The organism is Brevibacterium sp. CBA3109 (genome assembly GCF_040256645.1).
Lineage (GTDB): Bacteria > Actinomycetota > Actinomycetes > Actinomycetales > Brevibacteriaceae > Brevibacterium > Brevibacterium koreense.
The window spans coordinates 57,672-113,031 of sequence record NZ_CP158281.1 but is presented as its reverse complement, the minus strand read 5'-3'; the positions used below and the strand labels follow the sequence as shown (position 1 = coordinate 113,031).

Here is a 55,360-nt window from a genome sequence, read left to right as displayed (position 1 = left end):
CCCCGCCCGGGACCCAGGTGCGCGGCCAGAAGGACCCGGCCAGGGCCGTGGTGTGCAGGGCCGGTGCGTCGATGGCCTGCTGTGGTTCGTACCCGCCGACGAGCATGCGCAGGATCAACAGCAGCTGCCACTGCTCCTGCTGGTCACCGCCGGGAGAGCCGAGGGCGATGACCGGTTGGTCGTCCTTCGAGATCAGGGTCGGAGTCAGTGTGGTGCGTGGGCGTTTTCCGGGAGTCAGGGCCGAGGGCGCGGTTTCGTCGAGCCACATCATCTGCAGGCGGGTGCCCAGGCAGAATCCGAGCTCCGGGATGATGGGCGAGGACTGCAGCCAACCGCCTGAGGGTGTGGCGGAGATGATATTGCCCCAGCGGTCGACGACGTCGATGTGGCAGGTGTCGCCGTTGTTGACGCCGTTCTTCGCCACGGTGGGCTCGCCGACGCCCGCCTTCGCCATGGCCTCCTCGTCCGCGCCTTCGAGCACGAGTGGTGGGGTGAAGGTCGAGACTGTTCCTGCACGGTTCGCGCCGGGACGAACTTCGAGTGAGGCATCATCGGTGATGAGGTCTCGCCTGCTGGCTGCGTAGTCCTCGCTGAGCAGCCAGTCGAGGTCGACATCACCGTCCCCGTAATAGGTGTCGCGGTCGGCCATCGCGAGTTTGAGTGCTTCGAGAATCGTGTGCGCACCGATCTCGGTCGAGGGATCGAGCCGGTCGTCGTCGAAGCCGTCGAGGATCTTCAGTGTCTGCAGCAGGACCGGGCCCTGCCCCCAGGCTCCGATCTTCGCAATCGAGTAGCCGCGGAAGTCGATCGTCACCGGTGTCTCGAAGTGGGCGTCGAATCCGGCGAAGTCGGCGGCTGTCATCACTCCGGCGTGGTCACCTCCGGTCGAGTGCCGGTGCGGGGTGGAGATGAACTTCGCTACCGCCTCGGCGACGAAGCCGGTCTTCCATGCCTGACGTGCCGCGGCGACTCTGGCAGTGCGCCCGTCGATACCTTCGCCGGCAGCGATGAGCTTCTTCAGCACCTCGGCGTACGGACGGTTGTACACCAGGTCACCTGATTTCGGGGTCTGGCCGTCGGGGATCCACTGCGCAGCGGAGGTGGGCCAGTGTTCGGTGAAGAGTTCCTGGACACGTTCGATGGTGCCCACGACTCGGGCGAGGACCGGGTGCCCGTTCTCGGCGTAGTCGATGGCGAAGTCGAGAACATCGGCAAGTTCCCACGTGCCGTGGTGCTCGAGCAGGTTGAGCCAGGAGTCGACGGCTCCGGGCACCGCGGAGGCGAGCGCTCCGGCACCGGGGACCATGTCGAGACCTTCACTGCGGTAGTGCTCAATGGTTGCAGCTGCCGGTGCCGGGCCCTGTCCCATCATGATCTGCGGGTTCGCTGGGTCCTCTGCGGTGGCGAAGACTCCTGTCATGTCACCGCCGGGACCGTTGAGGTGGGGTTCGACAACGTGGAGGAGGAAGGCTCCGGCCACGGCCGCATCAAAGGCGTTGCCGCCGCGTTCGAGCACGGCCTGCGAAGCTGCGGTGGCCAACCAGTGGGTGGAAGCAGCCATCCCGAAATGCCCCTCCAAAGTTGGCCGAGTAGTGAAGGCAGCGGGTGGGGTGAACGGCATATCGGTATTCCTTCGTCGAACTGAGGTCGAGTGTGCGGATCAGATGGAGCGATTCTTCTCTGCCAAACAAAGTCGTTTGCATACAATCTAATCTCTCTTTATCATTTTGTATACGAACGATCCTCATTTTGTGAAATTCGGGATCCCCCGAGCTCAGTGGAGAGCCCCAGGAAAGGACGCGATGACACGTCGACTCGATCTGGCCATGCTGCTCGTGCTGACATTCTCGACCGGAATGGTCGATGCCATCGGCTACCTGGGCTTCGACAAGGTCTTCACCGGAAACATGACGGGCAACGTCGTCATCCTCGGCATGGGCCTGGCCGGGGCCGAGGACACCCCGGTACTTCGCCCGGCCCTGGCGCTCGTGTTCTTCATGCTGGGCGCGGCCCTGGGCGGGCGTATCTTGGGGCGGATCGGCGAGGACTGGCACCAGCGCACCACGGCGATCTTCGCCGGCGTGGCCCTCGGGTGTGCCGGCCTGGCCGTCTATGTCGCACTCGTGCCCGACCCCGAGGTGGGACTGGCCGGCACGATCTTCACCTCGGCGCTGTCGGCCCTCATGGGAGCGCAGGCGGCTGCGGCCCGGCGGATGAAGATCGCCGATGTCACCACAGTGGTCGTGACCTCGACGATCGTCGGTCTCGCCTCCGACTCACGGCTGGCCGGGGGCGACAGCGCCCGCTGGGTCCGGCGTGCGCTGGCCGTCCTTCTCATCCTGATCGGTGCCATCGCCGGTGCCGCGACGCTGATGATCAATCAGTGGATCGGCATCGCCGTCGTCGCCGTGGCCATTGCCGTCGTGGCCATCATCGGCCACCGAGGCGCCCGGAAGCGGTCCCTCGCCGAGGCGGAGGTCTCCCCCGCGCGCACCTGAGTTCCCGATTCGCCCACGGAAATGCCCCTGCAAGCGCAGCCCACACCCACCTCGGCGAGTGAAAACACCGGACAGCTACGCCGCCCACCGCCGGCGCACGGCCCGCGCGCCGAGATACGGCTGTGCCCCGCCGAAGTTCGACGGGGCACCCGGTTTTTCGATGGGGAGGGCTGGCCACAGCCTCAGCTCGCTGGCCCGAACGACACCGTTCGAACGGTCCGTGACCGGAGCCATCGTGCGCGTCTGCCGAGAGGCCGGGTTCGACTCCGCCGAGGTGTCCGCCAGTCTTGGCAGCACCACCGGAGCCGTGTTCACCCGGGGGACCGCGCCTTGGCCTGCCGTTGAGTTCACCCATCTGAGAGGGTACGTGTCGTCAGCATCGGGCGAGAACCCCCGCGTGCACCTCGAGGGCGAGGTCGTCGACGTCGCTGGTGATGTTCACTCCGGTGTACTGGCCGCGGGTGCGAACCTCGTGGCCGTGACCTTCGAGCTCTTCATCCGCCGTAGCTGATTTGCTCCGGCCACTGCCCGGTTGTGCTCCATCGCCGCTGTGACCCACGAAGTCAGGCGCTCGTCGTTCCTGATGGCTTCTGCAGACACTTCGATCCAGCCTGGTCCCATGTCACGTCCGGGCCCCATTTCTGCCTGAGATGCGCCGGGCAGGTCCAGCAGCTCCTCGTGCCTGTCGGCTTCGACCCGCACCAGGAGGCCACCGTCTTTCTGCGCGCTGACCAGCATCTTCTCGTTGACCATCAGGGAGCGTCCACCGAACATCGACACCTCCCGCACGACTGGCTCTTCTGCCACCAGTGCTCGTAGACGTTCGACGAGAGAGCTCTGCTCTGGCGTCATCGGCATTGTCCTTACCCTTCGTCGGGCGGGCCGTACGAGAGACGGTCGAAGATCAGCACGCTTTGGCTGATCTTGTCGTCATCGACCGTGAAGAACTCGGCCGCAGGTGCTGTCGAGGTTGTGGAGGTCTGCGGATAGTAGAACAGGGCGACGCGATCGCCATCAGCGAATTCGGCAATGTCGCCGATTCCGGTGAGCATCGGGGCAAACCCACCGATGAAGTCCCGGTAGGCGTCTTTACCGTCGAGGTCCACGCCAGGGGCGCGGCAGATCACATCATCGGCGACGTATTGCATTGCGGTCTCGATATCGCCACTGGTCCAGGCGTGGTGGTACTTCTTGACGAGGTCGTAGGCGAAGTTGCGGGTCATGGGGCTTTCCTCTTCCTTCTTACGATGATGACGCAGGGGCTTTCAGTCAGGCAACGGGAACCAATGGTCAGTACCGGGGTTCTCGCCCGCGCCCGCAGTGGACAGACGCGGCAGGAAGTTCGACCACCCGTGGGCGTGGCCACGGACTTCTGTCTCGGGCAAGTCAGAATGACGGAGTTCGAGATGAGTGCCGGCAGCGACCGGCGTCAGTCGGAATTCGACCGTCGACGCACCGGAGGGGAGGTCATCGCTGCCGAAGAATCCCCATGAGACCACGACGCGGCTCGGGTACTCGACGCACAGGTATTCGCCGCGCACCGGGTGCCCGGCGATATCAACGGCGAACCGACCTCCGGTTTTCGGCTCCAGGTCGGCGTACTGCCCCATCCACGCCACCATTCCGGCATTCGTCGTCAGGTAGTCGAACACCACTTCGGGAGGTGCGGCGATGTCGATGGAGTCCCGGAACTCAGCCATGTGCTTTACGCTCCGAGGCTTCAATGACGGATTTCAGTGCCGACAGCTTGATCGGCCAGAAGTCATCCAGGTACGAACGCACCGCCGCGATTCCGTCGGTGTCCACGGTGAACAGGTGTCGCGTGCCGTCCCGAGTGCCGATTGCGAGTCCTGCCTTCTGCAGCACACCAAGATGGTGGGAAGTCGTCTGTTGTGACAGGCCGGTCGTCTCTGCGATGGAACCCACGGGTTGCGGTGCCGACCGGATCGAGGACAGGATCGCCCTTCGGTTTTCATCTGCAAGCGCACGCAGCGCCAGATCAAGACTGACTGCGGCCTCATTGCTCATCGTCTTGCCCCTCTGCTCGAACACACACAATCTAGCACAAATGAGTATTTGTACATATGGGTGGACGTATAAACTCATCATCGATTCTGAGGATCACTTGTCGCGAAATATCGTTCGCTGACCTACCGGTTCACTACGACTCGCCCACGACCTGGGCGTAGGTCCCGAAGAACGGCTCGCCGTTGGCGTTGCCACCACGGTACGCGGCAAGGGACTTCAACAGGCGTGGCCCGCGCGCACCGGTCACCGGCTCCAGATCCATGACCGCACATCGAGGAATCGTCTCCCCGATCCGGACACGGACACCACCCAACGACACCTCGCGCCCGGCCCAGGTCTCCTCGACGAACGGTTCCTCAGTGTCGATAAGGAAGGTCGCCCGGAACCGTGCCGCCTCGGCGAGCAGGTCGGGGTGGTCGACCTTGCGGCCCAGATCGCGGATGGAGGCTGTGGCGACGATGGACACCGGATCACCGTAGACGACGTCTCCTCGCGGGACTCTCGCCAGGCGCACGGATTTGCCGAGCCAGGCTGACAGCAGCCCGTCGTGTGGCCCGTCTGTGAGCTCGGCTTCGACAGGTCGACCCCAGTAGTCGCAGGTCAGCGTCTCGCCGGAGACCTCCGGCACTGCACTGACCGACCGGCCATCTGGCAGCCTCGTCTCCAAATGGTCATCGTGGAGCCGGGCGACGACTGCGACAAGTGAGGGATTCTGCACGGTTCGCAGCACCTGTCGCTTCTCCACGTCGACGAGGCAGTACCAGCGGTCCCCCACTGGTCCGCGCTCGTCGAAGTCGGCATCCGACTGCGACAGATGCCGTGCCCCCTTGATAGGTGTGAAGCCGACGGAGCGAACGTCGAGTGCTTCGGTCAGCGACGATGAATGCTTGGCGGCGCGCGCAGAATCTCGATCCTCCATGCGCCCAGACTACCCATTCTCCTGTGGCCTTCCGGTTCCGAGTCGGCGCCTCACGACATCACGGCTCCACCGTCGATGCGCAGGATCTGGCCCATTGTGGAGGCAGCACCATCGCTGGCGAGGCAGGCGACGGCCTCGGCGATCTCAGCCGGAACACCCAAACGATCGATGGCCTGGTTCGAGGTGTCGTAGTCCTGACCTGCGGTCAACGCGGATTCCACGGGACCCGGGGAAACTGAACGACAGCGGATCGCGCTTCGACAAAGGCACAAAGTCGTTGGCGTTGCCGATGCCGCGCCAGGTCACTGCCTGGGGAGCCGATGCGGCGACATCTTCGGCGGCCATGACAAGAGCGACGGCTCCGTCGGAGACCATCGAGCAGTCGGTGCGGCGCAGCGGTTCGGCGACATAGGGGTTCCTTTCCGAGACCGTGTTGCAGAACTCGAAACCGAGGTCCTTCTGCATGTGGGCCAGCGGGTTGTGGGAGCCGTTCGAGTGGTTCTTCGCGGCCAGCTTCGCGAGGGTCTGTGAGTGGTCGCCGTAGCGGTCGAAGTACTGACGGGCGATCTCGCCGAAGACACCGGCGATGGAATCGTGGGCGGCAAAAACCGCGGTAGAGCCTGTGGCACAGGCGTTCTCATGCCGATGCGCCGGGGTGAGAGCCAGCTCGGGGAACACAACGCCGGGCAGTGCTGCCTCGAATCCCTGCCTGGACAGGCCGTTGTTGTAGACGCCGACATGGATGACGTCGATGTCGGCAGGTTCGAGACCTGCATCGGCGATGGCGGCCCTGGCAACGTCGGCCATCATCTCAGGAAGCGGCGACTCGGAGCGCCCGAACTTTCCATGGGACCAACCGATGATCGCGGGCTTGGGCATGGACACTCCTTCGGGTCCGCCACCGAGGTGGGGAAGTCGACAGTAACTCTTGCTGTCATACTGTCGTCAGTCCCAGTAACTGGTCAACACGAATCCACCATATGGAACGAGGAGTGGACGATACCCTCAGCCGTCAGCCGTCAGCGTCGGGGTACACGTATTCGCGGAATCGACCAGGTACATGGGCCTTCTGCCATTCGAGTTCGCGTGCCAGTTCGCTACCTGCGAGCGCCTTCTTCGTATAGCGCACCAACTCCCGGCTATGACCTGCCATATGTGCCACCGCCACCGCCTGACCGCAGGCACGCGCAACTGCTGTACTCGCATATTCCGAGGCCTCTCGTGCGGCCGCATGGCAGCCGAAGGCGAGCTTTCGAATTTGCCCCACAGTCATTTGTCCCTCCGCGAACTGCAGTGCTCCGTCGAGAGCCTCCCTCGGTCGCCAATCGTCCGGACGATCAGCAGAGAACACAGGCAGCAGCCGCTCAGCACATGCCACCGACCATGTGATCAATTCCTGTCGGTCACGCTCTGGCAGTGTCAGGTCGGTGGGATCCGGCTTCATGTCTTGATTGTCTCAACAGCGGGTCACGGTGCACGCACCCAATCCAGAAACTGGCGCTGGGCCTGGTGCCTTGTCGCTGCGTCCCTCACCCTTTCAGCCGCGTCATCTCCGGGTCGAAGATCGGTTCGGCGGTGACCGTCGCCGGGAGTCTGCGCCCTAGGTATTCGATCTCGACGCCGTCACCGACAGACAGTGAGTTCGGCAACCAGGCGTAGGCGATGGTCTGCCCGATCGAGTAGCCATAGGCCGCCGAGGTGACATAGCCGTCGGCCTTCCCGGACCCGTTCGCAGCAGCCACAACCCCGGTCACATACACCGGCTCACTGCCCAACACCACGTCTTCCCGACAGTCGAGCGTCAGACACGTCAGCTTCGTTGTCGCCGCCGCGGCCCGCGCCTCAAGCGCAGCCTTCCCGCGGAAGTCATCGGTCTTCGAAGCCTTGACCGCGAAGCCGAGCCCTGCCTGCACGGGTTCGTGCTCGCTGGTCATATCGGAACCGAAGGAACGGAATCCCTTCTCCAGACGCAGTGAGTTGAAGGCCTCCCGTCCGGCTGCGATGAGCCCGAATTCCTGTCCGGCCTCCCACAGCACGTCCCAGAGCCGGTGTCCCAGGTCCGCCGAGGTGTAGAGCTCCCAGCCGAGCTCGCCGACGTAGGACAGGCGCATCGCTGTGACGGGGATGCCGCCGATGGTGATCGGCTTCGTCCGGAAGTACTTGAGCCCGTCATTGCTGAGGTCATCGTCGCTGACCTGCGACATCACCTCACGGGCGAGCGGCCCCCAGAGTCCGATGCAGCAGGTCCCCGAAGTCGTCTCCCGCACTGTGGCCCACTTGCTCGGATCCGCCGCAGACTGGTGTTTGGCCGCTCGGGTGATGGTGGCGAAGTCGATGTTGGAGTTCGCCCCCACCTGGTAGGTCTCCTCGTCGAGGATTGCGACGGTGATGTCACTGGTGATGCCGCCCTCCTCATCGAGCAGCAGTGTGTAGCTGACCGCACCCGGCTTGCGCAGCATCGACGAGGTGGTCAGCCCGTGCAGCAGTTCGCCAGCGCCTGGGCCCTTGACCTCGAAGCGTTTGAGCGCGGTCATGTCGTACATGGCCACGTTCGTCCGGGTCTTCCAGGCTTCGACCGCCGCGATGGGCGAATGGAACATGTCAGCCCACCCTTCACGTGCAGGCGCCTTCCACTCTTCGGGCACCTCACCCAATAGAGCAGCATTGGCTTCGTACCAGTGCGGGCGCTCCCACCCGTTCGTCTCGAGGAAGAATGCGCCGAGGGTCTTCTGCCGGTCGTTGAATGGACTCAGCCTCAGATCCCGAGGTGACACGCGTGGTTGCAGCGGGTGGATGACATCGTAGATCTCGACAAAATTCTGCTGCGAGGTCTCACTGACGTATTCGGGGGTCGTGAGTGCGTCCTCGAAGCGGTTGAGGTCGATGCCGGACAGGTCGGTGTTCGAGCGGCCGAGACAGAGGAGTTCGGCCACGGCCTTCGCGATGCCGGCACCGTGGGTGACCCAGACCGCCTCGGCGACGAAGAACCCGTCGACCTCTCGAGACTGGCCCACGAGTGACCCGCCGTCCGGGGTGAAGGAGAAGATGCCGTTGAAGCCGCGCTGAACCTGCGTCTGGCGCAGCTCGGGCAGCAGTTCCTGGGTGGCCTCCCACTCGCGAGCGAAGTCTTCGGGGGTGAATTCCAGGCTCGAAGGCATGACCTCCTCGGTGATCTCATCGGGCGAGTAGCTGCGCAGAGTATCGAGGTCGACGGGCATCGGCCGGTGGGCGTAGGAGCCGATGCCGATTCGATCGCCCCATTCGCGGTAGTAGAGGTCCTTGTCCTGGTAGCGCAGGATGGGCGCCGAGGCACCTGCGGGCTGCTCGTTCTTGCCAGCGAGGCTCGGCACCTCGGTGGTCCAGGCGAACTGGTGGCCCAGCGGCAGCAGCGGGATCCTCGTGCCGACCATCTCACCGATGTTCGGCCCCCAGAAGCCGGCACAGGAGACCACGAAGTCTGCCGGGAACCGGTCGTCTCCGGCAAGCACCGCGGTGACCTTGCCACCGGACTGTTCGATGCCGGTGACGGTGGTGCGGTCGCGGAATTCGACCCCGGCGGCCCGGGCCCGGTCCATGACCAGCTGGGTGCCACGGGCGGCGAGCGCCAACCCGTCGCCGGGGGTGAGCAGACCGCCGAGGACCTTGTCGGGATTCAGCATCGGGAACAGCCGCAGGCACTCCTGCGCGTCGACCATCTCGGCATCGACACCCCAGGAACGGTTCCATCCGGCACGACGGTGCAGGTCCTGGAGCCGATCAGGCTGGGTGGCGATCTCCAGGCCACCGACGGGCAGGAACGACCCGCGACCGTCAGGTCCGGTCAACGAGGTCAGCTTCTCGATCGTGTACTGGGCGAACTCGGTCATCGACTTCGACCCGTTCGAGGAGAAGACGAGACCGGGTGCGTGCGAGGTCGACCCACCGGGAATGGTCAGCGGACCCTGTTCGAGCACAAGCGTGTTGGTCCAGCCCAGCTGGGCGAGTTCGTCTGCGAGGTTGGCTCCGACGATGCCGGCTCCGATGATGACGACTCGGGGTGAGGAATTCGGCACTGTGTACTCCTTTGTGTTGCAGCTGAAATCTGGGGTGCGTGCGAAAGTGACGCTGGTGGCGATGGTGCAATCGGAGTGGGCAGTCCGCCCGGCCCGTCGTCTCAGGCGTCGATGACCAGGTCGCTCAACGCGGTCGAACAGCAGGGCAGGAACTTCCCGGCGTCGATCTCACGTGCGCGGATGCCGCCCTGGTGGTTCATATCAACCTCCCCGTCGAGCTTGACGACCTTGCAGGAGCCACACATGCCCTCCTGGCAGTTCGCCCCGATCTTCACTCCCGCTCGCCGGGCCGCATCGAGGACGAATTTGTCCGAAGCGACTCGGACGTTGATCCCGCTGCGCACGAAAGCCATCGTCAGCTCTCCTTCGCCCACCGTAGCGAAGGTCGTCGGGTCAATGACCGTGGCTTCGTCACTTGGGGCGACATCCGCCTCCGTGACCTCCCCCGCCGAGGCGGTTGTCGGCTCGGTTTCGGTGCCCGCACCAGTCGACACAACACCTTCGGCGTCGGGCACGATCAGGTCGATCTCCGGTTCGACGGGAACCTCTGCCAGGGCGTCGACGGCCTCCACCGGAGCGCCGGTGACTTCGACAGGTCCGTCGGCGGTGTACTCCGGTTCGTACATCTCCAGGGCCGCCGGCTGCTGTTCGTAGTATTCCTCGGTCGAGGACGCGATCTCCTCGGCGATCTCCCCTGCCAGGGCGACCTCCTCGGCGTATTCGAGTCTGGTCGCACGGTCACCGGAGAAGAACTCCATGAACACCGAGGTGTCATCCACGCCGACCTCGCGCAGACAGTCCGTGGCGGTGTTGAGGTAGCCCTCGGGGCCACATGCGAACACCTGCCGCCCGTTGGCATCGGGCACGACCTCCTCGAGAAGAGCGGTCGAGAGGCGACCGGTCTTTCCCGCCCAAGTGCTGGCAGCGCCTGCCGACTCGTCCTTCTGCTTCCGATCCCCCTGCGAACGGTCTCCCTGTGCCCGGTCACCCAGGGCGTAGATGACCTCGATGCGGAAGTCGGCGCGGGCCAGGAAGTCGAGCTCTTCGGAGAAGGCGAAGCGATCCGGTGCGGAGCCGTGATAGAGGAGAACGACATCGGCCTGACCGGGTAGGGAATGGATCGTGCGCACCATCGACATGAGCGGGGTGATGCCCGCCCCCGCGCCGAGCAGAAGATAACGGGCTCGCCGGTCGTAGTCGGCGAGGTGGAACGCTCCCACCGGACCGAGCATCTCGAGCACCGTGCCAGGCCTGATGGATTCGTGTGCCCAGGGTGAGACGAGCCCCTTCGGGTCGCGTTTGATCGTGATGGAGAACGTCCACGGTTCTGTCGGCGCGCTCGAGATCGAGTAGCTCCTCGACACGGGTTCGGCACCCTCCCCGCGCACGGGGAAGTCGATGTTGATGTACTGACCGGACCGGAATGCCAGCGGGGCGCCATCCATCCGGCGGAACACGAAGACCATCATGTCGCCCGCCTCGGGGATGGTCTCCACGCATTCCGCCCAGAATTCCTGTGGGTGCCAGGGCCCCAGCGCCGTGGCGGCTCCAGCCGGTCCTATCGTGCTTGAAAGCACCCGATTCCATGGCATTTCGAGGCCCCGGATCCGCTGTGCCAGCGGAATCATCGGGTCATCGACGCGCTTCATCCCACGTGCTCCCGCATCCGCTGCACGTACCAGTTGATGAAGGCCTCGACCTGATATTCGCTCTTCATGTAGGGGCCCTGCTCGTAGAACGGACTCCTTGCACCCTGCTGGCACAGTTCGACGAAGTTCTTGTCCTGCAGGTTCGTCTGCTTCCACGTGTGCGTCAGCGACTCAAGGTCGTAGTCGACACCTTCGACGGCATCGTCGGCGACGAGCCAGGTCGTCCGCACCTGAGTCTGGTGAGCATTGATCGGGAGCACCGTGAACGTCACGACATGATCGCCGAGGAGGTGGAACCAGCTGTTGGGCTGCAGGTGCATCGAGCAGCGTCCAAGGCGAAAATCGGGGAGATCGCCGAGGAGCTTCTTCGACAGGCGCCTGCCATCTGCTGAGAATGACTCCCCCTGTCCGTCAAGGGATTCACGTGAGATTCGGATCCCGGCCAGGCGGGTGTCGAGTTCCTCGATGACTTCGTAGGGCAGTCCGTAGCGTCGGCACCGGTATTCCAGCGAGGCCTGTGCCTGCTGGTTGCGGTCCCAGACGTCCTCGAGGTGCGGTGGGATCGTCTCATCGGTCAGACCCCAGGTCGGGAACAGGGCGCAGGCGAGCTCCGGGTGGCCATCGCAGTGGTAGCACTCCCGGTTGTTCTCCATCACGAGTTTCCAATTCGCGTCCTCGATGATGTTCTGCTGATAGGCCACCTTCGTCTTCGCGAGCTCATGCGGTGCGACGTAGGGGGCGAAGATCGCCGCGGTGTCGTCGAAGTCGGCGGGAGGCTCATCGGCCAGACACAGGAAGACGAGGCCCGCGACGATCTTCCCGTGCGCACGCTTGAGCGAATAGCAGGCCTTGTCGAATTCCATCTCCCCCGGCGCCGAGGCGTGGATGAGCTGTCCATCGGGTGAATACGTCCACGAATGGTATCCGCAGACCAGGTTGCCTGTGGTGCCGCTGGCCTCGGTGAGGACGCGGGCGCCGCGGTGGCGGCAGACGTTGTGGAGGACGTTGACACCGCCGTCGTCGGTGCGGAGGACGAGCAGGGAATAGGGCCCATAGTCGAGGGTGATGTAGTCTCCGGGCTCTGGAATCTCCGCGACGCTGCAGGCGAAGACCCAGTTCTGTGCGAACACGGCCTGCATATCGAGGGTGAAGAGATGGTCATCAGTGTAGAACGGAGCCTCGAGAGAGAATCCGGTGCGTCGCGTCTCGAGCAGTCGACGGATCTCATCGAGTCTCTCTTCGCTGAAACCGGCAGGGAAACCCTTCTTCGTCGGCGCCAGATTCACTGCGGTCAATTCCATCTCCCTTGATGTCTGCTGCTGTCACAGTCGACATTAGCGATCCGAACACTGCAGGAAAAGCGCGAGATTCTGGCGGATTATGTGCGGATTGTTCGTATGATCCAAGGCACAATAGTGGCATGATCGATCCGCGTCTCATCACGCTTCGCACGTTCGCCGCCTGCGGCACCGTCGCCGCCACTGCCGAGCTCACCGGGTACTCGCCTTCAGCGGTCTCCGGTCAGCTGCGCGAGCTCCAGCATTCGTTGGGGATGACGCTGCTGGTCAAGGATGGGCGAGGACTGCGCTTGACCGCGACGGGCCGGCATCTCGTCCGCCGCTCCGACAGGCTCATCGCCGAATGGGAGGAGATTCGCGCCTCGTCCCTGAGCGCCGGTGACCAGTCTCCGTCGCACTTCGGCATCGGCGGCTTCTCGACGGCGTCATCGAATCTGCTCGCACCGCTTGCCGCCCACCTGGGCAGCGCTCACCCGGAAACCGCGGTCCACGTGATCGAAGCCAGTCCGACACGATGCTTCGAACTCCTCGTCGCCGAACGAATCGATCTCGCTGTCGTCGTATCGATGCAAGGCGATGTCCAGGTCGAAGACGATCCCCGGTTTGAGAAGATCGATCTCCTCGACGATCCACTCGACGTCATGGTGCCCTCCGATCATCCGGTGGCGGAACTCGAATCCGTGTCGCTGGCGGATCTGGCCGGCGAGGATTGGATCGCCGCCGTGCCCGGATCGTCCTACCACGCAATGTTCATCGCCGCCTTCACCGCCGCCGGCGTAACCCCGACGATCTCCCACGAATCCGTGGAATGGGAGACCTCGGCCGCCCTGGTCGGCGTCGGAGTCGGCGTGAGTCTCCTGCCGCGGCTGGTCAGTCTCGCCGGAGAAGACAACGTCACTCGTGTGCGCCTGAGCGGGACCGGTCGACTCAGCCGCAAGATCATCGCCGCGGTCCGGGCGGGCAGCCGCAGCTCCCCACTGATCAGAGAATCTCTGCGGCATCTGAAGTCCACCTCGCAGCACATTCTGGCGACCCGCCTCGGCGAATAGGCAGTTTGCTGCGGGATTCCAAGCTGTGCACTTGGGCCTCCAGGCACCCATACCGACCAGCTCCTCGACGTTTCGAGACGGCAGCCGTCGGCGTCCCAGACGGCTATTGACAGACGCCTGAGCCAACGGCGAGACTGCAGTCACGTCTGATGCAAGACTGATATTTCAGGTGACCGATCGGTTCTCCTGAGGTTCGCCACTTCCACATTCATTTGATTGGAGACTCAACGATGAGCAACAAGGCAATCAGCTACGCAGGTCCCGGCAAGGTCGAAGTCGTCGACACCGCCTATCCCGACTTCGTCCTCAAGGACGGGCCCGGTGTCCATCCCGCCAATGTCGGCCGCAAGGTCGATCACGGCGTCATCCTCAAGACCGTGGCCACGAACATCTGCGGCTCCGACCAGCACATGGTTCGCGGTCGCACCACTGCACCCGAAGGGCTCGTCCTCGGCCACGAGATCACCGGCGAGGTGGTCGAAGTCGGCCGTGACGTCGAATTCGTCAAGGTCGGCGACCTCGTCTCTGTGCCGTTCAATATCTCCTGCGGTCGCTGCCGGAACTGCATCGAACGCCAGACTGGCATCTGCCTCAACGTCAACCCCGACCGCCCGGGGTCTGCGTACGGCTATGTCGACATGGGCGGATGGGTCGGCGGGCAGGCCGAATACGTCCTCGTCCCCTACGCCGACTGGAACGTCCTGAAGTTCCCGGACAAGGAGCAGGCGATGGAGAAGATCCTCGACCTGGCCATGCTCTCCGATATCTTCCCCACCGGCTTCCACGGTGCGGTCGGCGCAGGTGTCACGATAGGGTCGACGGTCTACGTCGCGGGTGCAGGTCCTGTCGGGATCGCTGCGGCCACCTCGGCGCAGCTCCTCGGTGCATCGGTCGTCATCGTCGGCGACCTCAACGAGGACCGCCTGGCGCAGGCACGCGCCTTCGGCTGTGAGACCGTCGATGTGTCCAAGGGCGACCCGAAGGATCAGATCGAGCAGATCCTCGGCACTCCCGAGGTCGACTGCGGCATCGATGCCGTCGGCTTCGAAGCTCGGGGCCATGGCAAGAATGCGGCCACGGAGGCTCCGGCCACCGTGCTCAACTCACTCATGGACATCACCCGCGCCGGCGGCGCCCTGGGCATTCCGGGGCTCTACGTCACCGGCGATCCGGGGGCGGCCGACGAAGCAGCCCAGCAGGGCTCGCTGTCGATGCGCTTCGGACTCGGCTTCGCGAAGTCCCACGTCTTCGTCACCGGCCAGTGCCCGGTCATGAAGTACAACCGCGGTCTCATGCACGCGATCCTGAACGACAAGGTCTCGATCGCGAAGAACGTCAACGCTACTCCGATCGCCCTCGATGACGCCCCGCAGGGCTACGCCGACTTCGACTCGGGTGTCGCCAAGAAGTTCGTCCTCGACCCTCATGGCATGATCAAGGCCTGAGGCTCGCGGCGCGCCCTCGCCGCGCGGCAGCGAGCACGCCTGTGTTTCGCTGCCGCGCCCGGGTTTCAGGCGTCAAGGCATTGACCGGATGGCCCAGCGAACCCTCAGTCCTGCTCGTCCGCCAGCCGGGAGAACCCTCAGTCCTGCTCGTCCGCCAGACGCGCAAAGGCCAGGTGGGCCAGAGCCGCCGCCTGGTCGCCGAGGAGCCCGTCGTCGAAGACCACCCTGGGCGAATGGTTGGTCTCCGCATTCGGGTCGACCCCTTCGGGGGTGGCTCCGAGGAACACGAACGTGCCGGGCACCTTCTCCAGCACGTAGGAGAAGTCCTCGGACCCCATCCGCGGGGAATCCATCTCCGTAACGCGGTCGGCCCCGAAGACCTCGCCGAGGCGGTCGATGGCCACGCGGGTCTCGGCGGGGTTGTTCACGGTCACGGGAAATCCGACCTGGAAGTCCACCTCGGCGGTGCATCGGTGTGCGCGGGCGATGTTCTCCGCGATTTCGGGCACGCGCTCCTGGAGCAGGGCGATGGAGTCGGCAGAGAGGAAGCGCACCGAAGCGGTCAGCTTCGCGGTGTCCGGGATGATGTTGCTGGCCTGTGAGCCCTCGAGCTGAGTCACGGAGACGACGACGGGGTCGAAGATGTCGAAAGACCGGGTCGTCATCGTGTTCAAGGCGAGCGCGATCTCAGCGACCGCGGGCACCGGGTCACGGGTGGACTGCGGCTGCGAGCTATGGCCACCGGCACCGTGGATCGTGAGATTGAGATCAGCGAATCCGGCCATGAGCGGACCGCCTCTGGTCGTGAATAGTCCGCGTTCGGCCGCCTCGACGTGAATTCCGTAGGCGGCGACGAGAGGAGTGCCTGCGGCCTCGAGAACGCCCTCGGCGATCATCGGCTCGGCACCGCCCTCGACCTCTTCGGCGGGTTGGAACATGAACACGATCGAACCTGGCAGCTCATCCCTGTGCGCGGCGAGCAGGCGGGCCGCACCGACAAGGCCCGCGGTGTGCATATCGTGGCCGCAGGCGTGCATATTGCCGTTCGTCGACGCGAAGTCGAGGCCCGTGTCCTCGACCAGGGGCAGGGCATCCATGTCCCCGCGCAGGAGAACTGCGGGCCCGGGGCGTCCGCCCTTGAGCACGGCCACGATCGACGTCAGCGACTCCCCCGTCGTGATCTCGAGTCCCAGCCCTGCGAGTTCGTCCAGGACGGTCTTTTGCGTGAATGGCAGATCGAAACCGAGCTCCGGATTGGCGTGCAGAGTCCGGCGCAAGTCCCTGAGGTTGCTCAACAGGCCCTGAGCTTCAGTGCGAAAATCGGGAATGGACATGATTCTCCTCTTCGAGTGATGGCTGGCTTAGTGCCTCGCCTGCCGACCGAGGCGATGTGGGCGGTTCGAGGCGATGCGGGTGGTTCGAGGCGGTATGGGTGGTGGACTCGACTCTACTGAGTCCGGCCCGCGTCCGGCTCTTCGGTCTCGCCACTGGAAACGGGACGAACCGCTTGCCCATACGCCTCGACGAATCGACTGAAGCCGGCGAGAAATTCGTCGATGTCCGTACCCAGCGCCTCGAGGCCCAAGTGGTAGGCAGCCATGGACTTCTCGACATCGGCCTCGAAGGCCCGCTCCCCTTCGGCCGAGGCAGAGAATTCGTGCGCCGCGCTGCCCGCTCGACGATCGCGGCGCAGAAGACCCGCGTTGAGCGCGGCATTGATCTGGCGATTGACCGTGGACTGCTCGAGCCGCAGCTCCTCTGCGATCTCTTTGAGTGTGCGAGCCCGATCGTCGGAGAACATCCACAAAATCCGCAGGTCAGCCGTGCCGAGGTCCATCTGGTGCCCGTGGGCCCGTCTGGCGGCGTCGAGTCGCGTGATCAGATCGGCCACCCGGCGGTCTCCGGAAACCGACGCACCGTTGTGATCTTCTCGACATCGGCCCGGATTCCGCTCAGTTCGGCGTCCCGCATTTGATTGCTCGTCCATAGAAATGTATTCTACATAAGTCGCAAATATGTAAATTACATATATGACCGCCGAACTCACCGACTCCCCGGCTCCGACAGGAAGAGGCCAGATCTTTGAACTCCCCACGTACGACCGCTGATGCTCCCGAGCAGGAGGGCGGACCTGCGGCTCCTCGACCGGTCCTCATCGCCATGGTGCTCGGCTTCTCCAGCCTGTGCGCAGCGCTCATGCAGTCACTGGTGATCCCCCTCCAGCCCGAGCTCCCCCAACTGCTGGACACCCCAGCAAGCAATGCGGCGTGGGTCGTGACGGCCACACTCCTCGCCGGCGGTGTCGCCATGCCCGTAGCCGGGCGACTTGCTGATATCTACGGGCGCAAACCGATCCTTGTCGCCTCCGCGGTCATCATGTTGGCCGGATCCATCATCTGTGCCCTGTACTCGACCATCGGCCCGGTGCTCATCGGTCGAATCCTCCAGGGCTTCGCCATGGGCTACATTCCGGTGGCGATCAGCTTCGTGCGTGAGGTGACACCACCGGCGATGCGCAATTCCGCCGTGGCCGGCATCAGCGCCACGCTCGGAGTCGGCGGGGCACTGGGACTTCCGATCGCCGCCTGGATCGCTCAGGCCTTCGACTGGCACATGCTGTTCTGGCTCTCGGCGGTTCTCGCGGCTGCGATGACTGTGCTCTCGTACCTCTTCCTCCCACAGATCTCCCCGGTCGATCGGGGACGCTTCGACTTCCTCGGCGCGGTCGGTCTCGCCGTGGGAATCGTCGGTGTGCTCACGGGAGTCTCCAAGGGCAACGACTGGGGGTGGACGGCACCCTCGACGCTCCTCTCGATCATCGGCGGACTCGTCGTCCTCATCGGCTGGGGATTCTTCGAGGCCCATCACACTCATCCTCTCGTCGATCTGCGCACCACGATCAGACGACCGATCCTGCTGACGAACATTGCGGCCCTGCTCATCGGCTTCGGCATGATGGCGCAGTCCATCGTCGTCCCCCAGCTTCTGCAGATGCCCGAGTCCACCGGATACGGGCTCGGACAGACGATGCTCCAGGCCGGACTGTGGATGGCACCGGGCGGCCTCATGATGCTCGCCTTCACCCCGATCTCGAGTCGTCTGCTCTCAACTCTGGGCGGACGTTCGACTCTCGTACTCGGCGCCTTGGTCATCGCCGCCGGATACGTCTTCGCGGTGTTCCTTGCCGGAGCGCCATGGATGCTCATGATCGCGACCTGCATCGCCTGCGCCGGAGTGGGAATCGGCTACGCCGCCATGCCGACGCTCATCCTCGAGAACTCCCCCGCCGCCGAGGCAGGTTCCGGTGTCGGCGTCAATGCGCTCATGCGCTCGATGGGAACAACCACGGCGGGTGCCGTGATGGCGATCGTCCTGACAAGTCAGACCGTGTCGAACAATGGGATCTCGATCCCCGACGAGGCCGCCTTCCGCACCTGCTTCATCATCGGAGCCGCAGCGGCACTGGCCGGAGCCCTCGTCGTGCTCCTGATCAAACCCGGCAAGCCGGAGACGCATGTCGTCGAGACCTCGGAGCACGCCGAGTCCATCGCCTGACTGACACGCTCTTCAGCGCCCGAGGTCCATGAGCCGCCCGAGACCATGGACCTCGGGCTTCGGTGTGCGTAGCGTTGTCACTCACGCCGCCGCTGACGGAGGAGCCAGCCATGCGAATCATCATCACCCAGAACATGACCCTCGACGGACGGGTCGAAATGCTCGATGATTGGTTCGATCCGCAGTCCCAGGACGAGGAGCTGTCCGCTGAACTCATGCGGCAGTCGGCCAATGAGGAAGTGCTGCTGCTTGGCCGGCAGACCTTCGAGGACTTCCGTGGCTACTGGCCGCTGCAGACCGATGACACGACCGGGGTCGCGGCCCACCTCAACCAGATCGACAAGCGAGTGGTGTCGACGACGCTGACCGAACCGGGCTGGCAGAACACAACCGTCATCCGCGAAGATCCGCTGCAGGCTGTCGCTGCCCTACGCGATGAACGGGGCCGCGACGTGATCCTCACCGGCAGCATCACCCTGGCACATGCGCTCATCGCAGCCGATCTCGTCGATGAGTACCGCATGTTCACCTATCCGGCGTGGCAGGGACGCGGACGTGGGTTCTTTCCCGACGACGCCAGGCCGCCTCGACTGCGGCTGCTCGATTCGAAGTCCTTCGCCAGCGGCGTCGTGTACTCGGCCTACGAGCCCACAGGTATAACGTGATTCACGCAGTCTTGAACGCGCCTGCGAGCCCTGCAGGTGGGCGGTGAGTGGGCAGAGAGCCTTCGAAGAATCACGCCGTCCCGAACATCACCTTCCGGCCGTCGGGGTCTTCGAGCGTGACGACCACATCATCGACCTCGACAAGTGGTGCACCCACGCTCTGCACGTGGTCGAGGAACTCCTCAAGATCAGGAACCCGAAAGTAGAGATGAGTGAGATTGGACGCCGGGTCGGGCGGATGGCTGTAGTCGGCGAAGGATTTTGCGTCATGGAGAGCAATCTGGACACCGTCGATGTCCAGCATCCAGTAGGTGTACTCGTCGCTGCTGACGGCTTCCAATCCGACGCCTGCGACGTCCCGGTAGAAGTCAGCCGTCGCCTCGACGTCATCGCAGGTCAGGAACACGCTGCGAAATTTCGATTGCATATGTGGACACCTCCGCCCGCAAACCGGTCTCCGGTGGGAACCGACCGCACACCCGATTCCTTACGAGTCTATCCGCAGTCGCTGACTCGACATAGGGGTCTCGCAAAGAAGGCCCGAAGCATTGAGCACCCCCATGGCCGCCTCCTGGCCGAAGGGCCTCAACTCGTCTTGCCAAGCGTCTTTCATCCTCCACACATACTTCAATGAATCGCGACTGTTAGCCTGACAGGCTGACCCCGATATCAGGAGTGAATGTGCAGAAGAGCAAGTGGCTGCTGGGCCTCGCCTTGTCCGTATCCGTGGTGTCCTTCGCCGCTTGCGGTTCAGCCGAGGACAAACCAGCGGACGAGCAGACCTCCGCCGCTGCTGGGCAGAGTCAGGGCCAGGGGCAAGACCAAGCCCAGGGCCAAGACGGCAAGCCGAACACTGATGGCATTCCTGATGTCGTTGCGAAGGTCAACGGTGAGAAGATCACGAAGGATGACTTCGTCCCCCTTTACGAGACCCAGTACCAGCAGATGCAGATGCAGTCACAGCAGTCGGGCCAGCAGGTCGATGAGAAGCAGCTCAAGACGCAGACGGCCGAAAACCTGGTCAGCACCAAGCTGCTCAGCCAGGAAGCCCAGAAGCGTGACATCAAGATCTCCGATAAGGACATCGACAAGGCACTCAAGGAGTCTGCCGAAGCGAGCCAGATGAGCAAAAAGGACTTTCTTGCCGCCATGAAGAAGCAGGGCATGGACGAGAAGAAAGTCCATTCCGAGCTGAAGACCCAGTTGGCGATCGAAGATCTCATCAAGGACGAATACGGCGAGTTCAAGGTCAGCGGCGAAGAGATCGGCCAGGCCTACCAGCAGGCGAAGACCCAGCAGGAGCAGATGGCGCAGCAGAGCGGCCAGCAGGCCCAGGAAGTCCCGCCACTTGAGGAAATGCGTCCGCAGCTCGAGAAGCAGGTGAAGAGCCAGAAGTCGACCGAGGCGACCCAGAAGTACGCCAAGAAGCTACGCGACAAGGGCGACGTCACGATCAACCTCTGACCGGCCAGCCACTGGCCCGAGTCTCATTCTTGGGGAATTTCTGAGTGTTCCTCGCCAAATCCTTGAGTGCGCTCTAATATGTAGTGGGAACAGAAACGTGTCGCAATGACACGCTCGGCCTCACAGCACGTGCGACCAACGAATGCCGCACGCAGAGCACACCAATCTAAGGATCCTTCCATGGCTTCCGTCCTCACGCGATCAGCGATCGTCGCCCCGAAGAACTTCAACCGGTGGCTGATCCCGCCGGCGGCCCTGGCAATCCATCTGTGCATCGGGCAGGTCTACGCGTTCAGCGTGTTCAAGATCCCCTTCATGTCACACTTCGATGCCGGTGAAGTCTCGATCGGCTGGATCTTCTCAATCGCGATCCTCATGCTCGGCATCTCCTCGGCCGTCTTCGGTCCCTGGGTGGAGAAGAACGGACCGCGAGCCTCCATGGTCGCAGCAGGCACCTGCTGGGTGGTCGGCTTCTTCATCGCGTCATTGGGAATCACGACCGGTCAGCTGTGGCTCGTCTACCTGGGCTACGGTGTCATCGGCGGCATCGGCCTGGGCATCGGATACATCTCCCCGGTCTCGACGCTGATGAAGTGGTTCCCGGACCGTCCAGGCCTGGCCACAGGCCTGGCCATCATGGGCTTCGGCGGCGGCGCCCTCATCGCCAGCCCGATGTCGAACCAGCTGATGAGCATGTACGGCGGCGGGTCAGAACCGGAGAACCTCGTCGCGGGCCTGACTCCGACCTTCATCACCCTCGGCATCGTCTATGCCGTCGTCATCACCGCCGGTGCCTTCGTCATTCGAGTCCCTCACCCCGAGTGGTCACCGAAGGGCTTCGATCCTGCCAAGGCGACGACCAAGCCCATGCAGACCACGGGCAACGTCTCTGTCCGCAGTGCGGTTCGCACCCCGCAGTTCTGGTTGCTGTGGGCCGCCCTCTTCCTCAACGTCACCGCCGGCATCGGCATCCTCGAAAATGCCGCTCCGATGATCCAGGCCTATTTCGGCATCACTGCCGCAGCAGCAGCCGGCTTCGTCGGTCTTCTGTCAATCGGCAACATGGGCGGTCGTTTCATCTGGTCGACGACCTCGGATTACCTCGGTCGCAAAAACAACTACATGCTCTACCTCGGCGGTGGGCTCCTGCTCTACCTGGTCGTCGCGCTCTTCGGCGGCAGCTCCATCGTGCTCTTCATTCTCGCCACCCTCGTCATCATCTCGTTCTATGGCGGTGGCTTCTCCACCGTTCCGGCCTACCTCAAGGATCTCTTCGGCGTCTACCAGGTCGGCGCGATCCACGGCGCACTGCTCACCGCATGGTCAGCGGCCGGCGTTGCCGGACCACTCATCGTCAACTCCGTCGTCGAGGCCGGCGAGAGGGCCGGTAAGACCGGCCCGGAGCTCTACACCCCCGGCATGTACATCATGGTCGGGGCACTGGCTATCGGCTTCATCGCCAACGCCCTCATCCGACCGGTCAGCAAGAGGCACTTCGAACGCGAAGAGACAGTCAGGGTCAAACAGGCCGCCGTGATCGAAGACAACAACTAAAAGGAAGGGACGGACACCATGAGCGATTCCACTCCCGCAGCAACTGTCCCAGCCGAGGGCTCCCCGCAGTCACCAGTCGGCGGCGCCTATAAGGCGGTCGGATCGACCTTGACGGTCGTCGTAGTCGGCGGCCTCGTCTGGGGTCTGACCCTGACAGTGATCAAGGCCGTCGCGATCTTCACCGGCTGAGGGTCGGCGGTTACTACGACTGCTCTGCGCGCATGAGCCTCAACGACCCGGCCCTCGGATTCTCTCACCAGAAGCCCAAGGTCAGAATCGTTGTCAGTGTCCTGTGGTGCCTTGTCGTCCTGCTCGCCTTCCTCACCTCGTGGACTGCGGGAGTGGCCGCATCAGGCACGGGCGGAAGCATCACGGATCGCACACCGAGCTATCCGTTCATCCTGGTCGGCACCTTCCTTCTCAGCCTCGTCGCACTCATCGTCGACATCACCACCGCGAAGGTGCGCGATGACAAGGCAGGGTGGAGCGTCCTACGACTCTTCGGAAGTCTCGGCCTCGGCCTGTCTGCGGGTACGGGTGCCCATGCCGCTTCCCTGAAGTCGTTTCCCGCCTGGTGGATCCCGATCATGGTCTTACTCAGCATCGGAATTCTCTGTCTCCCGGCAGGCCTTGCCCGATTGATGCAACGACATGAGAGCAAGCGGAAGAGCTAGGCGGCCCGCCGTTTCGCACTCAGCACCTCCGATTCATTGCCCATCGAACCTGACACGTAGGATCGTTGCATGCCGAAAGACCAGAACTCCGCACTGCATCCGAGCTCTCGCAGCGAATCGCGAGTGCCGTGGGGTTCGATCCTGCGCAATGTGGCCTTGACCCTGGCGGTGCTCGCAGGGTTGTGGCTGGTCTTCAACGTTCACCTGCCATCGCTGGACAGGCTCCAGCAGCAGATCGCAGATGCTGGCTTCTGGGGCTTCGCCATCTTCGTCGGGCTCTACGCTGTTGTCGCCGCCACCCCGGTACCCGTGACCATCATGGCCGTCGCCGGCGGAATGGCCTTCGGCCTGCCATTCGGCACCCTCCTCTCCATGATCGGCGTGGTCATCGGCTGCTACGGGGGCTACTGGATCTCACGGGCCCTCGGACGCGAGACCGTGATGAAACTGTTGGGCAATCATGCCGAAGCGATCGAATCTCGGCTGACCAACGGCGGCTTCTACGCGGTGTGCATGCTTCGTCTCATGCCCGGCTTCCCCTACTGGCCGGTCAACTACGGCAGCGGAGCACTGGGCATCAAGAGCCGCACGTTCCTCATCGCCACCGTCGTCTCAGCCCTGCCGGGCCAGCTTTCCCTCGTGGCCGTCGGGGCCTTCATCGGGGAGCCCGGCATCCTCACGGGCACTGCCGTCGGCATATCGTGGGCGCTGGTCATCGTGCTGACGATTCTCACCTTCCGACGCTGGAAGGCAACCCAGAAGAGCTCGGCCGACTCAGAAGCCGGACCCGAAGTCGAGGGAGAGCCCGAGGCGAAGCCCTCGAACTGAACCCGGCCCTGATGGCCGAGTGCTCAGATCACGAGAGCCGAATGTCGGTGATGCAGGTCGCCCCGTAATCCGCAGTCGAGAATTCGACGGAACCGGACTTCCCCTCGTGAGTGATGTCAATGGTTCCTGAGATGTCGCTTGGGACCCAGAACCCGGCGAAGCCGTTGTCGAACGTCATCGCCTGCTCGTCAACGACCAGTTCGTCGGTGGCACTGTCGGTGACCTGCACATCAACTTCCTCGTTGCCGAGCTCTCCACGACAGGTTGTCAGGCTGTGGTAGAAGCAGTCGTGGGTGGTGTTCACATACGGAGCAATCGACACATATGCCTTGTCCTCCGGCAGGTCGAGAGTCACTTCTTGCGCTTCACCGGCCAGCACCAGCTCATCGGGGTAGACAGATGCCATGAGATCACTTGGGCGGTCTGTCACCGCAAGTCGGTCAAGATGATCAATGGCTTCAACGGCGTCCATCCCGTCCAATCCGTGCTCGGAGAGGAACTCTGCCGTCGACGCCTGATCGTCACCGGCTCCGGGATTCGAATCATCGGTCGCACAACCTGCCAACAGCAAGGTCAGGGCCGCTGTGGCGATGACTCGCCGAGGTTTCGCCGCACGTCTCATTTCTGTCTGAATCACATTGATCACCCTACCCCCTACAGGTACGGAGTCGGGTCCGCTGACGACCATCGCTGCGGTTGCAGTCGCATCGGCTCTGGTGCTGCCAGGATGCCCCAATCCGGAAGACGACGAGGTCCAGCCAGGCAAGTGATCTCAGCGTTCCGGGCAAAGTGCCACCGGCAGCTCAGTCGAACTTCGGTGCTCGGCGCTCTTGGAAGGCCTTGAACCCTTCGGCGTAGTCCGGGGTCCGACGTGCGGTCTCCTGGAGGTTGGCCTCTTCCGCAAGCACCTGCGCCAGGGTCGGGCGGTCGTCGGCGAGTTTCTGCACGAAGCCCTTTTCCATCGCGAACGCCTCGGCCGGGCCGGTCACGATTGCGGCCAGCTTCGACTCGACGAACTCTGACAGTTCCTCGGCTGGAACAGCGCGGGACACGATGCCTGCAGCCGCCGCCTCGGCGCCGGTCAGGAAATCACCGGTGATGATGAGGTCCATCGTCCGGTGATAGCCCACCCGATCGAGGAACACGTGGTGGGCACCCGAGTCGAGCATGGCGCCGATCGCGGCGAACGGCGAGCCGAACTTCGCATTGTCGGCGGCGACGATGATGTCAGCAGCCGCCGCGACACCGAAGCCCAGCCCCAATGCGGCCCCCTGGACTTGCGAGATCACGGGGATCGGCAGCGCACGGATGGACTGGAAGACGGGGGTGAAAGCCTCGGCGAGGAACGCGTGGGCGTCATCGGTCTCGACGTCGACGGCCGAGATGTCGCGCCCGGAGCTGAAGACCTTGCCCTCTCCCCTGATCAGGAGCGCGCGCACGCTCGGGATCGCCTCGGCGACCTTGGCCACTGCCGCCGCGAGGTCGCGCAGGTTCTCGGCGTTCAGGGCGTTGCGGGAATCGGGGCCGTCAAGGACGATCTCTGCGATGTTGCCCCGGTTGGACAGTCGGATCTCGGTCACGTGTGCTCCTTTGCAGATGACGGTGCGCCAAGCGGTCTTGGTGCCTGCCTGGTCACCAAGTATAGAATCCCTGGCCGGATTTTCGACCCAGCTGACCCGCGGCGACCTTGTCCCTAAGCAGCTGTGGCGGTGCAAACCTGGGCCCCAGCTCTGCCTCGAGGTGCTCGGCGATGCCGAGGCGGACGTCGAGGCCGACGATGTCCGTGGTCTTCAGCGGACCCGCCGGGTGGCGGTAGCCCAACGTCATCGCGGAGTCGATGTCTTCGGCACTGGCGACCCCTTCATCGACCATGCGCACCGCTTCGAGAGCGAGAGCCACGCCGAGGCGGCTGGAGGCGAATCCCGGTGAGTCCTTGACCGTGATCGCCGTTTTCCCCAGTCCCGCCACCCAGGACTTCGCCACGTCGACGAGTCCCGGCTGGGTGTGGGTGCCGACGACGACCTCGACGAGGTCGCTGACGGGGACGGGGTTGAAGAAGTGAAGACCGATGAGCGCCTGCGGTCGTGGCAGTGCGGCGGCGAGTTCATCAATGGAGAGTGCGCTCGTGTTCGTGGCGATGCTCGCGGCCGGCGCGTACTTTGCGATGGCCGCGAGGATCTCCTGCTTGAGCTCGACGATCTCCGGGACGGCTTCGACAACGAGAAGAGCCTGGTCAAGCAGGGTGGGATCGCGCACGACTTCGACGCTGCCCTTGACCTCGAGCCCCTTGGACGTCGACTTCTCGATCGAGGCGTCCACGCGCTCCTTGGCCGCGGCCACGGTCTCTTCGGTGTTCTCGATGATGATGACGCGGGCTCCGGCGCTGGCGAAGGCGTGGGCAATGCCCGCACCCATCCGGCCACCGCCGTAGACGCCGACGGTCTCCGGGACCTGGGCGCCGCTGCTTGTGCCAGCTGTGGAGTTCGCCGTCGAGTTCGGCGTGTGCACGGCGTCAGGTTCGCGTGCGGTCTGCTCGCTCATTCGGGGGTGCCCTTCTGTTCAGCCTTCTTCCGCTTCTTCGCTTCGCGTTTGGCGAGGAAAGCTTCCATGCGAGTGTGCTTCTCTTCGGTTTCGAACAGCACGGCCTGGGCCAGATTGTCGATGAGCGGATGCGCCTCGCGCGGGGCGTGGAATGCGGATTTGCTCAGCCTCACGGCCAGAGGTGCGAAGCTCGCAATGCGGTCGGCAAGAGCCTGACCCGCGACTTCGAGGTCCTCGGGGTCGACGACGTCGTTGAGCAGTCCGATCGATTTCGCTTCCTCGGCCTGCAGTGTGCGACCGGCCAGCAGGATCTCCTTCGCACGGGGCTCGCCCACAAGTTCACGCAGACGCCAGGCAGCACCGGCCGCGGCGAGGATGCCGAGGCCGGTCTCCGGGTTGCCGATCTTCGTCGCAGGTGTCCCGATCCGGAAGTCGCAGGCGAAGGCGAGTTCGGCTCCGCCGCCCAGGGCAAAGCCCTCGACAAGAGCGATGACGGGCATCGGCAGTTCCTGAATCCGGGTGAAGACCTTCGAATTGATGCCGGCCAGCGCTTCCTCGCGGCCGCGACCCAGCAGCTGCCCGATATCGGCGCCCGCGGCGAAGACGCCATTCGAGCCGGTGAGGATGGCGACCTTCGGATCGGCCTCGAGTTCGGCACACACCTCGTGGAGGGCATCGACCATGGACTGGTCGATGGCGTTGCGCACCTCGGGACGGTTGAGCCGAATGATGACGCGATCCTCGTGGCGTTCGATGATGAGCGGAGAGTTCCCGCCGCCCGCGCTCATACCCGCTCCAACAGCAGTGCCGAACCCTGGCCGACGCCGACGCACATCGTCGCCAGTCCGCGCTTGGCATCCGCCTGCTCGAGGCGGTTGAGCAGGGTCAGGGTGATGCGTGCTCCCGAACAGCCCAGCGGGTGGCCCAGCGCAATCGCACCACCGAAGGCATTCACGGTCTCCGGGTCCAGGCCCAGATCGCCGATGCAGGCCAGGGACTGTGAGGCGAAGGCCTCGTTGAGCTCCACGGCTTCGAGATCGTCGACGCTCCAGCCGACACGGTCGAGGACCTTGCGGGTGGCGGGCACAGGTCCGATGCCCATGATCTCCGGGGATACACCGGCGCTGGCACCGGTGACGACGCGCGCCCTGGGGCTCAGGTCATGCTTCTGCGCGTAGGACTCGCTGACGAGGATGACGACGGCGGCACCGTCGTTGAGGGAGGAGGAGTTTCCCGCGGTGATGACCCCTCCTGGGCCGTGGATGGCGCGCAGCTTGGCGAGCTTCTCCACAGTGGTGTCCGCACGCGGTCCTTCGTCGGCGCTGGCTTCGCCGATGGACAGGATCTCGGGATCGAATCTTCCCGCGTCCTGTGCGGCCAGTGCCAACCGATGCGAGTTGTACGCGAATTCGTCGAGCTGCTCACGGCTGAGCTTCCATTTCTCGGCCACACGTTCGGCGGTCTGGGGCATCGACAGGGTCGTGTCCTCGCCGAAGGCGGGGTTGGTGAAGCGCCAGCCGATGGAGGTGTCCCAGGACTTGCCCGGCTTCGCCCAGGCGCGTGAGGGCTTCTCAGTCACCCATGGTGCGCGCGTCATCGATTCGACGCCACCGGCCACAACCACATCGGCGTCACCGGCGGCGATCATCTGCCGTGCAGTCGTGATCGCGGTCAGCCCTGAGGCACACAGGCGGTTGACGGTGAAGCCGGGAACGGACTCGGGCAGACCGGCCAGCAGTACGGCCATGCGGGCGACGTTGCGGTTGTCCTCACCGGCCTGGTTCGCCGAGCCGAGGATCACCTCGTCGATGTCCGCCGGATCGATTCCCGACCGGTCCACGACGGCCTTGAGCGTGGTCGCGACCAGATCATCGGGTCGCTGATCAGCAAGGACTCCGCCGTAGCGGCCGATGGGTGTGCGCAGTCCATCCAGGACGAAAGCCTCAGGCATAGGTCTCCTCAGTAGTGGTGTCTCCAGGATCTCACGAGTCTGAATCGACGCGATCACGAGTCGTAGTCGACCGTGACCTCGTCGCTGACGGGGAATGTCTGACAGGTGAGGACGAAGTTCTCCTGAACCTCGGCGTCTTCGAGGGCGTAGTTGCGCACCATGTCGACCTCGCCGCCGCAGACCTTGGCACGGCAGGTGCCGCAGACTCCGCCCTTGCAGGCGAACGGCAGGTCCGAGCGTGACTCCTGCGCCGAATCGAGGATCGTCTTGCCCTGTGACATCGCCGAGGTGGTCCGTCGTCCGTCGAGGACGATCGTGACGTCGCTGGTGGCGCCCTCGACGACCTTGTCCGCGTGGACGACTTCTGGTGGCGGTTCGTCCACGTAGAAGAGCTCGAAGTGGATCTTGTCCTTGGGCACACCGAATTCCGCGAGCACCGCGCGGGCGTCGCTGAGCATGCCGAAGGGACCGCAGAGCCACACGTGATCCATGTCGCCGATGGGCACGAGGTTGGTCAGCAGCGCGCGCAGCTTCTTCTCGTCGAGGCGACCGGAGAAGAGATCGACCTCCCGGGGTTCGCGGGAGAGGACATGGATGAGGTCGAGCTGCTGGTTGCGGGAGTCCTTGAGGTCGGCGAGCTCCTCGGCGAACATCACGGTGTTCGTGGTGCGGTTGCCGTAGAGCAAAGTGAGAGAGGCGTCGGGGTTGGACAGCACGGTGCTGGCGATCGAGAGCATCGGGGTGATGCCGGATCCGGCTGCGATGCACAGGTGCCGTCCACCCAGGTCAGGGTCGGCCTGGAAGCTGCCGCTGGGCGGCTGGACCTCGATGGTCTCACCGGGGCGGACATCGTTGACGAGCCATTGGGAGAAGAGTCCGTCGGGGATCTCGCGGACACCGATGCGCGGATCGGTGCCGGCCGGGGCGCAGATGGAGTAGGAGCGGCGGTGTTCTCCGCCGTCGATCATCCGGCGCAGGGTCAGGGACTGCCCCGCAGCGAAGTCGAAGCTCTCGGCGTATTCGTCCGGGACGTCGAAGGTCACCGCTGCCGAGTCCTCGGTCAGGTGGTCGACCGACTTCACGGTCAGCGGGTAGAAGCTCGACCGGGTGGAGCTGCCGGTCGGCTCCGTCTCATCGTTGGGCTCGGTCGTGGCAGTCGCCTCGGCGCTCTGATTGATCGTTTCGGTCATCTCAGATCTCCTTCACATGTTGGAACGGTTCGAGGCAGTCGAGGCATTGGTACATCGCCTTGCATGCCGTCGGCCCGAATTCCGAGGACAGCTTCACATCGGCAGAACCGCACAGGGTGCAGGTCAGCGCCCGCTTCGTGGGCATCAGGGTCAGAGCCACGGGCCCCTGATGCTTCGGTGCCTGCCCGGGTGGGGAGATTCCAGCACCTTTCAGCGCCGCCCGCCCTTCCTCGGTGATCCAATCACTCGTCCAGGCCGGTGTCAGGGACACCCGCACCTCGGCGCCTTCGAATCCCGCGTCCTGGAGTTCGCGCTGCAGGTCATCACGCATCGTCGCCATCGCCGGGCATCCCGAGTAGGTGGGGGTGATGGTCGTGACGACGCGTCCGTCTTCGATCGCGACATCACGAAGCACGCCGAGATCGACGAGCGTGAGCATCGGCATCTCCGGGTCTCTCACGCGAGCTGCGGCGACGCGGGCACGATCGAGCGCCTCGGCGGGGGTGCCGGACATGCGGGTCTGAAGTGCTGCGGTCACCATTGTCCTTCCGGGTACTGGCGGGCGACGACCTGCATGTCGGCGAGCATCTTCGACAGTGCTTCGGTGTGCAGTCCGTCGCGACCTTTCTGTCCTCGCACTCCGGCCAGCGCGCCCCGTTCGGGGCGATCGATGCCGGCTGCGGCGAAGACCTGGTCGAGGATGACCCCGGCCTCATCGGCCACCTCGGCGGGATCGACACCGATCCCAGCGGCCGCCACCGAGGCTTCGACTGGGTGGGTCTCGAAGAGTTCGTCCCACAGGGGCCAGAGTCCGTCGAGCGCTGTGAGCAGGCGAGTCTTGGATTCCTCGGTGCCGCGAGCCAGGGTGAGGACCCAGCGGCCGGCGAAGTCGCGGTGGTAGGACATCTCCTTGACGCCCTTGACTGCGATGGCCGAAAGGACGGTGTCCCTGCTCGACTGCAGGCGCTCGAAGATCGCCAGACGCCAGGTGGAGTAGATGAGGATCTTCGCGACCGCCTCGGCGAAGTCACCGTTGGGCACCTCGGCGAGGCGGACATTGCGGAACGCCAGGTCCTCACGGAAGAACGCGAGACGATCTTCGTCGGGCACCGGCGAGCCCTCGGGCAGCTGCGGCACGAGGCTCGGGTCGGCGGCCGCCGTCCGGGCGAGCAGGAGCCGGGACTGGCCCAGCAGGTCCAGAGCGATGTTGGCCAGCGCGATGTCCTCTTCGAGGTCGGGCGCTTTGGAGCACCATTCGGAGATGCGCTGGGAGAAGATCAGCGCGTCGTCACCGAGCATCTGGCAGTAGACCGCGAGCTCATGTGAGTCGACGCCCGAGGGGACGGTGGTGTCGACGCCGGCCAGGGGGTCTTCGAAGTCGGTGCCGAAGGCCCAGTGTGCGTCGTTGACGAGCAGACCCGAGTAGGCGTTGTCGTGGTCACCGTGCTCGATGTTGGCTCCGGCCTCGTCGTGATCGACGTTGATGGAAGGTTCGTTGGTCATCGTCGCCGTCTCCTCACATGTGGGGGACATCGTCGGGGATGTCATAGAAGGTGGGATGGCGGTAGACCTTGTCGCCTGCCGGGGCGAACATGGGGTCCTTCTCGTCGGGACTCGAGGCCGTGATCGACGAGGAGCGGACGACCCACAGGCTCACGCCCTCATTGCGGCGGGTGTAGACGTCGCGGGCATGGTGGATCGCCATCTGGTCATCGGCGGCGTGCAGGGATCCGACGTGAACGTGGTTGAGTCCGCGCTTGCCGCGTACGAATACTTCGTAGAGGGGCCATTCGCCACGAGTCGCTGGTGTCTGTGTCTCTGCACTCATTTCGCGGCCTCCTCGGCGGCGGTGTTCTCGGTGTCGGCGGCGGAGTTCTCGGCGAAGGCGAGCGCTGCTTCGCGCACCCAGGCTCCTTCGTCCCATGCGCGTTTGCGGTGGGCAACACGCTGTTCGTTGCAGGGCCCGTTGCCCTTGACCACGGCCCAGAATTCATCCCAATCCGGGGTTGAGAAGTCGTAGTGACCGCGCTCCTCGTTCCATTTCAGCCCCTCGTCGGGGAAGGTCACGCCCAGGGCCTCGGCCTGCGGGACGGACATGTCGACGAACTTCTGACGCAGCTCGTCATTCGTGTGGGTCTTGATGCCCCACTCCATCGACTGCTCGGTGTTCGGCGAGTCGTCATCCGGCGGGCCGAACATCATCAGCGATGGCCACCAGAAGCGGTTGACCGACTCCTGCACCGAGGCCCGCTGCTCCTCGGTCCCGCGCATCATCGTCATCAGCAGTTCGTAGCCCTGACGCTGGTGGAAGGACTCTTCCTTGCAGATGCGGATCATCGCGCGACCGTAGGGGCCGAAGGAGGTCCGGCACAGGGGCACCTGATTGCAGATCGCGGCGCCGTCGACGAGCCAGCCGATCGTGCCGACATCGGTGTAGGACAGCGTCGGATAGTTGAAGATCGAGGAGTACTTCTGTTTACCGGCGATGAGCTTCTCAGTCAGCTCATCGCGCGTGGCTCCCAGGGTCTCGGCCGCCGAGTAGAGGTAGAGACCGTGACCGGCCTCGTCCTGGACCTTGGCCAGCAGGATCGCTTTGCGACGCAGCGAGGGTGCACGGGAGATCCAGTTGCCCTCGGGCTGCATGCCGATGATCTCCGAGTGGGCGTGCTGGGCCACCTGCCTCACGAGAGTCTTGCGGTATTTCTCCGGCATCCAGTCACGCGGCTCGATCCGGTCCTTACGGCTGATCGTGTCGGCGAACTGCGCCTCGAGTTCTGTTTCGTTGACTTGCGTCGTCATGACCACTCCACCCTTGGATGTGCCCTTCTGCGGACCGCGCGTTCTGCACTGATCGTTCGGTTCGACCATCGTAGGACCGCCTGTTCGAGCACCGTATGACCGCCAGCCCGGGACAACCATTTACTGACCATTTGTTCTGTATTGATCACTATCAGTGTGGCACACCGCACGCCGCGGTGCAACGCCGCGGCCGCAGTGGCGGCGCGCGCGCAATTCCCTCGAAACAAGGGCGCCGCGTCGGCGCTTCCCTCGACACAACGGTGGAGCTCCGAGCCGGCGGTGCACGCACAGAAGCCTCGGCGTGGGACCGTTGCCGCGAGGTTCAAGCTTGCATGTTTCAGCCTTTTAGCTCGTCCGACTTGACAGAGACGCCGATCACAACGATATTTATTGACCAGATGGTCGTTTATTCTCCGACGTCGCTCCAGGGCACTCCTGCTGGGTTCCGCGAGGAATCGATCCCCATCATTCACGTGCAGTCTCAGCGGCTGAGAGTGCCATCAACCAGCGACTCGAGGAGGAGCCTGACATGGGAGAACCCAGCCACGAGGCGACAGCGACAGTCCACGGCGACGAAGGCGAGGAGCCGGCCGGCGCCGCGGCGATGTTCGCCAACGATCGCGCCTCCCAGCATCTGGGCATCACCGTCGACGATCACGGCCCCGGCTGGGCGCAGTGTTCGATGACGATCACCGAGATAATGACCAACGGCCACGACATCACCCACGGCGGCTATGTCTTCCTCTTCGCCGACACCACCTTCGCGATGGCCTGCAACTATCCGGGTTCGATCACAGTCGCCTCCGGCGGAGACATCGACTTCCTCAAGCCCACCTTCATGGGCGATCACCTTATCGCTCACGGTCGCGAAGTCGTCAAGCAGGGCCGTTCCGGCGTCTACGACGTCGAAGTCAGACGCGGTGACGAGATCATCGCGGTCTATCGCGGCCGCTCCCGCACCCTGCCACCGCCGAAGCCGACGACGACCTCACCCTGACCTGAACTCAGGGATACCCCACCCGGCGGCCCCTGACACGACGCCCCGCCTCGGCGCCTCACGAACTGCGAAGCACACCAGGATTGACCAAGGAGACAACGATGACTGCCAATGATCTCGACGCCGGCCAGCGCATGAGCCTCGATGAGCTGCGTGCCGACCAGCTCGCCAACCTCCAGTCCACGGTCACGAAGGTCTATGAGAAGGTGCCGTTCTATCGGCAGGCGTTCGACGAGCTCGGCGTGACCCCTGCCGACATCACCAGCCTTGACGACATCGCGAAGCTGCCATTTACGAACAAACAGGACCTGCGCGACAACTATCCGTTCGGGATGTTCGCCGTTCCGCGTGAAGAGGTCGCTCGTGTCCACGCGTCCTCGGGCACGACCGGACTGCCGACCGTCGTGGGCTATACGCTGGGCGACCTCGACAAGTGGGGCAGCCTCATCGCACGCTCAATCCTCGGCGCAGGCGGAAAACGTGGTCAGATGATGCACAACGCCTACGGCTACGGGCTGTTCACCGGCGGTCTGGGCGTCCACGGTGCGGAGCGGCACGGGTTCACAGTCATCCCGGTCTCCGGTGGGCAGACTCAGCGGCAGGTGCAGCTGATCCAGGACTTCAAGCCCGACATCATCACGGCCACGCCGACCTATCTGCTGACCATCCTCGACGAGTTCCGCAGGCAGGGCGTCGACCCCACGACGACGAGTCTGAAGACCGCGATCTGCGGCGCCGAGCCGTGGACGGACGAGATGCGCAAGGAGATCGAGAAGTCCTTCAGCATCAATGCCGTCGACATCTACGGCCTGTCCGAAGTCATGGGCCCTGGTGTGGCCTGCGAATCCGCAGAGACCAAGGACGGCCCGACCATCTGGGAGGATCACTTCTACCCGGAGATCGTCGACCCCTACACCGGCGAGGCCCTGCCCGACGGCGAGGAGGGCGAACTTGTCTTCACTTCGCTGACGAAGGAGGCGCTGCCGATCATCCGCTACCGCACACATGATCTGGCGAGCCTTCTGCCCGGCACTGCGAGCCCAAACTTCCGCCGCATCTCGCGCATCACCGGCCGGTCCGACGACCTCATGATCATCCGCGGCGTCAACGTCTACCCGGCCAACGTCGAGTCCGTGCTCTTCGAGTTCGAACACTTAAGCCCCCACTTCCAGCTGGTGCTCACTCGTCCCGGTCGCATGGACGAAGTCACCGTCGAGGTCGAGTGCCGCGAAGGCGTGGGCGCTGTCGAACTCGACGGGCTGAATGGCCAGGTCGCGTCTCGGATCAAGCAGCGCCTGGGCGTCTCGTCGACCGTGTCGGTGCTCCAACCCGGTGAGCTGCCCCGCTCGGTCGGCAAGCTCAAGCGCATCATCGACCGCCGCGAGGGCCTCAGGTGAGCGAGCCCGCGAAGCGGATCGCTGCTGTGACGGGGATCGCGGCGCGCGTACCGCGGGCTGGTTAGACTGGTGCGCATGCCGAAAACGTCTTCACTTGAGCCCACACCTGACCTCGAGTCAGGTGTCGATGCTGCCGTGGGCGCCGAGGCGGGCGTTGGGTCCGAACCGGACGCGGGCGCCGAGGCGGGCGCACCGGCACAGCCCAAGCGCACCCGTCGCGGACGGCCCGGCTACGACCGCGAGACACTGATCAACAAGGCCACCGAGGTCTTCGTCTCGCGCGGCTATGACGGCACGTCCATGGACACTGTGGCGCGCGAGCTCGGAATCACGAAGTCCGCGATCTACCATCACGTGAAGTCGAAGGAAGAGCTGCTGCACTTAGCGATCAACCGCGGCATCAGCGCTCTGGACTCAGCGGTCGAGGACGAACGCCAGCGCACCGGCCTCACCGCGCTCGAACGCCTGCGGGCAGCCGTGCACGCCAGTGTTGTCATCCTCATCGAATACCACCACTCCGTGACGCTGCTGCTGCGAGTGCGGGGAAACTCAGACGTCGAACGCGAAGCCCTCGCCCAGCGCCGCATGATCGATGACAAGATCAGGGCCCTGGTCGACGAGGCGATCGCCGAGGGCGGCCTGCGCTCGGACTTCACACCCGGCCTGGTCACCCGCCTGCTCTTCGGCATGGTCAACTCCATCACCGAGTGGTATCGCCCCAGCTACCCTGTCGAGCCCGAGACCATCGCCGACGCAGTGACCTCGATGGCCTTCAGCGGCCTCGAGGTCTGAGGCCCCGCGCCACTCGTCCCGCCGGGCGCACCTGCGCCAACCCGCATCCCGACATAGCTCAAACGGTTGGTGATTCTGACAGCAATCGCTGAAGACTGTGCGCCTACTCCTTGGCGACAAGTGTGAGCACGTCGTAGTTCGCGACGGGCTCGTCGTTCTGGTTAACGACTGCCGCGTCCCAGCGAACCTCGCCGTACTCGTCGGTCTCACGCGGTGTGATGCACTTCGCGGTCAGGGTCACCTTGAGCGAATCCCCTGGTGAGACGGGTGTAATGAAGGTCAGTCCCTCGAGCCCGTAGTTCGCGAGCACCGGGCCGGGGTCCGGCTGGACGAAGAGCCCTGCGGCGAAGGACACGATGAGGTAGCCATGTGCCACGCGTCCCGGGAAGAACGGGTTCGCGGCCGCCGCCTCCTCGTCGGTGTGGGCATAGAAGGTATCTCCCGTGAATTCCGCGAAGTGCGAGATGTCCTCGAGGCTGACGGTGCGCCACTCGGATTCGAGGGCATCGCCGAGGCGCAGATCGGCCAGGGTCTTCGTGAATGGATGCTGGCCCGTCCGGCGTTCGGCACCGGCGACCCATTCTCCGCCGATGGCAGTGAGCATGTCCGGGGAGGCCTGGATCGCGGTGCGCTGCATGAAGTGTGTGATGCCGCGCAGTCCGCCCAACTCCTCGCCGCCGCCGGCGCGTCCCGGGCCGCCATGGATGAGGGTGGGCAGGGGCGAACCGTGCCCGGTCGATTCTTCGGCGTCGTCGCGGTCGAGGACGAGGATGCGTCCGTGCCAGGGGGCGACCTGGCGGACGAATTCGGTGGCGAACCCGGCATCGTGGGTGACGACCGAGCCGACCAGCGATCCGCGCCCGCGAGCGGCCAGACGAACAGCTTCTTCGGTGGAGGAATAGGAGATCAGCGAGGTCACCGGCCCGAAGGCCTCGATGTCGTGGACCGCGTCGACCCACGGATCGTCGGCCTGGAGGACCGTGGCAGCGACATAGGCTCCGCCGAGGTTCTTCGCCAGTTCATCGGAGGCTTCGCGACCGCCGGTGAGGACGTGGGCCCCCGCCGAGGTGATCTCATCGATGGCGTCGAGGACGTCATCGCGCTGTTTGTCCGATACGACCGGTCCCAGCCGGGTGGACTTCTCACGGGGGTCACCGACGCCTTGAGTCGCGAGCTTGGCGACGAGTGCCTCGGCGACGGCTTCTCTGTGCTCTTCGGGGACGAATGTGCGACGGATCGCCGTGCACTTCTGCCCGGCCTTGACGGTCATCTCGGCGACGACGCCGGAGACGAAGAGGTCGAATTCCTCGGTGCCCGGCCCGGCATCGGGGCCCAGCAGGGAGAAGTTCAGCGAGTCAGCCTCGGCGAAGAAGCGCGTGCCGCGATCACGCACGCATTCCAGGCCGCCGAGGTGCTTCGCCGTGGCCGCGGAACCGGTGAAGGCAATCGCATCCTGTTCGGCCAGATGGTCGAACATTGGAGTCACGTCGCCGCTGATGAGCTGGATGGCACCGGCCGGCAGCAACCCGGATTCGATCATGTCGGCAACCACGGCGCTGGTCAGGTGGGCGGTGTCGGTGGCGGGTTTGACGACGACGGGGATACCGGCGACGAACATGGGGCCGAACTTCTCGAGCATGCCCCAGACAGGGAAGTTGAAGGCGTTGATCTGGACTGCCAGACCCTGTCGGGAGGTCAGGATGTGGCGGCCGACGAAGGTGCCGTTCTTCGACAGGCGCTCGACCCCGCCGTCGAGATGGACCGTGGAGTTGGGCATCTGTCGACGGGCGACGCCGGAATAGGCGAAGAGGGTGCCGATGCCGCCTTCGATGTCGACGAACCCGTCGCGCTTGGTCGTGCCGGTGGAAAACGAGATCTCGTGGTAGTCCTTGGCCCGTTCCATAAGGTAGGCGCCGAGCTTCTTGAGGATCACACCGCGCTGGTGGAAGGTCAGCTTCTGCAGTTCGGAGATGCCGGTGCTGCGGGCATGCTCATTGACGGCTGCGAAGTCGATGCCGGCTGAGGAGACGTGGTGGAGAACCTGCCCGTTGGTGGCGTCGTGGACAACTCGGGCACTGTCGGGGCTCCCGCCGGGGGTGTGCCAGTCGCCTGCCACATACGAACTGAGAATTTCGGTCATGTCTGCTCTCCCTGTTCAACGATGTCTCCGGTGCACGGCGGCCATCTTCGGCACCGCTGCCGATTCCTGCAATTAATACTAACCAATTGGTCGGTTATTGTCATTGCAGGTGTGGCATTCGAACCGTCGTGCACCGCGTCTCTTCCGGAAGGACGGGAGTCAGGACCCGGCGGGCGCAGCGTGCCGAACTTTTCGGGCCGCCTCGCCCGACGCGGCAAGTCACCCACCTGCAACGTGACACCGATCACCACGTGCATTACGATTTACGGTAATTACTGACCATTCAGTCACTTGCGCGGAAGCGTCGACGATCACTCAGGGTCGAGGACCGCCGCCCCGCAGCACATCACCCAGGGAAAGTTCTCTCATGTCTTCAGCTTCGCCCGCAGCGGCAGCACCGACCTCGATCACGCGCGAGGAGCGCAGGGTTCTGGCCGGAACCCTCGTCGGCACCACGATCGAGTGGTACGACTTCTTCATCTATGCCCAGGCCGCCGGCCTCATCCTCTCGGCCCAGTACTTCGGCCCCCTGGCCTCCGACAATCCGGCACTGGGCCAGATCATGGCCTGGGCCTCTCTGGGAATCTCATTCCTGTTCAGGCCACTGGGCGCGATCATCGCCGGCCACCTCGGCGATCGCATCGGACGCAAGAAGATGCTGGTCCTCACGCTCGTCCTCATGGGTGCCGCGACCTCGCTCATCGGACTCCTGCCCAACTATGCGGCCATCGGTGTGGGAGCCCCCATCCTGCTCACGCTCCTGCGGATCCTGCAGGGCTTCTCCGCCGGCGGCGAATGGGGCGGTGCCGCACTGCTCTCGGTCGAACACGCGCCGGTGAACAAACGCGGGCTCTTCGGCGCCTACCCGCAGATCGGCGTGCCGGTCGGGATGATCCTCGCCACCGGCGTGATCTGGATCCTGACCACGATCCTCAGCCCCGAACAGTTCGCAAGCTTCGGATGGAGGATTCCGTTCCTGTTCTCCGTAGTCCTCGTTCTCATCGGCTACTACATTCGCCGCCAGGTCGAGGAGAGCCCGATCTTCGCCGAACTCGCCGAACGCAAGGCGGAGTCCTCGGCTCCGCTGTCGACACTGTTCAAGAAGAACACGAAGGAAGTCGTCCTCTCCGCTCTGATCTTCATCGGCAACAACGCCGTGGGCTACATGATCATCGCGTTCTTCGCCGCCTACGCCTCCATGCCCATCGAGCAGGGCGGCATGGTCGGTCTCGACCGGGCTCCCGTGCTGTTGGCCACGACATTGGCAAGCTTCGGCTGGCTGGTCTTCACGATGTGGGGTGGGGCGCTGTCGGACAAGCTGGGGCGCGTGCGGACCTTCCAGATCGGCTACATCCTCCTCATCGTGTGGCTGGTCCCGACGTTCCTCATGATCGACAGCGGCAGCATTTGGATGTACGGCATCGGCATCTTCGTCCTCACCCTCGGCATGGGCCTGTCCTACGGCCCGATGTCGGCGATGTATGCAGAGATGTTCCCGCCGCAGGTCCGCTACTCGGGGGTGTCGATCGGCTACGCCCTGGGCGCGATCCTCGGCGGCGCCTTCGCCCCGACGATCGCCGAGACCCTGCTAGCGCGCACCGGATCATCGCTGTCGATCGCCGTCTACATGATTATCGTCTGCGTCATCTCACTCATCGCCGTCAGCCTGGTCAAGGAACCCAAGGGTGTGCCGCTGGGCGTCGCCAAGCACACGAGCTGAGGCTTGCGCTGCGGCCCGAGGGCTGAGGACCCCCGGGCCTGAGCTCGGGGGTTTAAGCTGTAGAACAACCAACGCAAGCGCCCGAGGAGGCACCAGTGGCAGAGTTGTCCTATCCCGATATCGAAGCGGCCGCCGCACGGATCGCCGGTCGGGTACGCCCGGTGACAGTGGCCTCGGCGCAGCCCGGGAACCGCCCCGAGGCTCCGACTCCGACGGCCGCGACATGGAGTGCATCACCGGCTGACGATCCGGCCGGTTCGGGTGTCCACTTCGCCCTCGAGTTCATGCAGTACACGGGCACGTTCAAAGCCCGCGGCGCGCAGAACTTCATCCAGGCTCATCTGGCCGAGGGCACCTTTCCCGAGGCCGGGGTGACGATCGCATCGGGTGGGAATGCGGGCCTGGCCTGTGCCTGGGCTGCCCGGGACGCCGATGTTCCGGCGACCGTGTTCCTGCCTGCCAATGCCCCGGCCGTCAAGGTCGAGCGCCTGCGCGGCTACGGTGCCGAGGTGCGTCTGATCGGTTCGGAATACGCCGAGGCGGCGCTGGCCTGCCAGCAGTTCGTCAAGTCCTCGGGGGCCCTGGCCTCGCACGCCTATGATCATCCGCTCATCGCCGCCGGTGCCGGGACGATGATGACCGAGATTCTCTCGCAGATCCCCGACCTCGACACCATCGTCGTCTCCGTGGGCGGCGGTGGCCTGTTCGCCGGTGTGGCCACGGCCGCGACGTTCCACGGGGTGCGCACGGTCGCGGTGGAACCGAAGAACTGTCGGGCACTGAACGCGGCGTTGGAGGCCGGCGAGCCCGTCGACGTCCCAGTCGATTCGGTGGCCGCGGATTCTCTGGGTGCTCGCCGCGCCACGCCCTTGGCTGTGTCCGCTGCGCAGAATGACCTGGTCACTTCGGTGCTCGTCGATGATGAGCAGATCGTCTCCGCGCGACGTCACCTGTGGGGCGAGCACCGACTGGCTGTCGAGCATGCGGCGGCCACCGCGCTGGCCGGCATCCATGGGTCCAGCGATTCAGGTGTCTACGTGCCCTCGGACGGCGAGAAGGTCTGCGTCGTCTTGTGCGGGGCGAACACCAGCCTCGGCGATCTCTGACTCACGTGATCTGCGGACATGTGCACCCCGGTCTGCGGACGAGCGGCCTGTTTGCAGACAGGGTTCTCGTCCGCAAAATGAGGCATTGGGGTCACTCACGCGAAATAGCGCAGAGCTGGGGAAATTCGCGCAGGAGGAAGGACAGCAGCGGCGAGTCTCCGGCGCGAGCTACGAGCCTCTAGCGCTGTTTCTGGCGGTCTTTGGACTTGAAGGCCTGTTTGATGAGGGTGAAGATCACGGCCGCGACGACCACTGCGATGATCGCCTTGACGAGGAACCAGGCGATCGAGAACGCGACGTTGACCACCCACCATGCGATGATGATGGCAATGATCGCGCCAATGATGCTCCATACGGTACTCATCTTCATGCTTCAAGACTAAGCCGCTCAGAGAACGCGCGCAATGACGCGCGTTGACTCATAGCAAACCTCCGCCACCGGAGCGGCACCAGCACACAGGCTCCAATGACGAGTACGCCTGATTTTCATGGAGTTGACAATGAAGCAACGACAAGCCGTGACGAAGAAGAAAGCCCTCGCCTACAAAAACGCCAACCGGGCCGACAAAACCAGGATCCTTGACGAACTCGTCGATCTCACCGGTTTCCACCGCGCTACGCCCGCACCGCGCTACGTCAAGCCCTGAAACCCAAAGTCATCAAACCCCGACCCGGGCGGGCTCCGATCTACACTCCCGACCTGTTGCCGGCCTTGATCACCTGCTGGGCCATCCTTAGGGCACCAGCTGGCAAACTTCATGGCCGCGATGCTGCCGACCCTGGTCCCGATGCTCAGACGCGACAAGGAACTCACCCTCACCGATGCCCAAGCCGACCTGATCACGTCGATGAGCGCGGCCACGATCGACCGGAAACTCGCGAATGAACGTAAGAGGATGCTGCCCCGGGGCCGGTCCCATACGAAACCCGGGTCGCTGCTGAAGTCTCAGATCCCGATCCGGACCTGGGCCGAATGGGACGACGCCGTGCCCGGATATCCTTGCGCTCACCATCAAGGATCTCGGAGTAGGCGACTCTCGAATAGTCATCGACAGCATGCTGGAGGAACCGGTAGCCACGCATTCCTGTGGCTCCGGCTCGGGCAGCTCGACCCCGTAACGGGCTGGGACCGGTTTCCGTACTGGCAGTCCTGTCATCTGATCGACGTGAGCCAAGAGCGGCATTCGGAACCAGTTGAGGACTCGACCAACAGTCGAGCGAGGAATACGAAAGTGATAGCCGATCCGGTGCGGACCCCACCGCTGGTTGATCCTCAGCGCCAGGATGCGTATTTCCCGTTTGACAGACAGTCGTGTGGGGCTGCGGTGGGGTCAGATCGTCGAGATCGCTTCCGGCGCGGTGTCTACGCACCCATCTGGATACGGTTGCTGGCGAGACTTGGAATCGTTCGGCGACTCAGCGCTGGGACCACCCGTCGTTGATGGCGAGGACGACCAGGCGGCATCTACCCTCGATGGTCATCGGTGCGTCATGAAGACCTCCGGGACTCGATCATGAGTGTGGTTACCCATATCGATATCGGAGGTCTTCGCTCTATTTCAACTACCGTTCACAACGTGTCGAGGAAGTACAACTAGACCACGGCAGCCTGCCGCTGCCGGATCGCACGTGCCGAGAAGCGCCCGTCGGCGAAACCGACATCGATCGGGTGCTCGAAGGCCGCACTGACTTCGTCGGTGGTGAGCACCTCGGCGATGTCACCCGCCGCGGTGAGCTGGCCGTGGGAGATGAGCATAGCGTGGGAGGTGGACTCCGGGATCTCCTCGAGATGGTGCGTGACCAGCAAAGTCGTCAGCTCAGGGGAGGTCACCGACAGCGAATCGATCGTCTCGAGCAGCTGCTCACGCGCGGCGACGTCGAGGCCGGTGGTCGGTTCGTCGAAGAGGAGGAGCTGCGGATCGGCGATGAGCGCTCGGGCCACCAGTGCCCGGCCCCGCTCCCCCTGCGACAGGATCTTCCACCCGGCATCCGCGCGGGAACTCAGTCCCACCTCGGCGATGAGGCCCTCGGCCTTGGCAATCTTCTCCGGGCTGGGCTCCCAACGGAAGGGGCGCTCGATCGTGCCGGTCAGTCCGGTGAGGACGACCTCGCGCACACTCAGGTTCGAGCGCAGCGGATGGCGTGGATTCACGTGCCCGATGTGGCGGCGCAGGGCCTGGAGTTCGACCCGGCCCATGCGCTGCCCGAGGATGTCGACAGTGCCTGACGTGGGAAAGACCTGCGCCGAGGCGAAGCTGAGTATCGTCGACTTCCCCGCACCGTTGGGGCCGATGAGGACCCAGTGCTCGCCGCGGCCGATGCTCAGGTCGATGCCGTGGAGGATCTGCGTCTCCCCGCGTCGGAATGTCACATCATTGAGATTGAGAACCGTCGTATCCACGTCGCCTGCTTTCGTGCCTGTCATCGCCAGTTCGTCCCCGTCACCATCAGATTGTGTTCGCCCAGATTGAGTTCGCCGGTCCGCCCACAGTGAGCAGGGGACCGATCCGAGTCTAGGAGGCTGGGCACCGGCGCCGCCTCGTGGGGCGCCGAGTCCTGTTTCACATCATGGATCGCCTCGGGCATCGTCCGGGTAGAGCGACACCCACTGGACCGCCCTTATTCGATCGCGACGACCATAATGGAGACATGCACAACGGCGCCGACCCCCATGACGAACACCGCATCAAGATGCGCGGGAAGATCCTGCGTCGATCGGCGTCATTCAACGTCGCCCACGCCGTCGACGACTTGGAGCCCGGCACCGGCGCCCAGAGCATCCAGCGGGCATTGTCCCTGCTCAATCTCGTTGGCCTCATCGCCGGCGAGCGCGGCAGCGGTGCCAGCCTGTCCGAAGTCGCTTCGATCAGCGGGCGGCCCAAGGCCAGTGTCCATCGCATGCTCCAGGCCCTGATCGCCATGGGCTATGTCGAACGCCTCGACGAAGGCGGCTACCGCCTCGGCGTGCAGTCGCAGATCCTCGGTCAGCTCGCCCAGAAGTCCGTCGACCCCCTGGTCACAGAGTCGGAGTCGAGCCTGCTGCGCCTGGCCGAGCTGAGCCAGGACACCGCCTTCCTGACCCTGCGCACCGGCAACCATTCGATCTGCGCGCGTCGCGAGGAGGGCTTCGGCGAGATCCTCAACAACGCCCTGTCCGTGGGCGATCGCCACCCGTTGGGAATCGGCGCCGGCAGCCTGGCAATCCTCTCCGAGCTCTCCCCCTCCGAGGTGGATGCGCAGTTCGACGCCAATGCTCAGATCTTCACCGAACGGTATCCCAAGGTCTCCGTCACCGCGCTGCGCGACATCATCGACCGGGCTCGAGTCGATGGCTTCGTCCACAATCCCGGCCTCTTCGCCCAGGGATCCTGGGCGGTGGGCGTTCCGCTGAAGATTCGCGGCAGCCGCCCCCGCGCAGCGCTGTCCATCGCGAGCATCGCCGATCGCGTCACCGGTCCCCGCGTCGAACGCCTCGTTGCGCTGCTGCGCCGGGAGGCCAATGCCATCGCCGAAGCACTGAGCACCCAGTCCGAGCCCTGAGCCACGTCCGCGCCCGATCGCAGAGCCGAGGTACACTGCTGGCTGAACCTGGGGTGCCTCCTCTGATCACCCCGCCGAGGCGGCCTCGAGTCTCGCCGCCACCGACCCGAGGATTTCGCCCAGCCAACCCACCGCAGCCGGATTCGGTCCCGGCCGGGTCACGAAGGACACCCGGCGTTGGCCCAGGTCCTGTTTGGCGGGTCGGAGGACGACGTCGAAGTCCGTGTCCACGGCCACCTCGGTGGTCAGGGCACACCCGAGACCCTCGGCCACGAGCCCGTGGATCATGTAGAGGTCGTCGCTGCGCATGAGCTCGCGCAGTTCATAGCCGAGGCCACGGGAGATACGCCGCAGTACCCGCACCGAGGCTTCCGATTCGTTCCGGCTGCACACCCAGTCGACGTCGCCCATCGTGGCGAAGTCGAGGACCTCGTGCGTCGCCAGTTCCCCGTCGCTGGCGACCATGACCCGGTACGGCTCGTCGAGGAGGGTGCGCAGCCGCAGCTCGGGGCCCGCGAACTCGGGCAGTTCCGGGATGTCGTAGATGAGGCCCGCGTGGACCTCGCCGCTGTGCAGCATCCGCACCACTTCGCTGGGTTCAGCTTCGACGACCTCGACGCGCACGGATGTCCGGTGCTGGAGTTCCGCGATAGCAGCCGGAAGCAGACGTGAGCCGATCGAGGAGAACGAGCCGACGCGCAGGGACACCACCCCGGCATCGCGTTGGGCGGTCACGAGCTGCTCGGCCCGGTCGATGCGCGCCAGCACCGGTTCGAGTTCCTCGGCGAAGGACTCGCCCAAGGGCGTCAGTCGGGTTCCATTCCGCGATCGGTCAACGAGCTTGACCCGCAGATGGGATTCGAGGCTGCGCAGGTGATGTGTCACGGTCGGGACCCCGTGCTCGAGCACCTCGGCGGCACGGTTGAGGCTTCCCTCGTCCCTGATGGCCAGGAGCACCCGGAACTGCTGCAGATTCATCATGACATAGACACTATGACACCGTGAATGGTTTCTTGCTATATCGTAGGCAAGTTTTGATCCCTAGTGTGGGAGTCATGCTCGCCGAAACTCATCTGCACCCCGACACCGCGGCTGCCTCCGTCACGGACACAGCGGCCGCCCCAGCAAACGCCACAGCACAGATCGCCACCGCCGTCGATCCTCGCCAGCACACCGCTCCGTATGCCGAGGCGCTGCGCTGCCTGGCCGCCGAGGACTGGCAGCGCCTGCACGTGCCCGCCCATCAGGGCAGCCGCGACCATGCGCCGGGACTGGCCGAAATCGTCGGCGAGGCCGGCATGGGCATCGACTTCCCCATGCTCTTCAGCGGCGTCGACCAGGAGAACTGGCGCATGATCAATCACGAACGGGTGACTCCGATCATGGCCGCCCAGCAGCTCGCCGCCGAGGCCTGGGGCGCAGCACGGACCTGGTTCATCACCAACGGCGCTTCCGGCGGCAACCACATCGCGACGACCGTCGTGCGCGGCTTGGGACGCGAATTCGTCCTCCAGCGCAGCGTCCACTCCTCCGTCATCGACGGCGTCACCCACGCCGAACTGCGACCGCACTTCATCCACGGCCGGGTCGACCCCGGCCTCGGCTCCTCCCACGGTGTGACACCGGCCCAGGTCGAATACGCCCTGAGCGAGCACCCGGAATCGGCCGCTGTCTACCTCGTCTCCCCCAGCTACTTCGGTGCTGTGGCCGATATCGCCGCGATCGCCGAGGTGGCACATCGCCACGATGTTCCCCTCATCGTCGATGAGGCCTGGGGATCCCACTTCGGTATGCACCCGAGGCTGCCCGTCAACGCGGTCCGTCTGGGCGCCGACCTCGTCATCTCCAGCACCCACAAGGGCGCCGGGTCTTTGGCGCAGTCCGCGATGATCCACCTGGGCCACGGCCGGCAGGCACGGCGCATCGAAACCCTGGTCGACCGGGTCGTGAAGTCCTACCAATCGACCTCGTCCAGTGCCATCCTCCTGTCATCCCTCGACGAGGCTCGCCGCCACCTCGCCACCCACCCGGAGGCGATCGACGAAGCCCTTGCCACCGCCGAGGAGATTCGAGCCCGAGTTCAGACCGACTCCCGTTTCCGCGACGCGACTCCCGACATCCTCGGCGGTCACGATGCGATCACCAACGATCCGTTCAAGGTCGTCATCGATACCCGTGGTGCCGGAATCACCGGCGCCGATGCCCAGTACCAGCTCATCCGGGACCACCGGATCTACTGCGAGCTCGCGACACCCTCGGCCCTGCTGCTGCTCATCGGCGCGACCTCGCCTGTCGATGTCGATCGCTTCTGGACGGCCCTGCAGGCACTGCCGCGATCCGAGTCCGAGCCTGAGCGTCCCATCGTTCTGCCCGGCAGCTGCGAGAAGCGTCTGGAGATCAGCGACGCCTACTTCGCGGCGCCGCAGACCGTTCCCTTCGCCGAGGCGGTCGGCCGGGTCTCCGCCGATGCCCTGGCCGCGTATCCGCCCGGCGTGCCCAATGTTCTGCCCGGCGAGGTGCTCAGCGCCGAGGTGGTCGATTTCCTCCGCATGACCGCGGCCGCACCCTCGGGCTATGTGCGAGGAGCCCAGGACGCGAAGATGGACACCTTCAACGTCGTGGCAGAGAGGAGCTGAACTGGCCCCCTAGGTGCATAGGTCCGTTAGGCAGCCGTCCCACCAGCGAATACGCGCGTGGCACTGCGGCACCGTGGAGAACATGCCCGCCTCCGACGAGTCGCCCACCGTGGGCTCATCACCCTGTCCAGCGTCGAGCGGACCGTGCTGGCCGGCGCCGAGCGGACCACTTAGCGTCGAGAGATCCTGCTATACCTGGTCCTCTCGACGCTAAGTGGTCCTCTCGATGATGCAGCGCCGCGGCGACCGCGCCGCGGCGCCTCAGCCCCGAAGACTCAGCGCAGGACGACGGTGCGCTTCCCTGACAGGAATACGCGGCCGTCGCAGTGCCATTTCACGGCGTTGGACAGGGCCTTGCATTCGGCGTCACGACCGGCCGCAACAAGGTCCCTGGGGCCGAAGGAGTGGTCGACCTCGACGAGCTGCTGGGCGATGATCGGCCCCTCGTCGAGTTCACTGTCGACGAAGTGCGCGGTCGCTCCGACGGTCTTGACTCCCCGCTCCCAGGCCTGGTGGTAGGGCTTGGCACCCTTGAACGAGGGCAGGAACGAGTGGTGGATGTTGATGGCCTTGCCTGTCAGCTCGCGGGCCAGGTCGTCGGAGAGGACCTGCATGTAGCGGGCGAGGACGACGAGGCCGATTTCGAAGCGGTCGATGAGTTCGAGCAGCTTCGCCTCAGCCTCGGGCTTCGTCTCCTTGGTCACCGGAATGCGGAAGAACGGGATGTGGTGCCATTCGACGAGCTCGCGGTGGTCGGGATGGTTGGACACCACGGCCGCGATCTCGATGGGCAGTTCGCCGATCTGGGCGCGGAAGAGCAGGTCGTTGAGGCAGTGTTCGAACTTCGAGACCATGATGAGGACCCGACGCTTTTCCCCCTGTGGCCACATCTGCCAGCGCGCATCGAACTCGGTGCCGATGGCCTCGAAGTCGCTGCGCAGTCCATCGATCGCAACGTTCGATCCCTCCTCGACGCTGAAGTCGATGCGCAGGAACAGGCGTTGTGTGTACTGATCGTCGAACTGCTTGAGTTCCTTGATGTCACCCCCGTGAGTGAGGAGGGCGCCGGTGACGGAATGGAGAATTCCCGGCCGTTCGTCGCATTCCAGGGTGAAGACGTAATCCTGCATATCCGCTGCTTCCTTGCTCGATGGGTGTACTCAATCATTGGGTGACAAGATCACCTTGGTCAACTTCGGACGCTCGGTTCGCGGCCTGCGCAGAGTTCGCGCCTTCCGAACCCGCGCTCCGCTGCCCGCTCTGCGTCAGTCGGCGAGGAACTCCGCCATTCCGTCGAGCAGCCAACGGATCGTGAAGTCCGCGAAGCTCGCCCGCGGGTAGATGCGGTACTCAAGCGCCGAGGAGTGGTGCACGATGACCGGCACCGGCCCCAGTTGGGTCGATATCGCCGTGCCTACGCCGAAGGCCCGCGGGTGGAGGTCGGTGCGGACGCTCTTCTCAAGGACCTCACGGGCCTTCGACCCGGTCAGTTCGAGGATCGTGCGGTTCGCGGACAGGTCCACAGCCTGTCCGGGCAGCCCCTCGAGGGAGGCCTCGGCGACGAGGGTCTCTCCGGGCCGCTGACGCCGGGAGACGTCGACGACGAGGAACTCATCGGGACTCAGCCAGAGCGCATACAGTCCCGCTTCGTCACCGGTGACCTCGCCGATCTGCGTGGGCAAGGTGATCCCGAGAGCGGACTCGAGGGCCTCGGCCGAGGCGGTTCCCGGCGTGGCGCGCAGCCCGAGCTGGACGGTGAACGCCCGTTCCCGCAGGCCCACCTCGTCTCTGCCGGCCCTGGTAGCGGTGGCCATCTCCTCGGCGAGGTGGGCTCCGGGTGAGACGCGGAGGGCATCGAGCTCCTCGGCGGAGGACTCGACGGTGTGCACCTGAGTCTGGTGCTGCTGGGTGGTGTGGGTGGTTTCAGCCATCGCGGCGGTTCCCTTCTGGGTCGTAGAAGACGGGCGAGGTGATCTCGACGTCGACGAGGCCGCCTGCGACCGGAGTCTGGATGATCTCACCCGTCCGGTTCCGGCCGTTTTCGACGAAGGCGAGACCGATCGGGCGATCGAGGCTCGGCGACATGTAGGAGGAGGTGACGTGGCCGATCATCGGCACGGGTCCGGCCTCCGGGGTCACCGGGGTGCCGGCGGTGATGAGCTGCGCGCCTTCGGCCAGCCGGGTTGTGCCGTCGACGGGGAGGACCCCGACGAGGTGTTTGCGGTCCTCGCGGGCCGTGTCGATCCGTGAGTAGGAGCGTTTGCCGATGAAGTCCTTGAGCTTGGAGACGATCCATTCCATTCCCGCGTCCTGTGGGGTCACGGTCCCGTCGGTGTCCTGACCGACGATGATGAAGCCCTTCTCGGCGCGCAGGACGTGCATGACCTCGGTGCCATAGGGGGTGATGTCGAACTCGGCTCCCGCCTCGGCGACGGCCTCCCACACGGCCAGGCCGTAGTAGTTCTCGACATTGACCTCGAAGGCCAGCTCACCGGAGAAGGAGATCCGGCAGATGCGCGCCGGGATCCCATTGGCCAGGGTGGTCTCGCGGAAGCCCATGAACTCGAAGGCTTCGTTGGACACGTCGAGGTTGGGGGCGATCTTGGCGATGACGTCTCGCGACCTGGGGCCGGCGACCGCGACGGTCGACCACTGCTCGGTCACCGAGGTGAAGACGACGTCGAGTGAGGGCCATTCGGTCTGGTGCCATTCCTCGAGCCATTCGAGGACGGTCGCGGCGCCGCCGGTGGTCGTGGTCATGTAGTAGCGGTCCTCGGCCACGCGCAGGGTGACGCCGTCGTCGAAGATCATGCCGTCGGGTTTGCACATGAGACCGTAGCGTCCCTTGCCGACCTTGAGCTTCTTGAAGCCGTTCGTGTAGATCTGGCCGAGGAACTCGCCGGCGTCGGTGCCGCGGATCTCGATCTTGCCCAGCGTCGAGGCGTCCTGGAAGCCCACCGATTCGCGCACGGCCTTGCCCTCGCGCAGCACCGCTGCCTCCATGTCCTCGCCCGGCCGGGGATAGTACCAGGGCCGCTTCCACCCTCCGACGTCTTCGAACTCGGCTCCGTGGGCCACGTGCCAGGGGTGGATCGCGGTGATGCGCGCCGGATCGAACAGCTCGCCCTTCCGCCGGCCGGCCAATGCTGCGAAGGGCACCGGGGCGAAGGGAGCGCGAAAGGTCGTGTGCCCAACCGAGCCCAGGTCGGTCTCGCCGAGGATGCTGGCGATGGCGCCGATCGCGTTGACCGCACTCGTCTTGCCCTGGTCGCCTCCCGTCGAGATCGAGGTGTAGCGCTTGACGTGCTCGACCGAGCGCATGCCTGCGTTCATCGCCCGCTGCACGTCTGCGACACTCTGATCGCGCTGGAAGTCGATGAAATGCGTGGTCAGCGCCGTGTGATCGTCCTCGGCCGAGGTGACAAGCCACAGTGGGCGCGCCGGTGCGTAGGTCATCGCCGCGGCCTTGGGAACGGTGAGTGCGGCGGCGAAGCCGGTGCGGTTGGCTGCGGCATTACCCGCCTCGGCACCGTCCTTGAGAGCCGCTTCGAGGGAGTAGTCACCATTGATCGCGCCGACGGTGAACTGGTCGCGCACCGGTGTCCTCGGGACGAAGGCGGCGATGTCGCTGCGCCAAACGATTGGGCCCCTGCGCTGTCCGTGCAGGTGGATGACCGGGGAGAACCCTCCCGCCACGGCCAGCAGGTCGACGTCGATGTCTTCGCCGTGACCGGCCGCCACAGCGTCCTCATCGAGGGCTGCGACGGTGACCCGGCTGATGCGCCCCGCCGGGCCCTGGCCTGCGGTGCCGGTGACCGTGGAGCCGAGGATGAGTCGGGTTCCCGTCGTGTCGACGACTCTCTCAGCCATCGCCGAGGCGGTGGTCCGGGAGTCGATGATCGCCGGAACGTCGATGCCGGCCGCGTGCAGATCAGCCAGCAGTTCGTAGGCCGAATCATTTGTCGCAGCGATCGCGATGCGCTGACCCGCGGCGACGCCGAAGCGGTTGAGATAGGTCCTCACGGCCGAGGCGAGCATGATGCCCGGGCGGTCGTTGTCGGCGAACACGATGGGGCGCTCATGGGCTCCCGTGGCGAGCACGACCTGCTTGGCCCGGATGTGCCACACCCGCTGCCGGGTGCCTGCGCGGGAGGCTGTGTTGTCCCGGTCGCCGTCGGCAGAGTCGGTACTCGCGCCGGAGCCCGTGCCCTCGGTCTCGACGAGTTCGCGTGTCCGGTCTTCGAGGGCGACGAAGAAGTTCGAATCGTAGCTGCCGAAGACGGTCGTGTTCGGACGGTACGTGACTTCCTCCGCCTCGGCGAAGCCCTTGACGGTGGTCTCGATCCACTCGGTGGCGGAGACATCGTCGATGGACTCGTCGAGGCCTCCCTCGACACTGCGTCCCGGGCTGGAGAGCAGCGACCCACCCGGAGCGGACCGGTCGTCGAGCAGGAGCGTCCTGGCTCCTGACTTCCCGGCCTCCCGGGCGGCGGCCAGGCCGGCGGGCCCGGCACCGACGATGAGGACATCGACATGGATGTGCTTGTGCTCGTAGACGAGTTCGTCCTGACCGGGGTCGAGGATGCCCAGGCCGGAGAGGTAGTCGGCCTCGAGGCCCTCGGTGATGGGCACACGGGTGGCGGGAAGCATTGATTCGCTGACATCACCGGCCACGCGCGGCTGCACGCGGACGAGGGCGTTGGACTCCTCGATGCCGGCGCTGAGGATCCCGCGGGACCGTCCCAGGTACGTCGAGGCGCCGCAGTCGATGCGGCCGGAGGCGATGAGCGCGCTGGCGATCGTGTCGCCGGCGAAACCCGAGTAGGACTGACCATCGACGGTGAAGCGCAGGGGACGTGAGGAATCGATCCCGGTGGCCTGCGGCAGGCGCCGTGTGCCGGTATCCGCGGAGCTCGTGTGTGGGGAGTTCATCGTGCGGCCTCACCTTCGGCTGGAGTCGGGCGCGGATCGCCCATGGGATAGATGGCCGTGAAGTCATAGGTCACGGTGTCGCGGACGGCGTTGAACCACTTGCGGCAGCCGAGGCTGTGGCTCCACCTCTCGGCATAGAGGCCGCGGTCGTTGTCGCGATAGAAGAGGAACTCGGCCCACTCCCGGTCGCTCAGTGCGTGGGGGTCGGCGGGGTAGGCAACGTGGGCCTGCCCGCCGTAGTGGAATTCGGTTTCGTCGCGTGGCCCGCAGTGCGGGCAGTCGATGAGAAGCATGGTCGTCCTTCCTGAGTCGATCCGGTCAGTGGGCCACGGCGGCCGCGCCGTGCTCGTCGATGAGGTGACCGGTTTCGAACCGGTCGAGCGCGTAGGGGGCGTTGAGCGGGTGCGGTTCGTCGTTCGCGATGGTGTGGGCGAAGGTGTAGCCGGCGGCAGGTGTTCCCTTGAAGCCTCCGGTGCCCCATCCGCAGTTGGCGTAGAGTCCTGCGACCTCGGTCTTCGACACGATCGGTGAGGCGTCGAGGGTGACGTCGACGATGCCGCCCCAGGTGCGCAGCACATGGGCGCGGGCGAAGATCGGGAAGAGTTCGACCGCGGCGGCGAGCTGCTCTTCGATGACATGGAAGCCGCCTCGTTGCCCATAGCCGTTATAGGAGTCGACGCCGGCGCCCATGACCAGCTCGCCCTTGTGCGCCTGGGAGACGTAGACGTGGACGTGATTGGACATCACGACGGTCGGGTGGACGGGTTCGAAGAGTTCGGACACCAGGGCCTGCAGAGGATGGGACTGGATCGGCAGTCGGATCCCGGCCATATCGGCCAGCACCGAGGAGTCTCCGGCCACGCACATGGCCACCTTCTCGGTGGCGATGTTGCCGCGGTTGGTCTCGACGCCGACGACCTTGTCGCCGATGCGCTCGATTCCGGTGACCTCACAGTTCTGGATGATGTCGACGCCCATTTCGTCACACTTGCGGGCGAAGGCCCAGGCGACGTGGTCATGCTTGGCGATGCCGGCACGCGGCTGGTAGGTCCCGCCCATGACCGGGTAGCGCAGGTCATCGCCGATGTTGATGATCGGGCAGACCTCCTTGACCTGCTCGGGGTCGAGCCATTCGGCGTCGACGCCGTTGAGCGCGTTCGCATTCACACGCCTCTGGGACTCACGCACATCCTGCAGGGTGTGGGCGAGGTTGAGGACACCGCGCTGGGAGAACAGGAAGTCGTAGTCGAGTTCCTCGGGCAGCTGCTCCCAGAGCTTGAGGGACTTCTCGTACATCGCTGCGGATTCGTCCCAGAGGTAGTTCGAGCGGATGATCGTCGTGTTTCGGGCCATATTGCCCCCGGCCAGCCATCCGCGTTCGAGGATGGCAATGTTCGTCATGCCGTGGTCCTTCGCGAGGTAGTAGGCCGTCGCGAGACCGTGGCCGCCGCCGCCGATGATGATCGCGTCGTACGAAGCCTTCGGCTCGGGGTTGCGCCAGAGGAAGTCCGGGTGTTCGGGGAGTTGGTCGGCCATCAGTGTGCTCCGATCTCTGCGATGGTGGGATACAGCGGGTGGTCGGCGGCGAGCGCGGAGACGCGGGCACCGAGCTCAGCGATGGTCTCGGCAGCGGCTCCGGTCTCTGCGGTTCCGGCGATGAGGGTTTGGGCGATGATGTCGGCGACCTCGGCGAAGGCGGCCGAGCCGAATCCGCGGCTGGCCAGGGCCGGAGTGCCGATGCGCAGGCCCGAGGTCACCATCGGCGGTCGCGGGTCGTTGGGCACGGCGTTGCGGTTGACGGTGATGCCGACCTCGGCGAGGAGGTCCTCGGCCTGTCCGCCGTCGAGCACCGAGTTGCGCAGGTCGACGAGGACGAGGTGGACGTCGGTGCCCCCTGTCACGACCCCGATGCCGCGGTCGGAGACATCGGATTCGCCGAGGCGGCGGGCGAGTTCCGCCGCACCGGCCAGCGTGCGACGCTGCTTGTCGGCGAAGTTCTCGGTGGCGGCGAGTCCGAAGGCCACGGCCTTGCCTGCGATGACGTGCTCGAGCGGCCCGCCCTGCTGGCCGGGGAAGACCGCAGAATTGATCTTCTTGGCGATGGCGGCGTCGCTCGACAGGATGATTCCGCCCCGAGGGCCGCCGAGGGTCTTGTGCGTCGTCGACGTCACGACGTGGGCATGCGGCACGGGCGAGGGGTGCAGGCCGGCGGCGACGAGGCCGGCGAAGTGGGCCATATCGACCATCAGGTAGGCACCGATGGAGTCGGCGATGCGACGGAATTCGGCGAAGTCGAGCTGACGCGAGTAGGCCGACCAGCCCGCGACGATGAGTTTGGGGCGGTGCTCCTGGGCCAGACGATCGACCTCGGCCATATCCACGCGATGGGTGTCATCGCGCACGCCGTAGGCGACGATGTCGTAGAGGCGGCCCGAGAAGTTGATCTTCATCCCGTGGGTGAGGTGACCGCCGTGGGCGAGGTCGAGGCCGAGCACTGTGTCGCCGGGCCGGATGAGCGCGTGCATGACCGAGGCATTGGCCTGAGCCCCGGAGTGCGGCTGGACGTTCGCGAACTCGGCACCGAAGAGCTCCTTGACCCGGGCGATGGCGATGCGTTCGACCTCGTCGACATGCTCGCAGCCGCCGTAGTAGCGACGACCGGGGTAGCCCTCCGCGTACTTGTTCGTCAGCACCGAACCCTGCGCGGCCATGACGGCCGACGCGGTGTGATTCTCGGAGGCGATCATCTCAAGGCCCTCGCGCTGACGGGCGAGTTCGGCATCGATGAAGCCCGCGATCTGCGGATCGAGGTCTGCGATGGGCGTACTCAGCTCGACGGGCTCCCGGCTGGGGAAGCCGGCGTCGGCGACGACGGCGGAGACATCGGAGGGGTCGACCCGATCCGCAATCTGCTGTGTCATGTGATCTCCTTCGATCATTGATCATCAACTAATATATCAGTTGTCTTCCTGTATTCTAAGCAGTGTCAGTCACGGAATGCAACAGGTTTTTCAGGAGTTGAGCCATGCGCACATCGGCAGCCCCGAAGTCGAACCGAGGGTCACTCTCCGACCACGCCTATGAAACCCTCCGTCACCGACTCATCATGCTCGACATCGCCCCCGGCGACGCCATCAACGAGGCCGTGCTCAGCACTGAGCTCGATGTCGGCCGCACCCCGATCCGCGAGGCGCTCAAACGCTTGGAGAGCGATCATCTCGTCGTCTCGTTCCCGCGCCGCGGAACCTTTTCCACGAACGTCGATCTCACCGATCTGTCCACGATCTCCGAGATGCGTGAAGTCCTCGAACCCATCGCCGCTAGCAAGGCGGCTGCCAACCTCGATGCCACCCGACGCGAGGAGTTCACGGCGATGATCTCGAAACTCCGGGAGCTCGGAACAGACGTCGATCAGCGGACTCTGATGGAGCGGGACCTGTCCGTGCACCGCCTCATCTACGGCTCCGTCGACAATCCGCATCTCACGGAGACCCTCGTGCGCCTCGACGATCTGGCGACGCGGATCTGGTGCCTGGTCATCCCGCGCATGCCCGACCTCATCGGACATATCCGTGAGCACATCAACCTGCTCGAGGCGATCGTCGAGGGCGACGAGGAGGCGGTGGCACAGCTTGCCGCCGACCATGTCCGCGATTTCGACAAGACCCTGCGCGCAGCCCTGAGGTGAGTGCTGAGTCGAACCCGGCGATGAGGCCCGAGGCGGGTCGAGGTCAGTGGCCACCCAGGCGCTGCGAGACCCGTTGAGCGGCATCCACACAGCACTGACCGAGTTTTGCGATCTGATCCGCATCGGTGCGGAACTTGGGTGCCGCGATGAGAACGGCGGCAACGAGCGCTCCGCGATGGTCGTGGACACCGGCTGCGACCCCGACCTCGTTCGGCGACGTGTGGGCATCGTTGAGTGCGTAGCCTCGCTGCCG

General features: G+C 64.8%; 56 protein-coding genes and 1 pseudogene (2 of these 57 only partly in view). 20 read left to right on the top strand and 37 right to left on the bottom strand.

Annotation, left to right across the window (positions count from 1 at the left end):
* Positions 1 to 1,621, bottom strand: partial view of a gamma-glutamyltransferase family protein gene (locus AAFP32_RS00520; protein WP_350270159.1) — the 5' portion only. The gene continues 185 nt to the left of window position 1, outside the view; the window shows 1,621 of its 1,806 coding nt (coding positions 1–1,621); the start codon lies at positions 1,619 to 1,621; its stop codon lies beyond the left edge, outside the window.
* Between the two features lie 181 nt (positions 1,622 to 1,802).
* On the opposite strand from AAFP32_RS00520, the gene AAFP32_RS00515 reads away from it, so the two are divergent.
* Positions 1,803 to 2,498: a YoaK family protein gene (locus AAFP32_RS00515; RefSeq protein ID WP_350270158.1), complete on the top strand. Its 696-nt coding sequence runs from the start codon at positions 1,803 to 1,805 to the stop codon at positions 2,496 to 2,498.
* Positions 2,499 to 2,556: 58 nt separating this feature from the next.
* Positions 2,557 to 3,009 (top strand): PCC domain-containing protein, encoded by a 453-nt coding sequence (locus AAFP32_RS00510; RefSeq protein WP_350270157.1) that lies wholly within the window; start codon positions 2,557 to 2,559, stop codon positions 3,007 to 3,009.
* Here AAFP32_RS00510 and AAFP32_RS00505 read toward each other — a convergent pair.
* The 11 genes from AAFP32_RS00505 to AAFP32_RS00455 form a co-directional block, all read right to left on the bottom strand.
* Positions 2,937 to 3,350, bottom strand: a complete 414-nt coding sequence (locus tag AAFP32_RS00505) for a TfoX/Sxy family protein (RefSeq protein ID WP_350270156.1) — start codon at positions 3,348 to 3,350, stop codon at positions 2,937 to 2,939. The genes AAFP32_RS00510 and AAFP32_RS00505 overlap by 73 nt on opposite strands.
* Positions 3,351 to 3,361: 11 nt before the next feature.
* Positions 3,362 to 3,721: a nuclear transport factor 2 family protein gene (locus tag AAFP32_RS00500; protein ID WP_350270155.1), complete on the bottom strand. Its 360-nt coding sequence runs from the start codon at positions 3,719 to 3,721 to the stop codon at positions 3,362 to 3,364.
* A 42-nt stretch (positions 3,722 to 3,763) separates the two neighbouring features.
* Positions 3,764 to 4,198, bottom strand: a complete 435-nt coding sequence (locus AAFP32_RS00495) for an SRPBCC domain-containing protein (protein ID WP_350270154.1) — start codon at positions 4,196 to 4,198, stop codon at positions 3,764 to 3,766.
* Positions 4,191 to 4,604 carry a metalloregulator ArsR/SmtB family transcription factor gene (locus tag AAFP32_RS00490; protein ID WP_350270153.1) on the bottom strand — a complete coding sequence of 138 codons (414 nt, stop codon included), beginning with the start codon at positions 4,602 to 4,604 and terminating at the stop codon, positions 4,191 to 4,193. Before AAFP32_RS00490 ends, AAFP32_RS00495 begins: the two co-directional genes overlap by 8 nt.
* 55 nt (positions 4,605 to 4,659) lie before the next feature.
* Positions 4,660 to 5,445, bottom strand: coding sequence for an MOSC domain-containing protein (locus AAFP32_RS00485; protein ID WP_350270152.1), 786 nt, complete (start codon positions 5,443 to 5,445; stop codon positions 4,660 to 4,662).
* 50 nt (positions 5,446 to 5,495) lie between these two features.
* Complete coding sequence (locus tag AAFP32_RS00480) at positions 5,496 to 5,666, bottom strand: SDR family oxidoreductase (protein WP_350270151.1); 171 nt, start codon at positions 5,664 to 5,666, stop codon at positions 5,496 to 5,498.
* Positions 5,590 to 6,324: a hypothetical protein gene (locus tag AAFP32_RS00475; protein ID WP_350270150.1), complete on the bottom strand. Its 735-nt coding sequence runs from the start codon at positions 6,322 to 6,324 to the stop codon at positions 5,590 to 5,592. The genes AAFP32_RS00480 and AAFP32_RS00475 overlap by 77 nt, the downstream gene beginning before the upstream one ends.
* Positions 6,325 to 6,457: 133 nt before the next feature.
* Entirely contained in the window at positions 6,458 to 6,889 is a 432-nt protein-coding gene (locus AAFP32_RS00470; protein WP_350270149.1) for a putative immunity protein, read from the bottom strand.
* An 85-nt stretch (positions 6,890 to 6,974) separates the two neighbouring features.
* Positions 6,975 to 9,497 carry a GcvT family protein gene (locus AAFP32_RS00465; RefSeq protein ID WP_350270148.1) on the bottom strand — a complete coding sequence of 841 codons (2,523 nt, stop codon included), beginning with the start codon at positions 9,495 to 9,497 and terminating at the stop codon, positions 6,975 to 6,977.
* 101 nt (positions 9,498 to 9,598) lie between these two features.
* A complete protein-coding gene (locus tag AAFP32_RS00460; RefSeq protein WP_350270147.1) occupies positions 9,599 to 11,146 on the bottom strand; it encodes an iron-sulfur cluster-binding domain-containing protein in 1,548 nt (515 codons plus the stop codon).
* Positions 11,143 to 12,441, bottom strand: coding sequence for an aromatic ring-hydroxylating oxygenase subunit alpha (locus tag AAFP32_RS00455; RefSeq protein WP_420883376.1), 1,299 nt, complete (start codon positions 12,439 to 12,441; stop codon positions 11,143 to 11,145). The genes AAFP32_RS00460 and AAFP32_RS00455 overlap by 4 nt, the downstream gene beginning before the upstream one ends.
* Before the next feature lie 125 nt (positions 12,442 to 12,566).
* Here AAFP32_RS00455 and AAFP32_RS00450 point away from each other — a divergent pair, with 125 nt between their 5' ends.
* Positions 12,567 to 13,493 (top strand): LysR family transcriptional regulator, encoded by a 927-nt coding sequence (locus AAFP32_RS00450; protein ID WP_350270145.1) that lies wholly within the window; start codon positions 12,567 to 12,569, stop codon positions 13,491 to 13,493.
* A 230-nt stretch (positions 13,494 to 13,723) separates the two neighbouring features.
* The gene (gene fdhA, locus AAFP32_RS00445) at positions 13,724 to 14,938 is read left to right on the top strand and encodes a formaldehyde dehydrogenase, glutathione-independent (RefSeq protein ID WP_350270144.1); all 1,215 of its coding nucleotides are present in this window, start codon (positions 13,724 to 13,726) and stop codon (positions 14,936 to 14,938) included.
* Between the two features lie 137 nt (positions 14,939 to 15,075).
* Here the strand turns inward: fdhA and AAFP32_RS00440 are convergent, their stop codons facing one another.
* Positions 15,076 to 16,272, bottom strand: a complete 1,197-nt coding sequence (locus tag AAFP32_RS00440; protein WP_350270143.1) for a M20 family metallopeptidase — start codon at positions 16,270 to 16,272, stop codon at positions 15,076 to 15,078.
* Between the two features lie 113 nt (positions 16,273 to 16,385).
* Positions 16,386 to 16,829, bottom strand: coding sequence for a helix-turn-helix domain-containing protein (locus tag AAFP32_RS00435; RefSeq protein WP_350270142.1), 444 nt, complete (start codon positions 16,827 to 16,829; stop codon positions 16,386 to 16,388).
* Positions 16,830 to 17,020: 191 nt separating this feature from the next.
* Here AAFP32_RS00435 and AAFP32_RS00430 point away from each other — a divergent pair, with 191 nt between their 5' ends.
* A complete protein-coding gene (locus AAFP32_RS00430; protein WP_350270141.1) occupies positions 17,021 to 18,493 on the top strand; it encodes an MFS transporter in 1,473 nt (490 codons plus the stop codon).
* A gap of 110 nt (positions 18,494 to 18,603) precedes the next feature.
* Complete coding sequence (locus tag AAFP32_RS00425; RefSeq protein ID WP_350270140.1) at positions 18,604 to 19,158, top strand: dihydrofolate reductase family protein; 555 nt, start codon at positions 18,604 to 18,606, stop codon at positions 19,156 to 19,158.
* Positions 19,159 to 19,228: 70 nt separating this feature from the next.
* On the opposite strand, the gene AAFP32_RS00420 is transcribed toward AAFP32_RS00425, so the two are convergent.
* Positions 19,229 to 19,585, bottom strand: coding sequence for a VOC family protein (locus AAFP32_RS00420; RefSeq protein WP_350270139.1), 357 nt, complete (start codon positions 19,583 to 19,585; stop codon positions 19,229 to 19,231).
* A 254-nt stretch (positions 19,586 to 19,839) separates the two neighbouring features.
* Here AAFP32_RS00420 and AAFP32_RS00415 point away from each other — a divergent pair, with 254 nt between their 5' ends.
* The 5 genes from AAFP32_RS00415 to AAFP32_RS00395 all read left to right on the top strand — a co-directional run bounded on the left by AAFP32_RS00415 (position 19,840) and on the right by AAFP32_RS00395 (position 23,678).
* Positions 19,840 to 20,622 (top strand): SurA N-terminal domain-containing protein, encoded by a 783-nt coding sequence (locus AAFP32_RS00415; RefSeq protein ID WP_350270138.1) that lies wholly within the window; start codon positions 19,840 to 19,842, stop codon positions 20,620 to 20,622.
* Between the two features lie 180 nt (positions 20,623 to 20,802).
* Positions 20,803 to 22,176, top strand: coding sequence for an L-lactate MFS transporter (locus AAFP32_RS00410; protein WP_350270137.1), 1,374 nt, complete (start codon positions 20,803 to 20,805; stop codon positions 22,174 to 22,176).
* A gap of 18 nt (positions 22,177 to 22,194) precedes the next feature.
* Positions 22,195 to 22,365 (top strand): hypothetical protein, encoded by a 171-nt coding sequence (locus AAFP32_RS00405; RefSeq protein WP_350270136.1) that lies wholly within the window; start codon positions 22,195 to 22,197, stop codon positions 22,363 to 22,365.
* A gap of 32 nt (positions 22,366 to 22,397) precedes the next feature.
* Positions 22,398 to 22,850: a hypothetical protein gene (locus tag AAFP32_RS00400; RefSeq protein ID WP_350270135.1), complete on the top strand. Its 453-nt coding sequence runs from the start codon at positions 22,398 to 22,400 to the stop codon at positions 22,848 to 22,850.
* Positions 22,851 to 22,919: 69 nt separating this feature from the next.
* Positions 22,920 to 23,678 (top strand): TVP38/TMEM64 family protein, encoded by a 759-nt coding sequence (locus tag AAFP32_RS00395; RefSeq protein WP_350270134.1) that lies wholly within the window; start codon positions 22,920 to 22,922, stop codon positions 23,676 to 23,678.
* Between the two features lie 28 nt (positions 23,679 to 23,706).
* Here the strand turns inward: AAFP32_RS00395 and AAFP32_RS00390 are convergent, their stop codons facing one another.
* The 10 genes from AAFP32_RS00390 to paaA all read right to left on the bottom strand — a co-directional run bounded on the left by AAFP32_RS00390 (position 23,707) and on the right by paaA (position 32,159).
* On the bottom strand, positions 23,707 to 24,315 hold the full coding sequence (locus AAFP32_RS00390) for a CueP family metal-binding protein (protein ID WP_350270133.1): 609 nt from the start codon (positions 24,313 to 24,315) through the stop codon (positions 23,707 to 23,709).
* Positions 24,316 to 24,481: 166 nt separating this feature from the next.
* On the bottom strand, positions 24,482 to 25,258 hold the full coding sequence (locus AAFP32_RS00385) for an enoyl-CoA hydratase/isomerase family protein (RefSeq protein ID WP_350270132.1): 777 nt from the start codon (positions 25,256 to 25,258) through the stop codon (positions 24,482 to 24,484).
* Positions 25,259 to 25,310: 52 nt separating this feature from the next.
* On the bottom strand, positions 25,311 to 26,219 hold the full coding sequence (locus AAFP32_RS00380) for a 3-hydroxyacyl-CoA dehydrogenase family protein (protein ID WP_350270131.1): 909 nt from the start codon (positions 26,217 to 26,219) through the stop codon (positions 25,311 to 25,313).
* A complete protein-coding gene (locus AAFP32_RS00375) occupies positions 26,216 to 27,007 on the bottom strand; it encodes an enoyl-CoA hydratase/isomerase family protein (protein ID WP_350270130.1) in 792 nt (263 codons plus the stop codon). Before AAFP32_RS00375 ends, AAFP32_RS00380 begins: the two co-directional genes overlap by 4 nt.
* The gene (locus AAFP32_RS00370; protein WP_101619008.1) at positions 27,004 to 28,170 is read right to left on the bottom strand and encodes a thiolase family protein; all 1,167 of its coding nucleotides are present in this window, start codon (positions 28,168 to 28,170) and stop codon (positions 27,004 to 27,006) included. Before AAFP32_RS00370 ends, AAFP32_RS00375 begins: the two co-directional genes overlap by 4 nt.
* 53 nt (positions 28,171 to 28,223) lie before the next feature.
* On the bottom strand, positions 28,224 to 29,360 hold the full coding sequence (paaE, locus tag AAFP32_RS00365) for a 1,2-phenylacetyl-CoA epoxidase subunit PaaE (RefSeq protein ID WP_350270129.1): 1,137 nt from the start codon (positions 29,358 to 29,360) through the stop codon (positions 28,224 to 28,226).
* Between the two features lies 1 nt (position 29,361).
* Positions 29,362 to 29,901: a 1,2-phenylacetyl-CoA epoxidase subunit PaaD gene (paaD, locus tag AAFP32_RS00360; protein WP_350270128.1), complete on the bottom strand. Its 540-nt coding sequence runs from the start codon at positions 29,899 to 29,901 to the stop codon at positions 29,362 to 29,364.
* On the bottom strand, positions 29,895 to 30,863 hold the full coding sequence (gene paaC / locus AAFP32_RS00355) for a 1,2-phenylacetyl-CoA epoxidase subunit PaaC (RefSeq protein WP_350270127.1): 969 nt from the start codon (positions 30,861 to 30,863) through the stop codon (positions 29,895 to 29,897). Before paaC ends, paaD begins: the two co-directional genes overlap by 7 nt.
* A 13-nt stretch (positions 30,864 to 30,876) precedes the next feature.
* Positions 30,877 to 31,188, bottom strand: a complete 312-nt coding sequence (gene paaB / locus AAFP32_RS00350; RefSeq protein ID WP_101619004.1) for a 1,2-phenylacetyl-CoA epoxidase subunit PaaB — start codon at positions 31,186 to 31,188, stop codon at positions 30,877 to 30,879.
* Entirely contained in the window at positions 31,185 to 32,159 is a 975-nt protein-coding gene (gene paaA, locus AAFP32_RS00345; protein ID WP_101619226.1) for a 1,2-phenylacetyl-CoA epoxidase subunit PaaA, read from the bottom strand. Before paaA ends, paaB begins: the two co-directional genes overlap by 4 nt.
* A gap of 529 nt (positions 32,160 to 32,688) precedes the next feature.
* On the opposite strand from paaA, the gene paaI reads away from it, so the two are divergent.
* The 3 genes from paaI (at position 32,689) to AAFP32_RS00330 (ending at position 35,345) form a co-directional block, all read left to right on the top strand.
* The gene (gene paaI / locus AAFP32_RS00340) at positions 32,689 to 33,156 is read left to right on the top strand and encodes a hydroxyphenylacetyl-CoA thioesterase PaaI (protein WP_101619003.1); all 468 of its coding nucleotides are present in this window, start codon (positions 32,689 to 32,691) and stop codon (positions 33,154 to 33,156) included.
* Positions 33,157 to 33,257: 101 nt separating this feature from the next.
* Positions 33,258 to 34,553 carry a phenylacetate--CoA ligase PaaK gene (paaK, locus tag AAFP32_RS00335; protein WP_350270126.1) on the top strand — a complete coding sequence of 432 codons (1,296 nt, stop codon included), beginning with the start codon at positions 33,258 to 33,260 and terminating at the stop codon, positions 34,551 to 34,553.
* Between the two features lie 75 nt (positions 34,554 to 34,628).
* The gene (locus AAFP32_RS00330) at positions 34,629 to 35,345 is read left to right on the top strand and encodes a TetR/AcrR family transcriptional regulator (protein ID WP_350270125.1); all 717 of its coding nucleotides are present in this window, start codon (positions 34,629 to 34,631) and stop codon (positions 35,343 to 35,345) included.
* Between the two features lie 103 nt (positions 35,346 to 35,448).
* On the opposite strand, the gene paaZ is transcribed toward AAFP32_RS00330, so the two are convergent.
* Positions 35,449 to 37,485, bottom strand: a complete 2,037-nt coding sequence (paaZ, locus tag AAFP32_RS00325) for a phenylacetic acid degradation bifunctional protein PaaZ (protein WP_350270124.1) — start codon at positions 37,483 to 37,485, stop codon at positions 35,449 to 35,451.
* Positions 37,486 to 37,852: 367 nt separating this feature from the next.
* Here paaZ and AAFP32_RS00320 point away from each other — a divergent pair, with 367 nt between their 5' ends.
* Positions 37,853 to 39,205, top strand: a complete 1,353-nt coding sequence (locus tag AAFP32_RS00320) for an MFS transporter (RefSeq protein WP_350270123.1) — start codon at positions 37,853 to 37,855, stop codon at positions 39,203 to 39,205.
* A gap of 95 nt (positions 39,206 to 39,300) precedes the next feature.
* Positions 39,301 to 40,311 (top strand): threonine/serine dehydratase, encoded by a 1,011-nt coding sequence (locus tag AAFP32_RS00315; protein ID WP_350270122.1) that lies wholly within the window; start codon positions 39,301 to 39,303, stop codon positions 40,309 to 40,311.
* A gap of 178 nt (positions 40,312 to 40,489) precedes the next feature.
* Here AAFP32_RS00315 and AAFP32_RS00310 read toward each other — a convergent pair whose 3' ends face one another.
* Positions 40,490 to 40,681, bottom strand: a complete 192-nt coding sequence (locus AAFP32_RS00310; protein ID WP_101618999.1) for a hypothetical protein — start codon at positions 40,679 to 40,681, stop codon at positions 40,490 to 40,492.
* A 130-nt stretch (positions 40,682 to 40,811) separates the two neighbouring features.
* Between AAFP32_RS00310 and AAFP32_RS00305 the strand changes: the two genes are divergently transcribed.
* Positions 40,812 to 40,958, top strand: a complete 147-nt coding sequence (locus AAFP32_RS00305) for a hypothetical protein (protein ID WP_350270121.1) — start codon at positions 40,812 to 40,814, stop codon at positions 40,956 to 40,958.
* Positions 40,959 to 41,446: 488 nt separating this feature from the next.
* Here the strand turns inward: AAFP32_RS00305 and AAFP32_RS00300 are convergent.
* Both AAFP32_RS00300 and AAFP32_RS00295 read right to left on the bottom strand, forming a co-directional pair.
* Positions 41,447 to 41,793: pseudogene (locus AAFP32_RS00300) on the bottom strand (helix-turn-helix domain-containing protein); the annotation flags it as partial.
* 112 nt (positions 41,794 to 41,905) lie between these two features.
* Complete coding sequence (locus tag AAFP32_RS00295) at positions 41,906 to 42,736, bottom strand: ABC transporter ATP-binding protein (RefSeq protein ID WP_350270120.1); 831 nt, start codon at positions 42,734 to 42,736, stop codon at positions 41,906 to 41,908.
* 224 nt (positions 42,737 to 42,960) lie between these two features.
* Between AAFP32_RS00295 and AAFP32_RS00290 the strand changes: the two genes are divergently transcribed.
* The gene (locus AAFP32_RS00290; protein ID WP_101642761.1) at positions 42,961 to 43,851 is read left to right on the top strand and encodes an IclR family transcriptional regulator; all 891 of its coding nucleotides are present in this window, start codon (positions 42,961 to 42,963) and stop codon (positions 43,849 to 43,851) included.
* Between the two features lie 66 nt (positions 43,852 to 43,917).
* Here AAFP32_RS00290 and AAFP32_RS00285 read toward each other — a convergent pair whose 3' ends face one another.
* On the bottom strand, positions 43,918 to 44,832 hold the full coding sequence (locus AAFP32_RS00285) for a LysR family transcriptional regulator (RefSeq protein ID WP_350270119.1): 915 nt from the start codon (positions 44,830 to 44,832) through the stop codon (positions 43,918 to 43,920).
* A gap of 74 nt (positions 44,833 to 44,906) precedes the next feature.
* Here AAFP32_RS00285 and AAFP32_RS00280 point away from each other — a divergent pair, with 74 nt between their 5' ends.
* Positions 44,907 to 46,487 (top strand): aminotransferase class I/II-fold pyridoxal phosphate-dependent enzyme, encoded by a 1,581-nt coding sequence (locus AAFP32_RS00280; RefSeq protein ID WP_350270118.1) that lies wholly within the window; start codon positions 44,907 to 44,909, stop codon positions 46,485 to 46,487.
* 275 nt (positions 46,488 to 46,762) lie between these two features.
* On the opposite strand, the gene purU is transcribed toward AAFP32_RS00280, so the two are convergent.
* The 6 genes from purU to glyA form a co-directional block, all read right to left on the bottom strand.
* The gene (purU, locus tag AAFP32_RS00275) at positions 46,763 to 47,617 is read right to left on the bottom strand and encodes a formyltetrahydrofolate deformylase (RefSeq protein WP_350270117.1); all 855 of its coding nucleotides are present in this window, start codon (positions 47,615 to 47,617) and stop codon (positions 46,763 to 46,765) included.
* 135 nt (positions 47,618 to 47,752) lie between these two features.
* Complete coding sequence (locus AAFP32_RS00270) at positions 47,753 to 48,418, bottom strand: sarcosine oxidase subunit gamma (protein ID WP_350270116.1); 666 nt, start codon at positions 48,416 to 48,418, stop codon at positions 47,753 to 47,755.
* On the bottom strand, positions 48,411 to 51,419 hold the full coding sequence (locus AAFP32_RS00265) for a glycine cleavage T C-terminal barrel domain-containing protein (RefSeq protein WP_350270115.1): 3,009 nt from the start codon (positions 51,417 to 51,419) through the stop codon (positions 48,411 to 48,413). The genes AAFP32_RS00270 and AAFP32_RS00265 overlap by 8 nt, the downstream gene beginning before the upstream one ends.
* Positions 51,416 to 51,712 (bottom strand): sarcosine oxidase subunit delta, encoded by a 297-nt coding sequence (locus AAFP32_RS00260; protein ID WP_092104863.1) that lies wholly within the window; start codon positions 51,710 to 51,712, stop codon positions 51,416 to 51,418. Before AAFP32_RS00260 ends, AAFP32_RS00265 begins: the two co-directional genes overlap by 4 nt.
* A gap of 25 nt (positions 51,713 to 51,737) precedes the next feature.
* On the bottom strand, positions 51,738 to 52,955 hold the full coding sequence (locus AAFP32_RS00255; protein ID WP_101642773.1) for a sarcosine oxidase subunit beta family protein: 1,218 nt from the start codon (positions 52,953 to 52,955) through the stop codon (positions 51,738 to 51,740).
* Positions 52,955 to 54,340: a serine hydroxymethyltransferase gene (gene glyA / locus AAFP32_RS00250; protein ID WP_350270114.1), complete on the bottom strand. Its 1,386-nt coding sequence runs from the start codon at positions 54,338 to 54,340 to the stop codon at positions 52,955 to 52,957. The genes AAFP32_RS00255 and glyA overlap by 1 nt, the downstream gene beginning before the upstream one ends.
* A gap of 104 nt (positions 54,341 to 54,444) precedes the next feature.
* Between glyA and AAFP32_RS00245 the strand changes: the two genes are divergently transcribed.
* Positions 54,445 to 55,107, top strand: a complete 663-nt coding sequence (locus AAFP32_RS00245) for a GntR family transcriptional regulator (protein WP_101642775.1) — start codon at positions 54,445 to 54,447, stop codon at positions 55,105 to 55,107.
* A gap of 43 nt (positions 55,108 to 55,150) precedes the next feature.
* On the opposite strand, the gene AAFP32_RS00240 is transcribed toward AAFP32_RS00245, so the two are convergent.
* On the bottom strand, positions 55,151 to 55,360 hold the 3' end of the coding sequence (locus AAFP32_RS00240) for an IclR family transcriptional regulator (RefSeq protein WP_101642955.1). 567 nt of this gene lie beyond the right edge of the window; the window shows 210 of its 777 coding nt (coding positions 568–777); its start codon lies beyond the right edge, outside the window; it ends in the stop codon at positions 55,151 to 55,153.

Excerpts from the sequence above, each read along its gene's own strand:
- AAFP32_RS00515 (WP_350270158.1), top strand. The coding sequence starts at position 1,803 with ATGACACGTCGACTCGATCTGGCCATGCTGCTCGTGCTGACATTCTCG.
- AAFP32_RS00505 (WP_350270156.1), bottom strand. The coding sequence starts at position 3,350 with ATGACGCCAGAGCAGAGCTCTCTCGTCGAACGTCTACGAGCACTGGTG.
- AAFP32_RS00500 (WP_350270155.1), bottom strand. The coding sequence starts at position 3,721 with ATGACCCGCAACTTCGCCTACGACCTCGTCAAGAAGTACCACCACGCC.
- AAFP32_RS00495 (WP_350270154.1), bottom strand. The coding sequence starts at position 4,198 with ATGGCTGAGTTCCGGGACTCCATCGACATCGCCGCACCTCCCGAAGTG.
- AAFP32_RS00490 (WP_350270153.1), bottom strand. The coding sequence starts at position 4,604 with ATGAGTTTATACGTCCACCCATATGTACAAATACTCATTTGTGCTAGA.
- AAFP32_RS00485 (WP_350270152.1), bottom strand. The coding sequence starts at position 5,445 with ATGGAGGATCGAGATTCTGCGCGCGCCGCCAAGCATTCATCGTCGCTG.
- AAFP32_RS00475 (WP_350270150.1), bottom strand. The coding sequence starts at position 6,324 with ATGCCCAAGCCCGCGATCATCGGTTGGTCCCATGGAAAGTTCGGGCGC.
- AAFP32_RS00470 (WP_350270149.1), bottom strand. The coding sequence starts at position 6,889 with ATGAAGCCGGATCCCACCGACCTGACACTGCCAGAGCGTGACCGACAG.
- AAFP32_RS00460 (WP_350270147.1), bottom strand. The coding sequence starts at position 11,146 with ATGAAGCGCGTCGATGACCCGATGATTCCGCTGGCACAGCGGATCCGG.
- AAFP32_RS00450 (WP_350270145.1), top strand. The coding sequence starts at position 12,567 with ATGATCGATCCGCGTCTCATCACGCTTCGCACGTTCGCCGCCTGCGGC.
- fdhA (WP_350270144.1), top strand. The coding sequence starts at position 13,724 with ATGAGCAACAAGGCAATCAGCTACGCAGGTCCCGGCAAGGTCGAAGTC.
- AAFP32_RS00440 (WP_350270143.1), bottom strand. The coding sequence starts at position 16,272 with ATGTCCATTCCCGATTTTCGCACTGAAGCTCAGGGCCTGTTGAGCAAC.
- AAFP32_RS00425 (WP_350270140.1), top strand. The coding sequence starts at position 18,604 with ATGCGAATCATCATCACCCAGAACATGACCCTCGACGGACGGGTCGAA.
- AAFP32_RS00420 (WP_350270139.1), bottom strand. The coding sequence starts at position 19,585 with ATGCAATCGAAATTTCGCAGCGTGTTCCTGACCTGCGATGACGTCGAG.
- AAFP32_RS00410 (WP_350270137.1), top strand. The coding sequence starts at position 20,803 with ATGGCTTCCGTCCTCACGCGATCAGCGATCGTCGCCCCGAAGAACTTC.
- AAFP32_RS00405 (WP_350270136.1), top strand. The coding sequence starts at position 22,195 with ATGAGCGATTCCACTCCCGCAGCAACTGTCCCAGCCGAGGGCTCCCCG.
- AAFP32_RS00400 (WP_350270135.1), top strand. The coding sequence starts at position 22,398 with ATGAGCCTCAACGACCCGGCCCTCGGATTCTCTCACCAGAAGCCCAAG.
- AAFP32_RS00395 (WP_350270134.1), top strand. The coding sequence starts at position 22,920 with ATGCCGAAAGACCAGAACTCCGCACTGCATCCGAGCTCTCGCAGCGAA.
- AAFP32_RS00380 (WP_350270131.1), bottom strand. The coding sequence starts at position 26,219 with ATGAGCGAGCAGACCGCACGCGAACCTGACGCCGTGCACACGCCGAAC.
- AAFP32_RS00375 (WP_350270130.1), bottom strand. The coding sequence starts at position 27,007 with ATGAGCGCGGGCGGCGGGAACTCTCCGCTCATCATCGAACGCCACGAG.
- AAFP32_RS00370 (WP_101619008.1), bottom strand. The coding sequence starts at position 28,170 with ATGCCTGAGGCTTTCGTCCTGGATGGACTGCGCACACCCATCGGCCGC.
- paaE (WP_350270129.1), bottom strand. The coding sequence starts at position 29,360 with ATGACCGAAACGATCAATCAGAGCGCCGAGGCGACTGCCACGACCGAG.
- paaD (WP_350270128.1), bottom strand. The coding sequence starts at position 29,901 with ATGGTGACCGCAGCACTTCAGACCCGCATGTCCGGCACCCCCGCCGAG.
- paaC (WP_350270127.1), bottom strand. The coding sequence starts at position 30,863 with ATGACCAACGAACCTTCCATCAACGTCGATCACGACGAGGCCGGAGCC.
- paaB (WP_101619004.1), bottom strand. The coding sequence starts at position 31,188 with ATGAGTGCAGAGACACAGACACCAGCGACTCGTGGCGAATGGCCCCTC.
- paaA (WP_101619226.1), bottom strand. The coding sequence starts at position 32,159 with ATGACGACGCAAGTCAACGAAACAGAACTCGAGGCGCAGTTCGCCGAC.
- paaI (WP_101619003.1), top strand. The coding sequence starts at position 32,689 with ATGGGAGAACCCAGCCACGAGGCGACAGCGACAGTCCACGGCGACGAA.
- paaK (WP_350270126.1), top strand. The coding sequence starts at position 33,258 with ATGACTGCCAATGATCTCGACGCCGGCCAGCGCATGAGCCTCGATGAG.
- AAFP32_RS00330 (WP_350270125.1), top strand. The coding sequence starts at position 34,629 with ATGCCGAAAACGTCTTCACTTGAGCCCACACCTGACCTCGAGTCAGGT.
- paaZ (WP_350270124.1), bottom strand. The coding sequence starts at position 37,485 with ATGACCGAAATTCTCAGTTCGTATGTGGCAGGCGACTGGCACACCCCC.
- AAFP32_RS00320 (WP_350270123.1), top strand. The coding sequence starts at position 37,853 with ATGTCTTCAGCTTCGCCCGCAGCGGCAGCACCGACCTCGATCACGCGC.
- AAFP32_RS00310 (WP_101618999.1), bottom strand. The coding sequence starts at position 40,681 with ATGAAGATGAGTACCGTATGGAGCATCATTGGCGCGATCATTGCCATC.
- AAFP32_RS00305 (WP_350270121.1), top strand. The coding sequence starts at position 40,812 with ATGAAGCAACGACAAGCCGTGACGAAGAAGAAAGCCCTCGCCTACAAA.
- AAFP32_RS00295 (WP_350270120.1), bottom strand. The coding sequence starts at position 42,736 with ATGACAGGCACGAAAGCAGGCGACGTGGATACGACGGTTCTCAATCTC.
- AAFP32_RS00290 (WP_101642761.1), top strand. The coding sequence starts at position 42,961 with ATGCACAACGGCGCCGACCCCCATGACGAACACCGCATCAAGATGCGC.
- AAFP32_RS00285 (WP_350270119.1), bottom strand. The coding sequence starts at position 44,832 with ATGATGAATCTGCAGCAGTTCCGGGTGCTCCTGGCCATCAGGGACGAG.
- AAFP32_RS00280 (WP_350270118.1), top strand. The coding sequence starts at position 44,907 with ATGCTCGCCGAAACTCATCTGCACCCCGACACCGCGGCTGCCTCCGTC.
- purU (WP_350270117.1), bottom strand. The coding sequence starts at position 47,617 with ATGCAGGATTACGTCTTCACCCTGGAATGCGACGAACGGCCGGGAATT.
- AAFP32_RS00270 (WP_350270116.1), bottom strand. The coding sequence starts at position 48,418 with ATGGCTGAAACCACCCACACCACCCAGCAGCACCAGACTCAGGTGCAC.
- AAFP32_RS00265 (WP_350270115.1), bottom strand. The coding sequence starts at position 51,419 with ATGAACTCCCCACACACGAGCTCCGCGGATACCGGCACACGGCGCCTG.
- AAFP32_RS00260 (WP_092104863.1), bottom strand. The coding sequence starts at position 51,712 with ATGCTTCTCATCGACTGCCCGCACTGCGGGCCACGCGACGAAACCGAA.
- AAFP32_RS00255 (WP_101642773.1), bottom strand. The coding sequence starts at position 52,955 with ATGGCCGACCAACTCCCCGAACACCCGGACTTCCTCTGGCGCAACCCC.
- glyA (WP_350270114.1), bottom strand. The coding sequence starts at position 54,340 with ATGACACAGCAGATTGCGGATCGGGTCGACCCCTCCGATGTCTCCGCC.
- AAFP32_RS00245 (WP_101642775.1), top strand. The coding sequence starts at position 54,445 with ATGCGCACATCGGCAGCCCCGAAGTCGAACCGAGGGTCACTCTCCGAC.